Consider the following 57,013-nt stretch of genomic DNA (forward strand, 5'->3'; position numbering starts at 1 on the left):
AGCAGGTTGGTTTCCGGGTCGTAGTAGCCGCCCAGCCACGGTGCCGCGCCGCCGGTTTTCCACAGATCCCCCGGCCAGGTCTTGCCCGCCTCGCCGCCGGAGATGCCGTTTTCCACGGCTTTGCCGTCCTTGTAGACATAACCCATATGACCTTCGACCGTCGGGCGGCTCCACAGCAGCTCGCCGTTTTTCGGGTCATAGGCCTGGATCTTGCCGACCACGCCGAATTCGCCACCGGCCACGCCGGTGATCAGCTTGCCGTTGACCACCAGGGGCGCGGCACTGATCGAGTAACCTTCCTTGTGGTCAGCGACCTGCTTGCTCCACACCACTTTGCCGGTGTCTTTGTTCAGCGCCACCAGCTTGGCGTCCAGGGTGCCGAAGAACACCAGGTCGCCGTACAGCGCCACGCCACGGTTGATCACGTCACAGCACGGGCGGATGTCATCGGGCAGACGCGCATCGTACTGCCAGAGCTTCTTGCCGGTGCGCGCATCCACCGCGAACACCCGCGAGTAGGAACCGGTGAGGTACATCACCCCATCCTTGATCATCGGCTGCGCCTGTTGCCCACGCTGCTTCTCGCCGCCAAAGGAAAACGCCCAGACCGGGCGCAGGTCCTTGACGTTGTCGACGTTCAGGGTGTCGAGGGGGCTGTAGCGCTGACCCTGCACGCCCAGGCCGTTGGTGACGATCTGCCCGGGTTTTTTCGGGTCCTGGAGGATGTCCTCATCGGTGACCGAGGCCATGGCCTGGCCGGATAACAGGATGGCACCGAGCAACACACTCAAGGCGAAGGGTTGGCGGCGTGCGGGTTGGGTCATGACGGCTACCTCTGCGGTTTTTTGTTATACCCGGGAAATTTTCCCGGTCTGGTGCAGATTCTTGGGCGCAGGGGCGGTTGTCACAATTGACCGCAGTATCGAGTTTGCTAGTTCCTTAGTAGCGGGTCAGCGCGCCGAATCCACGCGTTGCATCTGTTCGCGCTCGTAACGCGGGTACAGGTGGCTGACGCTGCGGATCAGCTCATAGCGGCTCAGGCTGATCGCGGCGAAGCGTTCGGGGATGGGGCTGCGGATCATCTCGGCCATGTCGCTGCCCTGGGCCGCGCCGTCACGCAAAAGTTGATCGAGCCAGGTCAGGTAGTCGCGCATCTGCGTGAAGGGTTGCGCGTCGCTGGCCACCGGGCCATGGCCGGGCACGATCAGGGTCCAGGGCAAGCCTTGCAGGGTGCCGAGGTCAGCCAGCCACACCGCCAGCCCCGGGCTGTTGGGGGTGGTGAGCGCGCGCTGGTAAAACACCAGGTCGCCGGCGAACAGCACGCCGGTGCTCTGGTCGAAGATCGCCAGGTCGGCGCCGGTGTGACCGGTGAGCGCGAGCAGGCGCAAGTCGTGGCGGCCGACGCTCAGCACACCGGGTTCCAGCACTTGGGTGGGCAACACCACCTCGGTGCCACGCATCCAGTCGCCGACCATGCGGTAGAGGTTTTCCGCCATGCCGTCGCCCTGCTCGTGCAGCAGCCGCGTGGTCTCGGCCAGGGCGCCGATGGGCACGTCCTTGAAGGCCTGGTTGCCCAGCGCATGGTCGGGGTGATGATGGGTAATCAGCACCTGGATCACCGGCTTGGGGGTAACGCGGGCGATGGCCTCGCGCATGGCTTCGCCGTAGCGCCGCGACGGCCCGGTGTCGATCACCACCACGCCGGCCTCGGTGACGATGAAGGCGGTGTTGACGATATTGCCGCCGTTGGCCTTGGCAAAATTGTCGGTGCTGCCTTCGAGTAGCCAGGTGTCGTCGGCGATCAGTCGGGGCTTGAGGGCGTAGTCGAGGTCCGCCAGGGCGGGCAGGCTCAGGCCCAGGCATAACAATAGAATCCAGCGCATGCCGCGCTCCTTCTGGTCAGGGGATGGCCGCGTCGAACTCATTGCCGCTGTTGTCGCGCAACACCAGGCGGGTGGGCCCCGGCGCGTCGATGTCGAAGGCCAGGTTGGGGTTCTCGCTGACCGCCGGGAACAGCTCAAGATCAGCCAGCACCTGGCCGTCCTGGCCGCGCAGTTGCGCGTGGTTGATAAAAAACTCGGGGATGCCGCTGACCATGCCGTTGTCCATCGGGTGCGCCACCTGCACACGTACGCGGCTGAACTCGCCACGCGGGTAACGGCCGCCGAACACTTCGCCAATGTGCTCTTCCCAGCCCGGCTGGGTGCGGACCACGCTGGGCGCGGTGCAGCCGCCACCGGCCGCGTCGATCAGAGTCGAGCCCACATGCCACAGGCCGTCATCGGTGAGCACCGCCGCACGCAACGGCGTGGCCTGCTCGATACGAATCCGCAGCGACAGCCACGGCAGCACGCCGGCCTTGGGCTGGAAGTCGACGATTTTCGGCAGTGGATTGAGCTCGGCCCAGGCGAGGATTTTCACCACATGGCCGTTGAAGGCGCGGGCGTCGATTTCCAGCGGCACCTGGCGCGCATCTTCGGCGAACGGCGGCGCGAGCAGCTTGACTCGGTCATCGAACACGAACGGCGCCTCGGCCAGGAACTGCTTGTGATAGAAGGCCCACATCACCGACGGCACCGGGTCGACCTCCACGGCGTGCGCCGCCAGCGGCAGCCAGCACGCCAGGATGCAGCTCAGTCGCCAGTTCATCGCCTGCTCCTATTGATACATCTCGGGCACTTCGTACTGCAGGCCGTAACGGGCATAGATGGCTTGCACCGCGCCGTCACGGATCAGGCCTTCCAGCGCCTCTTCCACCGCGTAGGCCAACTGGCGATTGCTCTCGTGCACCGCCATGCCGATCTCCCAGCGTTGCTTGCCCATGTTCGGGTAGGCGTTTTCGGCCAGGGCCAGTTGCGGGTCGTGGGCTTCATGCACCTGCCAATCGACTTCGCCGCGCATCGCCATCACCGCATCGACCTCACCGGCTTTCATCGCCGCAAAGGCCTGGGGGACGTCGGGGTAGTGATGGGTCTTGGCGGCGAGCATGCCGTTGAACACCGAGGTGAGGTAGAACGACGGCACGCTGTCGACTTCGACGCCAATCGGGTGCTGCTCGAACACCGCCACGCTGGCAACCGTGTCCAGGCGCCGACGGTCATAAGCCACCTGCCATTGTTCGTTCTGGTACGGCCCGAACATCACCACATGGCCGTTTTCCAGTTCGCCCTGGTCGTTGCGCTTTTGCGCGTAATCGCGATCGTAGGGCGCGCGCATCATCAGGTCGGCCAGTTGCTGGTTGTGCAACTGGCTGCCACGCCAGATGTAGTCGCGCAGGTCGTCGTCGAGCTTCTCGCCGGCCGGCGCCCAGATCAACGTGAGCCCTACCCCCAGCGCCGTGGCCAGGGCCTGGGCCAGTTCCACGTCGACCCCGCGCGCGGTGGCGCCGTCTTCGAAACTGTAGGGGGCAAAGTCCTTGTACACCGCCACCTTGATTTCGCCGGCAGCGATCATCTGGTCATAGCTGCGCACCTGCGCCTGTGCCGGCTGGCAACACAGCAGGGCCAGGCCAAGCACATAAGCGAACAGGCGCATGGCTTACTCCTCGACGTGCACGCTGTCCAGGTAGGTGCGCACGGCCCACAAGGCTTCCTGGCTCAGGTAGTCGGCCATTTTCGGCATGTACACGCGACCGTCACGCACCGCGCCATGGCGCACGCGCTCGACGAACCACTCATCACCGGCTTCGCCCACATCGAGCATGCGCAGGTCGGGGGCGATACCGCCGGACTTGGCTTCCAGGCCGTGGCAGGCGGCGCAGTTCTGGTTGTAGGCGGACGAACCGATTTCCACGGCCCGGTCGTGTTCAGGCGAGGTGCGGTACGGATTGACCGCCGCCCAGCCGTCTTCGTTGACCGGCACGCCGGCGTCCTTGATCGAGGTCAGGCCCTTGGTTTCCACCGCTTGCGGGACCACGTTGCCATGGGCCCAGGCGGAGCCCCCGGCGATCACACCGACCAACAGCCCGGCGACGAGCAAGGCATTGTGTTTTGTTGTCATTATTTTTGCCCTCAGGATTGCACGCAAAACCTCATTGCAGAGGCTATGGCAACCATCTTAGAAACCCCGGGGCATGGGCCGTATGCTGCTTTGGTGGCCGCCCTCTCCTCCCTTGGTAGTAGGGCTTGTGGGGCACACCTAAAACAGCGGCGCCTCGGGAAGTCTTCCCGGCCACAGCGGGACTTTTTCCGTATCCGCCCGGCGCCCCGGCGTTCCACCCTGTGCAGGCCAAAACCTCCACTGGGAACTGCAACCATGACAATAAGATCGCTACCCGCCCGCTCACCTTTAAGCCTTGCCGTGCAAGCCTTTTTGCTGGTGGGCAGCCTGTCCCTCAGTGCCGCAACGTTCGCGGCCGTCGAACCTGCCAAGCCGACGCGCAATGTCACCTGGGAAGACATCGCCAACGATCACCTGACCACCAAAGACGTGCTGCAATACGGCATGGGCACCAACGCCCAGCGCTGGAGCCCACTGGCCCAGGTCAACGACAAGAACGTGTTCAAGCTCACCCCGGCCTGGTCCTACTCGTTCGGCGATGAGAAGCAACGCGGCCAGGAATCCCAGGCCATCGTCAGCGACGGCGTGGTCTACGTCACCGGCTCCTACTCCCGCGTGTTCGCCCTCGACGCCAAGACCGGCAAGCGCCTGTGGACCTACAACCACCGCCTGCCCGACAACATTCGCCCGTGCTGTGACGTGGTCAACCGTGGTGCGGCGATCTTCGGCGACAAGATCTACTTCGGCACCCTCGACGCACGCCTGATCGCCCTCGACAAAAACACCGGCAAAGTGGTGTGGAACAAGAAGTTCGGCGACCACGCCGCCGGCTACACCATGACCGGCGCCCCGGTGCTGATCAAAGACAAGGTCAGCGGCAAGGTGCTGCTGATCCACGGCAGCTCCGGCGATGAATTCGGTGTGGTCGGCCAGCTGTTTGCCCGCGACCCCGACACCGGTGAAGAAGTGTGGATGCGCCCGTTCGTGGAAGGCCATATGGGCCGCCTCAACGGCAAGGACAGCACCACCACCGGCGACGTCAAGGCCCCTTCGTGGCCGGATGACCCGACCACCGAAACCGGCAAGGTCGAGGCCTGGAGCCACGGCGGTGGCGCCCCTTGGCAGAGCGCGAGCTTCGATGCCGAGACCAACACGATCATCGTCGGCGCCGGCAACCCTGGCCCGTGGAACACCTGGGCGCGCACCGCCAAGGACGGCAACCCCCACGACTTCGACAGCCTCTACACCTCGGGCCAGGTCGGCGTCGATCCGAGCACCGGCGAAGTGAAGTGGTTCTACCAGCACACCCCGAACGATGCCTGGGACTTCTCCGGCAACAACGAGCTGGTGCTGTTCGACTACAAGGACAAGGACGGCAAAGTGGTCAAGGCCACCGGTCATGCCGACCGCAACGGCTTTTTCTATGTGGTGGACCGCAACAACGGCAAGCTGCAGAACGCCTTCCCGTTTGTCGACAACATCACCTGGGCCAGCCATATCGACCTGAAGACCGGGCGTCCGGTGGAGAACGAAGGCCAGCGCCCGGCCAAGCCCTTGCCGGGTGAAACCAAAGGCAAGCCGGTGGAAGTCTCGCCGCCGTTCCTGGGGGGCAAGAACTGGAACCCCATGGCCTACAGCCAGGACACCGGCCTGTTCTACATTCCGGGCAACCAGTGGAAAGAGGAGTACTGGACCGAAGAGGTCAACTACAAGAAAGGCTCGGCGTACCTGGGCATGGGCTTTCGCATCAAGCGCATGTATGACGACCACGTCGGCACCCTGCGCGCGATGAACCCAACCACCGGCAAAGTGGTGTGGGAGCACAAGGAAGCCCTGCCGCTGTGGGCCGGCGTGTTGGCCACCAAGGGCAACCTGGTGTTTACCGGTACAGGCGACGGTTTCTTCAAGGCCTTCGACGCGAAAACCGGCAAGGAGCTGTGGAAGTTCCAGACCGGCAGCGGCATCGTCTCGCCGCCGATCACCTGGGAGCAGGATGGCGAGCAGTATGTCGGCGTGACCGTCGGCTATGGCGGCGCGGTGCCGTTGTGGGGCGGCGACATGGCCGAGCTGACCAAGCCGGTGGCGCAAGGCGGGTCGTTCTGGGTGTTCAAGATCCCGAGTTGGGATAACAAGACCGCGCAAAAATAACCCCCGCGAGAATGCCGGGCCGCCTTTTGTGGCAAGCGGGTTCCCCTGTGGCGAGCCCGCTCACCACAGGATCCCCAGAGGTTGCATGATGAACTACCTACCCTTGTTACTCCTGCTCTCCCTGCCCATGGCGCACGCCGACGACGGCGACGACGCCCCGCTGATCATCAACGGCTGCACCATCGCCGAACACAGCCAATGCCCCGGCGCCAACCTCAAGGGCGCCAACCTGCGCAACCAGGACTTGAGCAAGATGAACCTGGCCGGTGCCGACCTGCGCGAGGCGGATCTGCGCCATGCCAACCTCGACCTGGCCAACCTGGAAAAGGCCCAGCTGCAAGGCGCCAACCTGACCCGCGCCAGCCTGCAACAGGCCAACCTGCGCCTGGCCGACTTCAGCGGCGCCACGCTGATGGCGATCCAGGGTTGGGGCCTGTTCGCCCAAGGCGCGCAGTTCGAAAACGCCAACCTCAGCGCGGCCTACCTGCAATTTGCGCGGTTGTCCGGGGCAAAAATGCACAAGGCCAACCTGCGCGCGGCCGACCTGGAAATGACCTGGCTGAGCAAGGCCGACCTGCAAGGTGCCGACCTCAGCGATGCCAATCTGCAGGAAGCCAAGTTTGGCGAAAGCAACCTGGAACAGGCCACCCTCACCGGCAGCCGCCAGCACTACGCGAACTTCCAGGATGCCAATATGGAAGGCTGCATCGACTGCCCCACCACCTGGGATCGCTAGCCCCCCCTCCCACAGTGGATGTGCGCACACCCGCTTATCCAACCACCCGCACCACCCCCATGTCGATCCCCAAGTGAACCAGCTCGGCATGGGAACTCACCTGCAATTTGCTCTTGAGCAAGGTCAGGTGATTGGACACGGTCTTGCTGCTGATATTCAGCTGGTCGGCAATCGCTCGGGTGGGCGTGCCCTTGACCAGCATCAGGAAGATTTCCAGCTCGCGCGGGGTCATGCCCTGCATGCGCTGGTCGCGGGGCGTGTAGGCCAATTCGGTGGCCAGCGCCTGTTCGATGTAGGCGTGGCCGTCGAGGATGCGCCGCACCGCTTCGATCAGCACCTCGGGCGCCGAGCTTTTGGTCAGGTAGCCCGAGGCGCCCGCCTCCAAAGCCTGGCGTACCAGAGGCAGCTCGTCGTGCATGCTGAAAAACAGCACGCGCAATTGCGGCAGGCGCTGGCGCAGGCGCCGGGTAGTTTCCAGGCCGCTGATGCCCGGCAGGCCGAAGTCCATGATCACCAGGTGCGGCAGCGCTTCCTGGACCCGGCTCAACGCTTCTTCACCGCTGGCCGCCTCGCGCACTTCAACGGCCGGCAGCAGCGCACGCAGCAGGCTGGCATAGCCCTGGCGCACCACGGCGTGGTCATCCACCAACAGAATATTCATGAAGCCTCCAACGGCATGTTCAACGCCAACGCCCAGCCGGCGCCGGGCTGGCTGATGATCTTCAATTCGCCGCCCAGGCAGCGGGCGCGTTCGGCCATCGAATGCAGGCCCACACCCGGCCGCTGGGGCGTTTGTGCACCGCGACCGTTATCGCGCACCCACAGGCGCAGGCGCGAACCGCGATGTTGCAGGCGCACGTGCACCTGGCTGGCGTCGGCATGCCGCAGGATGTTGGTCAGGGCTTCCTGGAGCAGGCGGTACAGATGGGTCTTGCTGGCGCCGGGCAACAGCGGCAGGTTCGTACTGACTTGCAGGTGGCAGGGAATGCCGTGGCTGGCCTGCCACTGCGTGACCAGCATCGAAAACGCCTCGGCCATCGGCAGGTGTTGCAGGGCCACCGGATAGAGATCGTGGACCAGCGCCCTGAAGCCTTGCTGCAAGTGCTCGCAGTGATCCTCCAATTGCGCCACCGTGGACGCCAGCAGATGCGGCTGATCGGTGACCAGCCGTAACAGGCAGGCCTGGGCGCGAATGCCGGCCAGGTATTGGCCGAGGTCATCGTGCAGGGTCTGGGCCAGGTGGGTGCGCTCCTGCTCCTGCACCGCCAGCAGGCTCTGGGTGAGTAGAGTGTTATCGGTGCGCGCCTGCTCCAGGGCGTCGGTCATGCGGTTGAAGTGCAGCGCCAACTGGCGTGCTTCCGGCGCGCCTTGACTGCGCAGGCGCACGTTGAGCTGGCCCGCGCACACCTGTTGCAGCGCGCGCAGCAATTCATCCAGCACGCCCATGCCACGGCGCACCGCCCAACGGATGGTCAACAGGCTCAGCGCCAAAGCCAGGGCGCACAGGCCCAGCAGTTGTTGCAGGGAGTCCCAGACCTCGTCGATTTCATCCCGTGGGTCAACGGCGATGGACACGCGCCGACCGTCCGGCAAGTCCAGCACCTGGGCACTGCGGCGCGCCTCGGCAAACAGCAGGCGCCCGAGCCAGGCGTCCAGCCCGTCCGGGGCCGGCGCTTGCGCGGTGTCGCCGCTCGCCAGCCAGTGCACACGTACATGGCGCAAACTCGCGGTGAGGTGGGGTTGCAGGCTGGCCGGGTCGCGCTCGGCGGTTTCGCTCAGGTAGTGCACCACCGCTTCGGCCGATTGCAGCTCGCGCTCCACATCGGCCAGGGCCTGGTGCAGCAACAGCGCGGTGCAGGCGCAGGTCACCAGGGCAAAGAAGCCGCACACCCACAGGTTGATGCGCCACAGGGCCGACAGGCCGGGCCGGGTGGTGAAGACGCGCATGCTCGTGTCACTCCTGTGAATAAGACCGGTAGGGATCCATGCTAAGACCGCACCCGCTGCGCGGGGCTACTACCTTGGTACTGCCCCAGCGCTACTTTCTGCATATTTGCAGCGACGTTCAGGGTTCCTATGCTGGCGCTACCTGTCATGGAGTGCCTTATGCGCCAGCTCGCCCCCTACGCCGTGATCTGCCTGCTGGCAATCGCCTGGGCCGCCACCGGCCAGGCCGCTGAAGCGCCCTTGCAGGTGCAGATCGGCTACCTGGGCTATCGGCCCGATCCAGGCCCGCTGCTGTCGAATGTGATTGCCGAGCCCGCCGATGCCGGGCAGCGCGGCGCTGAACTGGCGATCATCGACAGCAACAGCACCGGCGCCTTTCTCAACCAGCGCTACAGCCTGACCAGCGCCACGGTTGACACCCCAGACACCCTGCTCGCCGCCGCCCAGGCCCAGCATGCCCAGGGCCTGCGCCTGTTCGTGGTGAACGCGCCCGCCGCCAGCCTGCGCCAACTCAGCGCGGCGTTGCCCGACAGCCTGCTATTCAATGCCGGCAGCCCGGATGACAGCCTGCGCAGCACCGACTGCCTGGGCAACGTGCTGCATACGCTGCCCAGCCGCGCGATGCTCGCCGATGCGCTGGCGCAGTTCCTGGTCGTGCGCAAATGGCACAAAGCGCTGTTGATCGTCGGCCCCACCGAGGATGACCAGGCCTACGCCGCCGCCCTGCGTCGCGCCGCCAAACGCTTCGGCGTGCAGCTGGTGGCGGAAAAGGCCTGGCGTTTCGATAACGACCAACGCCGCAGCGCCCAGGCAGATATGCCGCTGTTCACCCAGACCGCCGAATACGACGTGGTGCTGGTGGCCGACGAGCGCGGCGACTTCGGCGAGTACGTGCCCTACCAGACCTGGTACCCGCGCCCCGTCGCCGGCACCCAGGGCCTGACGCCCACCGGCTGGCACAAAACCGTCGAGACCTACGGCGCCGCCCAATTGCAGAAACGCTTCGAGGCACTGGCCGGGCGCTGGATGAACGACCGCGACTTCGCCGCCTGGATGGCCGTGCGCAGCGTCGCCAGTGCAGTGAGCAAGTTGCGCCAGGTCGAGCCCATGGCGATCCGCCAACTGGAAATCAGCGAGCAACTGCCCCTGGATGGTTTCAAGGGCCGCAAGCTCAGCTACCGCCCCTGGAACGGCCAACTGCGCCAACCGATTCCCATCGTGCAGCCCCGCGCGCTGGTCAGCACCTCGCCCCAGGATGGTTTCCTGCACCCCACCAACGAAATGGACAGCCTGGGCTATGACAAACCCGAGGTGACCTGCCGCTTCCCTTGATCACCTACCCACAATAATAAGGAATCCGCCATGCGCCGCACCCTGCTCTCATGCGCCCTGCTGCTTGCCGCCGGGCACGCCGTGGCCAGTACCGCCTGGGTCTCCAACGAGAAAGACAACAGCCTGAGCCTGATCGACATGCAGACCCTGCAAGTCACCGACACCCTCAAGATCGGCCAGCGTCCGCGAGGCTTGCTGCTGTCCCATGACAACAAGCTGCTGTACATCTGCGCCAGCGACTCGGACCGCGTGCAGGTGATGGACGTGGCCACGCGCAAGATCATCAAGGAACTGCCCTCCGGCAAAGACCCCGAGCAGTTCGCCCTGCACCCCAATAACCGCTGGCTGTACGTGTCCAACGAAGACGACGCGCTGGTCACCGTGATCGATACCGAAACCTCCAAGGTGCTCAGCCAGATCAACGTCGGCGTCGAGCCCGAAGGCATGGCTGTGAGCCCGGATGGCAAGTGGGCGGTGAACACCAGCGAAACCACCAACATGCTGCACTGGATCGACACCAGCACCCAGACCCTGGCCGACAGCACCCTGGTGGACCAGCGCCCGCGCTTCGTCGAGTTCAACCACGATGGCTCGCAGCTGTGGGCCTCGGCGGAAATCGGCGGCACCGTGACCATCCTCGACGTGGCCAGCCGCGCGATCCTCAAGACCCTGACCTTCAAGATCAAGGGCGTGCACCCGGACAAAGTCCAGCCGGTCGGCATCAAGCTCAGCGCCGACGGCAAGTACGGCTTTGTCGCCCTCGGCCCGGCCAACCATGTGGCGGTGATCGACGCCAAGACCTTCGAGGTCCTCGACTACCTGTTGGTGGGCCGCCGCGTGTGGCAGATGGCATTTACCCCGGACGAGAAACAGTTGCTGGCCACCAACGGCGTGAGCGGTGATGTGTCGGTGATCGATGTGGACAGCCTCAAGGTGATCAAGTCGGTGAAGGTCGGGCGTTATCCGTGGGGCGTGGTAGTCACGCCATGAACGCCCTGGAGGTGCGCGACCTGAGCTTCGCCTACGGCGCACGGCAGGCCTTGTGCGAGGTGAGTTTCAGCCTCGCACCGGGGCGCTTTGCGGCGCTGCTGGGGCCCAATGGCGCCGGCAAATCCACCTTGATCGCCCTGCTCACGCGGCTGTATGACCTGCAAAGCGGCGACATTCGCGTGGGCGGTCATTCCCTGCGTGAGGCGCCGCGTGCGGCCCTCACCCAGCTGGGTGTGGTGTTCCAGCAAAGCACCCTGGACCTGGATTTAAGCGTGGAACAGAACCTGCGCTACCACGCCGCGCTGCATGGTTTATCGCGGCGCCAGACCGACCTGCGCGTAGCCGCCGAACTGGCACGCCAGGCCCTCACCGAACGGCGCCGCGAAAAAGTCCGCGAGCTCAACGGCGGGCATCGGCGCCGGGTGGAAATCGCCCGGGCGTTGCTGCATGAGCCGCGCTTGCTGCTGTTGGATGAAGCCAGCGTCGGCCTCGACCCGGCCAGCCGCCTGGCGCTGAACCAGCACGTGCGCAGCCTGTGCCTCGAACACGGCATCAGCGTGCTGTGGACCACCCACCTGCTCGATGAAGTTCAGGCCGACGATGCGTTGATGATCCTGCATCAGGGGCGCTTGGTGGCCAGTGGGCAAGTCGATGCCTTGATCGCGCAACAAGGCGGCGACCTCGGCAGCGTGTTCGCGCGCTTGACGCGCCCCACCACGACGGGAGCGGCGGCATGAACGCTTACTGGCAGTGCCTGCGCGGCATCGTCCTGCGCGAGTGGCTGCGCTTTGTGTTGCAGCGCACGCGGTTTCTCAGTGCGCTGGTGCGGCCGTTGCTGTGGCTGCTGGTGTTCGCCGCCGGGTTCCGCGCCGCGTTGGGCATCTCGGTAATCGAGCCCTACGACACCTACATCCCTTACGAGGTGTACATCATCCCGGGACTGGCCTGCATGATCCTGCTGTTCAACGGCATGCAAGGCTCGCTGTCGATGGTCTACGACCGCGAGATGGGCAGCATGCGCGTGCTGCTGACCAGCCCGTTGCCGCGCACGTTTTTGCTGTGCAGCAAGCTGTTGGCCACTGCGCTGATTTCGCTGTTGCAGGTGTATGGGTTCCTGGCGATCGCCTGGGTGTATGGCGTGCAACCGCCGGCCATGGGGCTGTTGATCGCCCTGCCGGCGTTGCTGCTGGTGGCCTTGATGTTGAGTGCCCTGGGCCTGTTGCTGTCGAACGCGATTCGCCAACTGGAGAACTTTGCCGGGGTGATGAACTTCGTGATCTTCCCGCTGTTTTTCCTCTCGTCGGCGCTGTACCCGTTATGGAAGATGCGCGACTCCAGTGAATGGCTGTACTGGCTGTGCGCGGTCAACCCGTTTACCCACGCCGTGGAGCTGGTGCGCTTTGCCCTGTACGAACGCTTCGCCGGCCTGGCCCTGGCGGTGTGCCTGGGCTTGACCGTGCTGTTCGCGGTGTTGGCGGTGCTGACCTTCAATCCCCAGCATGCGGCGTTGCGCAAAAAGGGCTGAAGGCGGCAAAACTACTACTTTGGTACTGGTTTTCCTGTCTATCGTCGCATTCCCAAGGGCTCGAGACTCACGTGTAATGCGCGCATAACGATAAGGATTGCCCTGCCATGCTGTACGCTCGACTGCCTCTGTTGGCACTGCTGTGCCTGTTCGTCGCTAACGTCCAGGCTGACGCCCCACTGTTTTCCGCCGATGGCTACCGCATCAGCCTGTACCGCAGCCCCACGCCCGACCACCTGCCAGGCGCCACGATTGTCGACACCGCGGCCCTGCAAACCCTGCTCAACCAAACACCCGCGCCGGTGCTGATCGATGTGTACCGCCGCCAGTGGCTGCAAGGCCGCTTCATCGAAGACCAGCCCCACGCCAACCTGCCCGGCAGCCACTGGCTGGCCAATACCGGCGACGGCGACCTGACGCCGGAGTGGCAAAGCTATTTCGTGCGCCACCTGTATGCCTACAGCGGCGGCGACCTCAAGCGACCGCTGGTCTTCTATTGCCGCTCCGATTGCTGGCTGAGTTGGAACGCGGTAAAACGTGCCGCCAACCTCGGCTATACCTCTGTGTACTGGTATCGCGACGGTCTGGATGCCTGGGAAGCGGCGAAGCTGCCGGTGACGGTCGCCCAACCCGAGCCATTTCAAACATCACAATAAGAAAGGTGAACGGCCATGTACAAAATCCTGATTGCCGACGATCACCCACTGTTTCGCGAAGCGATCCATAACGTCATCAGCGACGGCTTTCCCGGCAGCGAAGTGATGGAAACCGCCGACCTCGACAGCGCCCTGGCGCTGACCCAGGAACACGACGACCTCGACCTGATCCTGCTCGACCTGAACATGCCCGGCATGCACGGCCTCAATGGCCTGATCAACCTGCGCAACGAGGCGCCGACCATTCCTGTGGTGATCGTCTCGGCCGAGCAGGACAAGCAGGTCGTGCTGCAAGCCATCACCTATGGCGCCGTGGGCTTTATCACCAAGTCCTCGCCGCGCCTGCAAATGACCGAGGCGATCCAGCAGATTCTCAACGGCAACGTATACCTGCCGCCGGACATCATCCGCACCCAGAAACCCGGCACCCACCGACGCCTCAACGAAAACCCCGGCTTCGCCCCCGAACTGCTGCAAGCCCTGACACGCAAGCAATTGCTGGTGCTGGAACGTATGACCAAGGGCGAGTCGAACAAACAGATCGCGTACACGCTGGAGATTGCCGAGACCACGGTAAAGGCCCACGTGTCGGCGATATTGCGCAAGTTGAATGTGCATAACCGAGTGCAGGCAATCCTCAGTGCCGGGGATATCGACTTCGGCTCGTACCTGCGCCGCTGACCCCTCTGACACAACACAAATCAAAGGTGGGAGGGGGCTTGCTCCCGATAGCTGTGGACCAGTCAACACCTTCTTGGCTGAACCACCGCCATCGGGAGCAAGCCCCCTCCCACACTTGATCTCCGTTTGTCACGGCCGACTGAGTATGTGGCTCATGACAGTCAGTCAAGCGTACATCGCCTCCTGTAGGAGCGAGCTTGCTCGCGAAAAACGTCAACGATAACGCGTGCTTCCTGAATGAACGCGGCGCCTGTGAGTTTTTCGCGAGCAAGCTCGCTCCTACAAAAAGCCTTAACTGACTGGCATTAGGGCGGGCCGAGCAGATGGCTCATGGCGGTCTTGAGTTTCATCGGGCGTACCGGCTTGTGCATCAGCGTGTGCCCCAACTCGCGAATTTGCAGCTTGAGTTCATTGCTGTAGTTGGCGGTGATCATCAGCGCCGGGATCGCGCGGCCGCGGCGTCCATTGATGCGGGCGACGGCGTCGACGCCGTTTTGGTCGTCGTCGAGGTGGTAGTCGGCGATCAGCAGGTCGGCTTCGGCATGGTAGTTGTCCACCTGCCGTGCCAGGTCTTGCTCCGACAACGCCGTGATCACCTGGCAGCCCCAGCCTTCCAGCAAGGTGCGCATGCCTGCGCAGATCGCCGCGTCGTTATCCAGCACCCACACCCGTGCGCCTTGCAGGCGTTCGAGCATCGGTTCGCTCATGGCCAGCATTGGCAGCGACTTGGGCGCCGTGGCGCTCAACGGCACCTCCACCGAGAACATCGAGCCCTTGCCCGGCCAGGATTTGACGCTGATGCGATGCCCCAGAATCCCGGCGATTTTCTCCACGATCGCCAGCCCCAGGCCCAACCCTCGGTCCTGATCGGGCCGCTGCACATCGCCACGCTTGAATTCCTGGAAAATCTCCTCCAACCGCTCCTCCGCGATGCCCATGCCGCTGTCCCACACCTGGATCAACAAACGCTGCTGCTGGCGGCGACAGCCCAGCACCACACGCCCCTTGTAGGTGTAGCGAATCGCATTGCTCAGCAGGTTGCGCAGAATCCGCGCCAGCAACTGAATATCGCTGCGCACCAGTGCCGAGCAGCCGACAAAATGCAACGCCAGGCCCTCGCTGCGGGCCAATTCGGTGTACTCGGCGGCCAGGTTGTCGAGCAGTTCACTCAGGGCAAACGGCGCGATGTCGGCCTTGATCACCCCGGCATCCAGCTTGGAAATATCCACCAGTGTGCCCAACAGGTTTTCCACGTCTTCCAGGGAATTGCTCACGTTGCGCACCAGGGTTTCGCTGGGCCGCTCCAGCAGTGCGCTGGTAAACAGGCGCGCCGCGTTCAAAGGTTGCAGCAGGTCATGGCTGACGGCGGCGAGGAATTTGGTTTTCGACAGGTTGGCCTGCTCCGCCTCCAGTTTGGCTTCACGCAGGCGCGACTCCACACGCCGACGCTCGTCAATCTCCTGCAATAACTGGTCGTTGAGCGCGGTCAGTTCCGAGGTGCGCTGGGCGACGCGTTGTTCCAGGTGCTGATAGGCCTGGTGCAGGGCTTCGGCGGTACGGCGGCGTTCGGTGATGTCGCGGATCAGCACAAAGATCCCCACCACCTCGCCGCTGGCCAGCATATTCGGCACATAGGAGCGCAGCATGTAGCGCTCCTGGTTATTGATGTTGGTCTCGGCGAATTCAAAGGTCACGCTCTCCCCCGCCAGGGCGCGGGCGACGTAGGCATCCAGGCGCTGGCAGTGCTGCTCGCTGTGGACTTCGCGCAGGCTCTGGCCGAGCATCATGCCGCGCGGCCAGCAATACCATTCTTCATAGACTTTGTTGGTGAACTCGTAGACCAGGTCGGCATTCAGGTAGCCGATCAGGGCCGGGACGTTATCGGTGATCAGGCGAATCCAGCGTTCGCTTTCCTGGGCCTTTTGCGCCGCCGCCTGTTCGCCGCGCAGGGTTTCGGCGCGCAGCCGGGCGTTGATCAGCAAGTGGTTGCTGGCCTTGAGTTCGGCCATCGCCTGGTTCAGCGCGTCGGTGCGTTCGCGCACCTGCTCGGCCAGCACCACCGAATGCTGAAAGGTGGTGTACGGGTTATTACCCTGGGCCATGCCGGACTCGATGCGCTCGATCAGCGCCGCGTTGATCCGTGCCAGCTTGTGGTTGTCCTGTTGCAGCTGGGCAACCTGGGCGAGCAGTTCAGCGCCGGCCTCGGGCAATGGCGACCCCGGTGAAGGTCTGGTTGATATGCATGCCATTGAACTGTTCTCCGTAGGTGTTGAAACCCATCACCCGCTGGTCACGCAGGAAACCGCCGATCTGTTCCAGATTGCCTGAGTCTTCCAACTCCAGGCGGCGCAGGAAGCAGTCGCAGCCGATGGTCAACAGCAGATCGCCAAGGCGCGCTTGCAGGCCGTCGAACAGGGTTTGCAGGTTTGGCAGGATCGGTCCGGGCTTCATCACGGTAAGGACGATGCCGTTTTCCACCGCGCAGTAGAAACTCAGGCTGAGGTCGTCGTGCACTTGCTGGATCGCCCGCACGTAGTACTGGTCGTGGATGCGCACTGCCAACGGGTGCGCGGCGAAGACGCGGTGATCGAGGTCGGCCACGGCCACGCCGATATGCCGCGCGTACTCTTCGGCGGCGGGTTCGGCGTTGAGTTCGAAGACCCGGCGCGACGGGCTGTCGGCGCCGGTCACCACCAGTTTTTCGCTGCGCGGCAGGATGTGGTGGGTGGTGAACACCTCGAAATCCAGCCAGGTATTGACCAGCACCACCACCGCTGCGCCGCTGTGGAAGGCGCCGTTGAAGTACACATGGGTGTGGGTGAGGAAGTTGTCGTCGCCGGCCGAACCGCCGAAATGCGGAATGTCGCCGAGCGCCGCGCTGAGGGCGGCGAGCACCATTTCTTCGCGACTGGACAGACCATCGAGCAGGGTCAGGGCGAAGGTGTTGCCCTTGATCGGCGCCAGGGTGTTGCTGCGGCAACCGCCGACCAGACGTTCGACCATCTGCTGGGCGTCGATCAGGCTGAAGTGTTCCACCTGGTCGATCAGCTCGGTGGCGATGGAAAAGTGCGCGTGGTTAAAGCCCATCGCCGTAATGCAATTGCGGCCATAGCCTTGGGGCGTGATCTCGCCGGCGCTGGTGCAGCCCACCACGCGCACATTGCCCAGGCACTCTTGCAACGCTTGGCCCAGGGCCTGCAAATCGTAGGACGCCGAGCAGAAAAACAGCACGAAGCCAAGGTATGGATGCAACAGTTGCTGCGCCAACTCCTCGGCGGCCTGCCCGGCATCGCTCGCCTGGGACATCGCGCTGACTACGCCTTCGCTGTTATGCATCGTTGCCTCCCCCTCTGAGGCATGAGTGTACGAAGGGCGGAGGGTGGGACCTATGCTACTTGGGTACTGGGTGGGGGGATGCGATGGGATGAATCGCTCAAAAACAAGGGAGATTCAAATGTTGGATTGCATTTCAAATTCACAGCAAAGCGTTCACAAGCATTCCAGCTGCAACCACTACACACAGGCTGGCAAACCCCACCTGCAAAGTGCGTGCGGCAATCTCCGAGCACAGGCGCCGGCCGATCAGCATGCCGACGATGCTCGCCGCGATAAACACCCAGCCCACGGGTTCGATGCGCACACCGGCATGGAACGCGCCGGCCACGCCGATCAGCGAAATCAGGCTGATCACCATCAGCGACGTGGCGACGATGCCGCGCATCTGCACGTCGGTGAGTTGCTTGAACGCCGGTACGATCAGAAAGCCGCCGCCCACCCCGAGCAACCCCGAGACGGCCCCCGTCACCGCGCCCAGTGCGGCCAGGGTGGCACTGCATTTGGCGGTCCAGGCCAGGCGCCCGGTCTGTTGGTTGAGCATGCAGTTCTTCTGGCCCCAGGACGCCGCGCCATGGTCACTCGGCCCGGCCTCAAGCTTTTCGCGCTGCAACATGCGCCAGGCCACCAGCACCATCAGCGCACTGAACAGGCCCATCAGCACCGGCTCCGGCAACTGGTGGGCGAGAAACACCCCCAGCGGCGAAAACAGCGCGCCGAGCAAGGCGATCAACAGCGCGGCGCGGTAACGCACCAGGCCGTGGCGTAACCCGTCAATCGCCCCGACGGCCGCTGCCGCCCCCACCGCAAGCAACGACACCGGCGCGGCCTGAGTCATCGTCAAGCCCAACCCCAACACCAACGCCGGCACCCCGAGGATGCCGCCGCCCGCGCCGGTCAGGCCCATGATCAGGCCCATCAACATCCCCAACACACTGGCCAGCAGCATTTAATCCACCTTGCTCAGACGGGTCAGCCACTCGCGGCCCTTGAGCATGCCGTTCCAGTAGAACCACGGCAGCAACGTCGCCTTGAGAAACCACATCGAACGGCGTGCCCGGGTCGGGTCGAGGGGAAAGGTCGGCAGCAACTTGCCGCCGTAGCCGAACTCGGCCAGCACCACCTTGCCCTTCTCCACCGTCAGCGGACACGAGCCATAGCCGTCGTACTTGAGCGGCAGCGGCGCCTGTTTGCGCAAGGCCAGCAGGTTTTCGGCGACCACCACGATTTGCTTGCGCACGGCGGCGGCGGTCTTGGCATTGCTGGTACCGCACACATCGCCCAGGCCGAAGATCTGCGGGTAGCGCTGGTGTTGCAGGCTGTGGGGGTTCACCTCGCACCAGCCGGCAGCGTCGGCCAGCGGGCTTTGGCGGATAAAGTCCGGGGCAACTTGCGGCGGCACCACGTGCAGCAGGTCGAAGGATTTTTCCTCGACGGTGACGTTGCCCTCGGCATCCTTCACCTCGAACCAGGCCTTGCGCGCCGGGCCGTCGACCTTGACCAGGTTGGCGTTGAACGCCAGGCGTGCGTGGTATTTCTCCACGTATTTCATCAACGGCGGCACAAAGGTCGCCACGCCGAACAGCGCCGCGCCGGCCAGGTTGAATTCGACGTCGATGTGTTTGAGGTCGCCCTGCCTGAGCCAGTGATCGCAGGACAGGTACATGGCCTTTTGCGGCGCACCCGCGCATTTGATCGGCATGGCCGGCTGGGTAAAGATCGCCTTGCCGCCCTTGAGTTGCTGCACCAGTTGCCAGGTGTAGGCGGCGCTTTCGTAGCTGTAATTGGAGGTGACGCCGTGCTGGCCCAGGGTCGCTTCCAGGCCCTCGACTTTCTCCCAGGCCAGGCGCAGGCCGGGGCAGACGATCAGGTTGTTCCAAGTGACGCGCTGGCCGCTGTCGAGCACCAGGGTGTGCTCGTCCGGCAACAGTTCGGTGACCGCGGCCTGGACCCAGGTGACGCCATTGGGCAGCACATCGGCCAGGGGTCGTCGGGTCTTTTTCAGGTCGTAGGCACCGCCGCCGACCAGGGTCCAGGCCGGCTGGTAGCAGTGATGGTCGCTGGGTTCGATGAGGGTGATGTTGAGGTCGGGGTCGCGCTTGAGCAGGCTGGCCAGCAGGCCGATGCCTGCCGAACCGCCGCCGATGACGACGATATCGCCACTGATGGTTGGCCCCCAGTGTTGGTCGGTCATGGTCTATTGCCTTTTATCGTCAATGCACACAAGGGTCGCTGCCGTATGGCGTCACGCCCAGCTTTTTATCACCGCGCCGCAGTAAAGACCGGACAGTGTCTTCATCACTTGGATCACTTCGTGGCTGGCCAGCCCGTAGAAGATGTACTTGCCTTCGCGACGGGTGGCGACCAGCCCTTCGTCACGCAGGATGCCCAACTGCTGTGACAGCGTGGGCTGGCGTACGCCGGTCATGGTTTCCAGCTCGCCGACGTTGCGCTCGCCCTGGGTCAACTGGCACAGAATCAACAAACGATCCTCATTGGCCAGGGCCTTGAGCAAGGCACAGGCCTTGGACGCCGACGCGCGCAACTGGGCGACTTCGCCTTCACTCAGAGTAGATTCCATTTGCCTCGGGTCCTTTGCGTCACTTAAGCTCAAAACATTATGTGTAAATGTAAAGTGATTGTAATCACTTTTTTCAACATCAGGGGCAGCCGTCATGTCAGCGTTGATTCATTCCTTTCTGGACGAGGCGTCGTCGACCTACACCTACGTCGTCTATGAAACGGACGGCGGCCCCTGTGCCATCGTCGATTCGGTGCTCAACTACGACCCGGCCTCCGGGCGCACCGACACCGCCCAAGCCGACAAGGTGATTGCCTTTGTGCAAGAGCACCGCCTGCAGGTGCAATGGCTGCTGGAGACCCACGCCCATGCCGATCACCTGTCGGCCGCGCCGTACCTGCGCCGGACCCTGGGCGGCAAGATCGCCATCGGCCAGAGCATCAGCAAGGTGCAGGACGTGTTCAAGCACCTGTTTAACCTGGAGCCGGAATTTCGCGTCGACGGCTCGCAGTTCGATCACCTGTTTGCGCCGGATGAAATCTTCCACATCGGCAACATCAAGGCCCAGGCCTTGCACGTGCCCGGGCATACCCCGGCAGACATGGCCTACCTGATCGACGACCGCCTCATCCTGGTCGGCGACACCCTGTTCATGCCCGACGTCGGCACCGCCCGCTGCGACTTCCCCGGCGGCGATGCGCGCCAGTTGTATGCGTCGATGCGCAAGCTCTTGGCCTTTGCCCCCGATACCCAACTGTACGTGTGCCATGACTACCCGCCCGAAGGTCGCGAGGCCAAATGCCTGACCAGCGTGGCGGAACAACGCGCGGGCAATATTCATGTGCATGACGGAGTGGATGAAGCGGCGTTTGTGGCCATGCGTACCCAGCGCGATGCCGGGCTGGGGATGCCCACGCTGTTGTTGCCGGCGATCCAGGTGAATGTGCGGGCGGGGCATATGCCGCCAGCGGAAAACAACGGTGTCGTGTATTTGAAAATACCGCTCAATCAACTGTAAAACCCTGCCCCTTCTGGAGCCTGCGTCGACCCAGGCAACGGGACAGATGGCGGTAAATCTCGACATAGCCAAAAAGCCAGCACCGTGTAGTATTCGGAAATAGATATTTCCTATCCAGGCCCCATGCGCTTCTGCGGCCTGTTTCTACACGGTTTTCGTCGAAGACGCTCTTCGTCGTCAGGATTTTTTTGGCAAGGACACTATGAGTACGCAGCCCCCCTCCCCTGAACCCGGCGATGAGTCCGAGTCCAGTCTGAACCAACACCTTTCCTTAACCCGACGCGTATTGGCCTATCTCTTATCGCTGTCACTCGATGCACTGGGAGCGATTAATGCCGCTTCGTTTCTCAAAGGAAAGTCCAAGGGAATCGAGCAAGGCACACAGAGCGGTATCGAAGAAGGAAAGGTGATCGGTTATCACGATGGATACGCGGCGGGGCACGCCGTACTCGAGTTCAACGACCTGCGAACCGTCGCGCCCTTGCCGGGCGAAGATCACTGTTTATTCGATGACGAGTTACTGCCGATCACCGAGGCAATCAAACAAAAAATGCGCGCTGAAGTGGCCAGGCATTTACCCGAACACGAGCAGCCGAGCGCAGAACAATGGGCAATGATCTTCGCCGAAAATACCTGTACCTCGGTGATTGCCGGCGCGGGCTCGGGCAAGTCAACGACTCTGGCGTTGCGGGTAGTCCTTAAACACGTCCATCTGGGTATCCCACTCAATCATCTTCAAGTCACTACGTTCACGACTGAATCAAAAAAAGACCTGATGAAAAAAATCATCAAGATCTTTGGGCACTGGGGTGTCCCTCTCGGCGAGGACCAGATCAAGAACCTGGTGCGCACGTTCCACAGCAAAGTATTCGGTTTTATGAAAGCGTTTACCGGTGGCCCCATTGGTTATTTCGATTTTTTAGGCCCCAACATGAAGGACGATGACGAGGAACTCGACAACCCGTTTTCGTCCACGCTCAATACCGAACAACTGGCAGTGCTCTACAAGGTGTTCAATGACCTTTACAAGCACGATGCCGAGTTCAAAAAGCACATCCTGGCCCTCTATAAGTCGGTGGCATTTGCACCGCCGATGCCGATGACGGACAAAATGCGCAAGTCCCGAGCTCACACGATCAAGGCCAACTCAGAGCGAGATCTGGCAGTTTGCGACGCCATCGAAAAGGCCTGGGCTGATCTCGGACTGTGGCCGATTGCAGGGGTGGGCGAGCGCCAGATCATCACCTTGGAAGGCCACCCCTACATCGTCAACGGATACTTGGAGGAATACGACGCAGCGCTGATTCTCGGCTGGCCGGATACCGGTGTGCCCCAGGACGACATCCCCTTTCGCGAAGGCGCCCGCGTCAACCTCAAGCGTGAGAGCTGGGCCAGGCAAGCGATCATCAGTGACTGCTACAAGAAGAACTTCGTGCTGCTCAATCATGTGACGGCAGCGAAGACGCTGATGGACAATGCAGAGCATATGGTCATCAGCGCCCCACAATTCGAATACGACTTGCCCGGCACCACACTGAAAGAAACCAACCTGATCCAGGTATTTTTCTCGGAGGGCAATTACATCGAGAACCTGGGGCTGGACGTAGACAATGCGATCAGCAACATGACGTTCGTTCCGGGTGACGCCCGCCAATCGTTCTACCTGGCGCTTAAGTGCTTCTGGCGAGCCTTTCATGCGCACCTTCGAGGCATGTCCCCCAAGCCTCTGATCACCTTCAATCAAGCATTCGCCCTATTTGGTGAGCACAACCCCGAGGCGATCAAACAAATCCCCACCGCCGAGCTGGACGGTATGCGCCACCTGATGATCGATGAATTCCAGGATGTCTCCGGCTTGAACATTTCCTGGATTCGCCAGTGCTGCAAGGAGATTCGCCGCCGTAATCAGGGCCAACCCGGCATTGGCAATTCGCTGATGGCAGTCGGGGATGATTGGCAGAGCATCTACGGCTGGCGGGGCAGCTCCCCGCAGTACCTGATGGATTTTCACCAGCACTTTCCCAGCCACACACGACAAACGCTCTACATGCAAAACAACTACCGCTCCCATCAGGCAATCATTGATGCGGCAGAACAGGTTGTGCGCTCAACGTCCGATGACAAGGCCAAGCACGGCGTCGCCTCGAACGCCCAGGTAGTTGACCGCGTATCGCCGGTGTATCTGCACTACGTGAAGGCCAATACAAAGATCATTCAGCCCGATGAAACGATTCTGGACCTTGTCCACAAAGCATATGAAGACGGGCACAGTATTCTGATGGTATTTCGGGTAGGTACGGTGGTGACCGCCTACAGGCGGGCCCTGAGCGGATTGTTGCGTGATGCCAGGAAACACGAGCGCAACGTCAAGTTGATGACGTTTCACAAGTCCAAGGGGTTGCAGGCGCAAACCGTGTTCGTTATCGGCGACTGCTTCTACAAACCTACCAAGTCCAAACGTAACCAGCTGTACAACCTGGCAGGCCTGGGGGACGGTAAACCCATGTCCTACGACCGCGCCCAGGCAGCCGAAGCATTACGCCTTGCTTACGTGGGCATCACCCGGGCCGAGCTTCAATGCCACTGGCTGTTGGAGCGTGAAATCAGCACCCCAGGCGAAACAGCCTCGGGTTATGCCGACCAGAAATCCTATTGCTATGAAAAATGGACGTCACTCGAGCCGGTAGACGCACCGACCCTGGCATAGCTGCGCCGGGCCACGCGCTAGGCGCCCAGGCTGATGCCATTGGCCGGCAGCGGCAACGCTGTCTTGTAGCGCACTTGTTTGAGGGCAAAGCTGGAACGAATATTCGCCACCCCCGGCACCTTGGTCAGAAAGTCCATCATGAACCGCTCCAGTGACTGGATCGTCGGCACCAGCACGCGGATCAAATAGTCGGGATCGCCGGCCATCAAATAGCACTCCATCACCTCGGGCCGGTCGGAAATCGCGCTTTCGAACTGCTGCAACGCCAGCTCGTTCTGCTTTTCCAGGCTTACATGGATAAACACGTTGACGTGCAGCCCCAGCAAATCGGCGTCGAGCAGCGTGACTTGCTCGCGAATCAGGCCCAGTTCTTCCATCGCCTTGACCCGGTTGAAACACGGCGTGGGTGACAGGTTGACCGAGCGGGCGAGGTCGGCGTTGGTGATCCGCGCATTCTCCTGCAGGGCGTTGAGAATGCCGATATCGGTACGGTCCAGTTTGCGCATGAGACAAAATCACCTGTTTATTATGTTTATGCAGTTTTTTTATCCGCAAATGAGCGCGGGCGCAACGAAACACAGATAAATATTCTTCTACGCCACGCCTATGATTGTTGTAGGACAAGATTTCTTCTACCCGAAGACTGACTGTCAGCTAGCGCGCCCACTACAAGAAATTCACAAGATCGAGCGTAGAAAGCCATGAATCAGCCATATGCCCCACTGCGCCTGCACGTTCCCGAACCCTCGGGCCGTCCCGGCTGCAAGACCGACTTTACCTACCTGCGCCTGACCGACGCCGGCCTGGTGCGCAAACCCGCTATCGACGTAGAACCCGCCGAGACCGCCGACCTGGCCAAGGGCCTGATCCGCGTGCTCGACGACCAGGGCCAGGCCCTGGGTCCGTGGGCCGAAGGGGTTCCCGTGGAGATTCTGCGCAAAGGCATGCGTGCCATGCTCAAGACGCGGATCTTCGACAACCGCATGGTGGTCGCCCAGCGTCAGAAGAAAATGTCGTTCTACATGCAAAGCCTCGGCGAAGAAGCCATCGGCAGCGCCCAGGCCCTGGCCTTGAACATCGACGACATGTGCTTCCCCACCTACCGCCAGCAAAGCATCCTGATGGCCCGCGACGTGCCGTTGGTGGACCTGATCTGCCAGTTGCTGTCCAACGAGCGCGACCCGCTCAAGGGCCGCCAGTTGCCGATCATGTACTCGGTAAAAGACGCCGGTTTCTTCACCATCTCCGGCAACCTCGCCACTCAATTCGTACAAGGTGTGGGCTGGGGCATGGCCTCGGCGATCAAGGGCGATACCAAGATCGCCTCGGCCTGGATCGGCGACGGCGCCACCGCCGAATCCGACTTCCACACCGCCCTCACCTTTGCCCACGTGTACCGCGCGCCGGTGATTCTCAACGTGGTCAACAACCAGTGGGCGATTTCCACCTTCCAGGCCATCGCCGGTGGTGAAGCCACCACCTTCGCCGGACGCGGCGTCGGTTGCGGCATCGCCTCCCTGCGCGTGGACGGCAACGACTTTATCGCGGTGTACGCCGCCTCCGCCTGGGCCGCCGAGCGTGCGCGCCGCAACCTCGGCCCGACCCTGATCGAATGGGTCACCTACCGCGCCGGTCCGCACTCCACCTCGGACGATCCGTCCAAATACCGCCCCGCCGACGACTGGAGCCACTTCCCGCTGGGCGACCCGATTGCCCGCCTCAAGCAGCACCTGATCAGGATTGGCCAGTGGTCCGAAGAGGAACACGCGGCGGTCAGTGCCGAACTGGAAGCCGAGGTGATCGCCGCGCAGAAAGAAGCCGAACAGTACGGCACCCTGGCCGGTGGCCAGATTCCAAGCGCCGCGACCATGTTCGAAGACGTCTATAAAGAGATGCCGGAGCACTTGAAGCGCCAGCGTCAAGCGTTGGGGGTCTGACATGAACGATCACAACAACAGTATTGAAGTGGAAACCGCGATGACCACCACCACCATGACCATGATCCAGGCCCTGCGCTCGGCCATGGATGTGATGCTTGAACGTGATGACAACGTGGTGGTGTTCGGCCAGGACGTCGGTTACTTCGGCGGTGTATTCCGCTGCACCGAGGGCTTGCAGACCAAGTACGGCAGCTCGCGGGTGTTCGACGCACCGATCTCCGAGAGCGGCATTATCGGCGTGGCCGTGGGCATGGGTGCCTATGGCCTGCGCCCGGTGGCCGAAATCCAGTTCGCCGACTACGTCTACCCCGCCACCGACCAGATCATCTCCGAAGCGGCGCGCCTGCGTTATCGCTCGGCCGGCCAGTTCACTGCACCGCTGACCATGCGCATGCCCTGCGGCGGCGGCATCTACGGCGGCCAGACCCACAGCCAGAGCATCGAAGCGGTGTTCACCCAGGTCTGCGGCCTGCGCACGGTGATGCCGTCCAACCCCTATGACGCCAAGGGCCTGCTGATCGCCTCGATCGAAAACGACGACCCGGTGATCTTCCTTGAGCCTAAACGCCTGTACAACGGCCCGTTCGACGGCCACCACGACCGCCCGGTAACACCGTGGTCGAAACACCCGCAAGCGCAAGTGCCGGACGGTTACTACACCGTGCCGCTGGACGTCGCCGCCATCGTGCGTCCGGGCTCGGCCGTCACTGTGCTGACCTACGGCACCACCGTGTATGTCTCGCAGGTCGCCGCCGAAGAAACCGGCATCGACGCCGAAGTCATTGACCTGCGCAGCCTGTGGCCGCTGGACCTGGACACCATCGTCAAATCCGTGAAGAAGACCGGCCGTTGCGTGGTGGTGCACGAAGCCACCCGCACCTGCGGCTTTGGCGCCGAGCTGGTGGCGCTGGTGCAAGAGCATTGCTTCCACCACCTGGAAGCGCCGATCGAACGCGTTACCGGTTGGGACACTCCCTACCCGCACGCGCAGGAGTGGGCGTATTTCCCAGGCCCGTCTCGAGTGGGCGCGGCGTTGAAACGGGTCATGGAGGTCTGAATGGGCACGCACGTTATCAAGATGCCGGACATTGGCGAAGGCATCGCGGAAGTTGAACTGTCGGTCTGGCATGTGAAGGTCGGCGACATGGTCGTCGAAGACCAGGTGCTGGCGGATGTGATGACCGACAAAGCGATGGTGGACATTCCCTCGCCGGTCCACGGCAAGGTGATTGCCCTCGGCGGCGAGCCGGGTGAAGTCATGGCGGTGGGCAGTATTCTGATCAGCATTGAAGTGGAAGGTGCGGGTAACGCCAAAGACGTGCCGGTGGCGAAAGAAGCGCCCAAGGCTGCGCCCGTCGTCGAGGCCAAACCGGCACCGGTGGTTGAGAGCAAGCCCGCGCCCGTCGTGACCGCACAAGCCCCCGTGGCTCGCGAAGCCGACGAACGCCCCCTGGCCTCCCCCGCTGTACGCAAGCACGCGCTGGATGCCGGTATCCAACTGCGCCTGGTCCAGGGCTCCGGCCCCGCCGGGCGGATCCTGCACGAAGACCTCGACGCCTATCTGCAACAAGGCGCGTCAAAAGCTTCGACGGCAGCCAACCCTTACGCCGAGCGCAACGACGAAGAACAGATCCCGGTGATCGGCATGCGCCGCAAGATCGCCCAGCGCATGCAGGACGCCACTCGGCGTGCCGCGCATTTCAGCTATGTGGAAGAGATCGACGTCACCGCCCTCGACGAGCTGCGCGTGCACCTCAACGAGAAGCACGGCGCCACGCGCGGCAAGCTGACGCTGCTGCCGTTTATCGTGCGCGCCATGGTCGTGGCGCTGCGGGAGTTCCCGCAGATCAACGCGCGTTACGACGACGAAGCCCAGGTCATCACCCGCCTCGGCGCGGTGCATGTGGGCGTCGCCACCCAAAGCGACGTCGGCCTGATGGTGCCGGTGGTGCGTCACGCCGAGGCTCGCAGCCTGTGGGGCAACGCCGAGGAAATCGCGCGTCTGGCCAGCGCCGCGCGCAATGGCAAGGCCAGTCGCGATGAGCTGTCGGGCTCGACCATTACCCTGACCAGCCTGGGCGCCTTGGGCGGTATCGTCAGCACCCCGGTGCTGAACCTGCCGGAGGTGGCCATTGTGGGCGTCAACCGCATCGTTGAGCGGCCGATGGTGATCAAGGGCCAGATCGTGATTCGCAAGATGATGAACCTCTCCAGCTCCTTCGATCACCGCGTGGTCGATGGCATGGACGCGGCGCAATTCATCCAGGCCATTCGCGGCCTGCTCGAACAACCCGCCAGCCTGTTCCTGGAGTAAGGGCATGACTCAGATAGTGCATACCACCCTGCTGATTATCGGCGGCGGTCCTGGCGGTTATGTGGCCGCCATTCGTGCCGGCCAGTTGGGCATCCCGACCATCCTGGTGGAAGGCCAGGCATTGGGCGGCACCTGCCTGAACATCGGCTGCATTCCGTCCAAGGCCTTGATTCACGTGGCCGAGCAGTTTCAGCAAACCGTGCACCACAGCCAGGGTTCCCAGTTGGGAATCGAGGTAGATGTGCCAACCCTGGACATTCGCAAAAGCGTGGAATGGAAAGACGGCATCGTCGACCGCCTGACCACCGGCGTCGCTGCTCTGCTTAAAAAGCACAAAGTGCAGGTGATCCATGGCTGGGCCAAGGTGGTAGACGGCAAGACCGTCGACGTCGGCGACCAGCGCATCCAGTGCGAACACCTGCTGCTGGCCACTGGCTCGAAAAGCGTCAACCTGCCGATGCTGCCGATTGGTGGGTCGATCATCTCCTCTACCGAAGCCCTGGCGCCAACCCGCGTGCCCAAGCGCCTGATCGTGGTGGGCGGTGGTTACATCGGCCTGGAGCTGGGGATTGCCTATCGCAAGCTCGGCGCCGAGGTCAGTGTGGTCGAGGCCCAGGACCGTATCCTGCCGGCCTACGACGCCGAGCTGACGCAACCGGTGCACGAATCGCTCAAGCAGTTGGGCGTGAAGCTGTACCTCAAGCACAGCGTCACCGGTTTCGAGCACAACAGCCTGCAAGTACGCGATCCGAACGGCGACACGTTGTCGCTGGAGACCGATCAGGTGTTGGTGGCCGTGGGTCGTAAACCCAATACCCAGGGCTGGAACCTCGAAGCGCTGAACCTGGAGATGAACGGCGCGGCGATCAGGATCGACAGCCGCTGCCAGACCAGCATGCGCAATGTGTATGCCATCGGCGACCTGAGCGGCGAGCCGATGCTGGCGCACCGGGCCATGGCCCAGGGTGAGATGGTGGCCGAACTGATCAGTGGGCAACACCGCGAATTCAACCCGGCGGCGATCCCGGCGGTGTGCTTTACCGACCCGGAACTGGTGGTGGTCGGCAAGACGCCCGACGAAGCCAAGGCCGCCGGCCTGGACTGCATCGTGTCGAGTTTCCCGTTTGCCGCCAACGGCCGCGCCATGACCCTGGAGTCGAAAACCGGCTTCGTACGGGTGGTGGCGCGCCGCGACAATCATCTGATCGTCGGCTGGCAAGCGGTCGGCGCCGGCGTGTCCGAGCTGTCCACCGCCTTCGGCCTGAGCCTGGAAATGGGCGCGCGCCTGGAGGACGTGGCGGGCACCATCCACGCCCACCCGACGCTTGGCGAAGCGGTGCAGGAAGCTGCGCTGCGGGCGCTGGGCCACGCCTTGCACCTGTAAATAAACACCCCCTGTAGGCGCGAGCTTGCTCGCGAAGAACCTGAGGGCGCCGCGTTCATTCTGGTTTCACGCGTTATCGTTGACGATTTTCGCGGGCAAGCTCGCGCCTACAAGGGACGCGGGGGATGCGAACGGGCCTGCGAATGAAGTATTGTTGCGCCCATTCAGAAAAAAACCGACTTGACCAGAGATAGAGGGTGTCATGGGTAACGAGAGCATCAATTGGGACAAGCTGGGTTTTGACTACATCAAGACCGACAAGCGGTTTCTCCAGGTCTGGAAAAACGGCGAATGGCAGGCCGGCACCCTGACCGACGACAACCAGCTGCATATCAGCGAGGGCTCTACCGCCCTGCACTACGGCCAGCAGTGCTTCGAAGGCCTCAAGGCCTACCGCTGCAAGGACGGCTCGATCAACCTGTTCCGTCCGGACCAGAACGCCGCCCGCATGCAACGCAGCTGCGCGCGCCTGCTGATGCCGCATGTGTCGACTGAAGACTTCATTGAAGCCTGCAAACAAGTGGTCAAGGCCAACGAGCGCTTCATCCCGCCGTATGGCAGCGGCGGCGCGCTGTACCTGCGCCCGTTCGTGATCGGTACCGGTGACAACATCGGCGTGCGTACCGCACCGGAGTTCATCTTCTCAGTGTTCTGCATCCCGGTCGGCGCCTACTTCAAGGGCGGCCTGGTGCCCCACAACTTCCAGATCTCCACCTTCGACCGCGCCGCGCCACAGGGCACCGGTGCCGCCAAGGTCGGTGGCAACTACGCCGCCAGCCTGATGCCGGGCTCGGAAGCGAAGAAATCCGGTTTCGCCGATGCGATCTACCTGGACCCGATGACCCACTCGAAAATCGAAGAAGTCGGCTCGGCCAACTTCTTCGGGATCACCCACGACAACAAGTTCATCACACCGAAGTCGCCTTCGGTGCTGCCAGGCATCACCCGCCTGTCGCTGATCGAACTGGCCCAGACCCGCCTGGGCCTGGAAGTGGTCGAGGGCGAAGTGTTCATCGACAAGCTGGATCAGTTCAAGGAAGCCGGCGCCTGCGGGACTGCCGCCGTGATTTCGCCGATCGGCGGTATCCAGTACAACGGCCAGTTGCATGTGTTCCACAGCGAGACCGAAGTCGGCCCGATCACCCAGAAGCTCTACAAAGAGCTGACCGGCGTGCAGACCGGCGACATCGAAGCACCAGCGGGTTGGATCGTAAAAGTCTAAGCCAGTAACACCGCAAAACCCTGTGGGAGGGGGCTTGCCCCCGATGGCAGTGGGTCAGTCAATGAATCTGTTGACTGATACACCGGCATCGGGAGCAAGCCCCCTCCCACATTTGCTCTCCGGTGTCCTCAGGATTGAGCCGGAATATTCTCGGCAATCTTCTTGCCCATGCTGACCCTCGCCTCCACCCCATACCCCAACGCCTCGTAAAACCCCGCCACCGCCTCATTGCCACTGGTGATCTGCAGATTGATCTTCATGCAGCCCAGGGCCGTCAGTGCCTGTTCCGCATGCCGCACCAGCGAGGAACCGAGGCCATGACGCCGATAGTCGGCGTGCACCGCCACCGAATACAGCCAGCCGCGATGACCGTCATAGCCGGCCAGAATCGTGCCGATCACGGTTTTCTTGTCCGTCGCCACGAAAAACAGCCCATCGTTGACGGCAAGCTTTTTATCAATCGCCAGCGTTGGCAGGTTATGCGCCGTGTCGTACCCAAAAGCCTGCTGCCATAAGGCAACCACTTGCGCCCGGTGCTGGCGGTCGCGGTATGCCCCGATGGGATGGCGCGACAGCAGCGCTTTTTCCATCACCAACGTGCGTTCATTGCCGTGGTAGACATCGCGCACCGTGTGAAAGCCCAGCTTGGTGTAGAACGGCTCGGCGGTCAGCGAGGACGGCACACTCAACACCGTCACCCCGGCTTCCCGGGCCCGCGCTTCGATTTCGATCATCAGCAACCGGCCAATGCCCTGCCCTTGCCGCGCCGGGTTGACGAACACCGAGCGCACCACACTGGCATCCAGCGCAGCCGTGGCGACGATCACCTGATCCTGGACCGCCACCAGCACCACCCGGCGCTTGAGCAACTCCAGCACCGCGTCTGGCGTGAAGTTGCTGGCCACCCGAGCAATCACATCCGCCGGATAATCCCGCGCATTGCTGCTGTGCAAGGCTGCCAGGATGACCTGGCTGATCCCTTCGGCATCCTCGGATTGGGCAAGACGTACGACGGTAGACATGACTCCTCCTGGCTGACGGCGCTATTACAGTCGCCACTGTATCAATGTGGGAGGGGGCTTGCCCCCTCCCACATTTTGACCCCGCTCCAGCTCCAGCAGCCGATTCGGCTGCATCACCCCCCTTTTCAGCTTTCCCGGCTGAGCCGCCCCGTTGTTTCAGCCGGGATTCATCCCGCACAAGCCACAAAATAGCCTCACTGCTCAACCCCATGGATTCGTGCCCCCATGCAAACCACCAACACCGTCTTGATGATTCGCCCGGCGCGCTTTGCCTTCAACCCGGACACCGCAATCAACAACCGATTCCAACGCCCGCCTCTCGACCCGCTCAGCGCACAGCAGAAAGCGCTGGAAGAGTTCGACGGCTATGTCGACACCCTGCGCCGGCATGGTGTGGAAGTGCTGGTGGTGCAAGACACCCCGGCGCCCCACACACCCGACTCAATCTTCCCCAACAACTGGTGGAGCAGCCACGCCGACGGCAGCCTGGTGCTGTACCCGATGGAAGGCCAGAACCGCCGACTGGAGCGCAACAAAGGCGTGCTGCAAGTGCTGGAGCAACGTTTCGCGATCAGCGAAACCATCGACCTCAGCCATCTCGAACAACAGAACATCTTCCTCGAAGGAACCGGCAGCATGGTGCTCGACCGCCAGCACCGCATCAGCTACGCCTGCCACTCCGGGCGCACCCACCACGACGCGCTGCGCCAATTTGCCGAACGCCTCGACTACCAGCTCTGCGTATTCCACGCCGTCGACCGCCACCACGCACCGATCTATCACAGCAACGTGATGATGAGCGTTGGCCGCGACCTCTCGGTGGTGTGCCTGCAAGCGTTGCCCGACGCCGATGAACGCCAGGCCCTGGAGCGCTCGTTGCGCGACACCGGCAAGGACATCCTCGGCCTCGACTTCGACCAGCTCGAAGCGTTCGCCGGCAACATGCTCGAAGTCCACGACCGCGACGGCCAGCCGCTGCTGGTGATGTCCGCCAGTGCCTGGGGCGCCCTGAAACCCGCCCAGCGCCAGCAGGTGGAGCGCCATACACGGCCGGTGGTGGTGAACATCGACAACATCGAACGCATCGGCGGCGGCAGTGCCCGCTGCATGCTGGCAGAAGTGCATCTGCCTGCCCGTCCCTCATTTCAATAAGGAGTCTTGCCATGACCCGCTACATCGACGTCAACGACCTCAGCTACCTGGTCTCGCAAAAAGGCCTGCAAACCTGCATCACCGAGATGGCCGAGTACATCCGCGCCGACTACCTGCGCTGGCAGGATTTCGAAAAATGCGCACGCCTGGCCAACCACTCGCCGGACGGCGTGATCGAGTTGATGCCGGTGTCCGACGCCTCGCTGTACGCCTTCAAATACGTCAACGGCCACCCGAAGAACACCCTGGCCGGCATGCTCACCGTGATGGCCTTTGGTGCCCTCGGTGACGTGGACACCGGCAAACCGGTGCTGCTCGCGGAAATGACCCTGACCACCGCGATCCGCACCGCTGCCACCTCGGCCCTGGTGGCCCGCTACCTGGCCCGGCCAAACAGCCGCAGCATGGCGTTGATCGGCAACGGTTCCCAGAGCGAATTCCAGGCCCTGGCCTTCCACGCCATGCTCGGCATCAACGAGATCCGCCTGTTCGATATCGACGCCAAGGCCATGGCCAAGCTGGCGACCAACCTCAGGGCGTTCCCGGCGATCAAGGTGATCCTGGCGGGCAGCGTGGCCGAGGCGGTCAAAGGTGCGGACATCGTCACCACCGTCACCGCCGACAAGGCCTACGCGACCATCCTCACCGACGAGATGATTGAACCCGGCATGCACCTCAATGCCGTGGGCGGCGACTGCCCGGGCAAGACCGAGCTGGACCGCCGCATCGTCGAGCGCGCCCGAGTGATCGTCGAGTACGAACCGCAAAGCCGCATCGAAGGTGAAATCCAGCACATGCCAGAGGACTCGCCGGTGACCGAACTGTGGCAAGTGATCAACGGCCAGGCCGCCGGCCGCGAGAATGAGCGCCAGGTCACCCTGTTCGACTCGGTGGGCTTTGCCATCGAAGACTACTCGGCCCTGCGCTACGTGCTCGACGTAGCCAAGGCATTGGATGTGGGCAGCGAACTGGAACTGGTTCCGGACCTGGCCGACCCGAAAGACCTGTTTGCACGCCTGGCCCAACAGCCAAGCGCACAGCACAAAAAGCGCGCCTGAGACCGCTCTGGCCTGCCCCTTTGCGGCAAGGGCAGGCCTGATTTCCAGTACCGAAAAGCCGATTCAGCGGGTACGACAGCCGTTTCCGCTGCATTGGCTGTTTTAACAGCGCAATTTGCGCTTTGCGTACGGGGTAAACGACACAAAAAACGCACCATCATGAAGCATTCTGAGCCCGACCAAAGAGTCACGGACTGAATCCACGCTGCACCCTTTTTACTGCCCTGACATCAATTACAAAATATAGGGACTGACACATGATTCCACTGCGAACACTCTTCGCTGCACTGCTGTTGCCACTGTGCGCCAGCGCCGCCCACGCCCAGGATTGGAAAGAAATCCGCTTCGGCGTCTTCCCCGAGTACCCCCCGTTTGAATCCGTGGCCGCCGACGGCAGCCTGCAGGGCTTCGATATCGAGTTGGGCAACGCGATCTGCGCCAAGCTCGACGTCAAATGCACCTGGGTGCACAACGAATTCGACGGCATGATCCCGGCCCTGCGCGCGCGCAAGTTCGACGCGATCATGTCGTCCATGGCCGTGACCCCGGCGCGCGAGAAGGTCATCGACTTCACCGACCGCCTGTTCCTCAGCCCCACCTCCGTGATCACCCGCAAAAACGCCGACTTCGGCGACACCCCGGAATCGTTGAAAGGCAAACAAGTCGGTGTGCTGCAAGGCTCGTTGCAGGAAGCCTATGCCCGCGCGCACCTGGCCAAGCTCGGTGCACAGATCAAGGCATACCAGTCCCAGGAACAGAACTACGCCGACCTGCAGAACGGCCGTCTCGACGCCACCCTGACCGACAAGCTCGAAGCCCAGCTCAACTTCCTGTCCAAGCCTGAAGGCGCCGACTTCAAGACCGGCCCGGCCTTCAAGGACCCAACCCTGCCCCTGGACATCGCCATGGGCCTGCGCAAGAACGACCAGGACTTGCGTGCGCTGATCAACAAGGGCATCGCCGCCGTCCAGGCCGATGGCACCTACGCGCAGATCCAGAAGAAATACTTCGGCGATCAAGACATCTACAACGAATAAGCCAACACAATCCCCTGTGGGAGGGGGCTTGCTCCCGATAGCGGTGGGTCAGTCAATACAGGTGTCGACTGGCACGCCCTCATCGGAAGCAAGCCCCTTCCCTCAGCGGGATGTCTGCGGCCTTTAGAGATGCTCCCCATGAACGAACTCTTCAACCTGCAAGGCTACGGCCCGATGCTGGCCCAGGGTGCCTGGATGACGGTCAAGCTGGCGTTCCTCGCGCTGACCCTGAGCCTCACCCTGGGCCTGATCGCTGCCGGTGCCAAACTCTCCAGCGCCCGATGGCTGCGGGTGCCGGCCACGCTGTACACCACGCTGATCCGTAGCGTGCCGGACCTGGTGCTGATCCTGCTGATTTTCTACAGCCTGCAACTGTGGCTCAACGACCTGAGCGAAGTGTTCGGTTGGGACTACTTTGAAATCGACCCATTTACCGCCGGGGTCATCACCCTGGGGTTTATCTACGGCGCGTATTTCACCGAGAACTTCCGTGGCGCGATCCTCAGTGTGCCGGTCGGCCAGCTCGAAGCCGCCACCGCCTACGGCCTGAGCCGCTGGCAGCGTTTTCACCTGGTGCTGTTCCCGCAGTTGATGCGCTTTGCCCTGCCGGGCCTGGGCAATAACTGGCTGGTGCTGCTCAAGTCCACGGCGCTGGTGTCGATCATCGGCCTGTCGGACCTGGTCAAGGCCGCGCAGAACGCCGGCAAGACCACCAACGAGCCGTTGTACTTCCTGATCCTCGCGGGCCTGGTGTACCTGGTGATCACCACCCTCTCCAACCGCATCTTCAAGCGCCTCGAACGGCGCTATAACCTCGGCATCAAGGGGATGGCGCGATGATCGAACTGTTCCAGCAATACGGCCTGGCCTACCTGTTCAGCGACGGCGCCGGGTTGTCCGGCGTTGCCATGACCTTGTGGCTGTTCATTATCTCGGTGGTGCTTGGGTTTTTCCTGTCGATCCCCCTGGCGCTGGCGCGCGTATCGGCGCACTTCTGGCTGCGCTGGCCGGTGGAGGTCTACACCTACCTGTTTCGCGGCACGCCGCTGTATATCCAACTGCTGATTTGCTACACCGGGCTGTACAGCCTGGAGGTGGTGCAGGACAACGCCCTGCTCAACCAGTTTTTCCGCAATGCCCTCAACTGCACCCTGCTGGCCTTTGTGCTCAACACCTGCGCCTACACCGTGGAAATCTTCGCCGGGGCCATCCGCAACATTCCCCACGGCGAACTCGAAGCGGCGCGCGCCTATGGCCTGCATGGCTGGCGCCTCAATCTGTTTGTGGTGGTGCCTGCCGCACTGCGCCGGGCGCTGCCGGCCTACAGCAATGAAATGATCCTGATGCTGCACGCCACGTCGCTGGCGTTTACCGCCACCGTCGCCGACATCCTCAAGGTGGCGCGCGATGCAAATGCCGAGACGTTCCTGACGTTCCAGGCCTTCGGCATCGCTGCCCTGCTCTACATGCTGCTGTCCTTTGCACTGGTGGGCCTGTTCCGACTGGCCGAACGTCGCTGGATGCGTTTTCTTGTTCCTACCCGAGGCTAACCCATGAATCAGTCCGCGCAGGCCCTGGCCACTTATCCTGTCGATGTCCCCGTTCCCAAGGCTGCAACTGCTGCCATCAAGCTGCAAGTCGAAGGCATCCATAAACGCTACGGCGAACACGAAGTGCTCAAGGGCGTGTCCCTCAACGCCCGCAACGGCGATGTGATCAGCCTGATCGGTGCCAGCGGCTCGGGCAAAAGCACCCTGCTGCGCTGCATCAATTTTCTCGAACAGCCGGACGCCGGCGTGATCACCCTGGACGGCATCAGCATCGAAATGCGCCAGGGCCGCGCCGGCACCCGCGCGCCGCACCAGCAACAATTGCAGAACCTGCGCACACGCCTGGCCATGGTGTTCCAGCACTTCAACCTTTGGAGCCACATGACCGTGCTGGAAAACATCACCATGGCACCGCGCCGGGTGCTGGGCGTCAGTGCGGCCGACGCGGAAAAACGCGCGCGCATGTACCTCGACAAGGTCGGCCTGCCGGGCCGCGTGGCCGATCAGTACCCGGCGTTCCTGTCCGGCGGCCAGCAACAGCGCGTGGCCATTGCGCGGGCCCTGGCTATGGAGCCGGAAATCATTCTGTTCGATGAACCCACCTCCGCCCTCGACCCCGAACTTGTAGGAGAAGTCCTCAAAGTCATACAGACGTTGGCTGAGGAAGGTCGTACCATGCTGATGGTCACCCACGAAATGGGCTTTGCCCGCCAGGTGTCCAGCCAAGTGCTGTTCTTGCATCAGGGCCGAGTCGAGGAACAAGGCGGCGCCGAGATCCTCGACCACCCCAACAGCGAGCGCTTGCAGCAATTTCTTTCCAACCGTTTGAAGTGAACCCCATGGATACCAAGGCCAACGGACCCCATACCTCCCCTGCGCTGGATCGCATCGATGAGGCGATCATCGAAGTGCTGCGCCACCAGGGCCGTATCACCTACGAAAAGCTCTCGTCACTGGTGCACCTCACTCCCAGGCCCTGCCTGGAACGGGTGCGCAAGCTGGAGCGACGCGGGGTGATTCGTGGGTACGGGGCAATCATCGATGTACAGATGGTCTCGCCAGGGTTGTCCCTGCTGGTGCTGGTGGCCTTGTCCAACCAGAGCGGGCGCTCGGCGCAAAAGGCCTTCGAAGCGTGTATGAAGGCCTGCCCCCAGGTGTTCGAATGCCAGTTGATCAGCGGTCCGTTCGACTACAGCCTGCGCATGCGCTGCCGGGATATGGAGCACTACCGGGTGGTATCGGAGATCTGGCTGAACAATGATGAGTTGCACATCGATAAGTTGGTGGCACATCCGGAGTTGGCGGTGGTGAAAAATACCGCCATCGAGCTGGCCTGAGCCCCACTCGCCAAGCCAATGAGGATCGAATGTGGGAGGGGCGGTGCGACGATTCGACTTGCTCCCGATAGCGGTGGGTCAGTGAAAGATGAGCTGACTGACACACTGCTATCGGGAGCCCCGTCCCACATTTTTAACCATGCCCGCTTAAGATTTTCTTACCTTGGCGCGCCCCCACCAGCTTCGCCTGCCCATCCTTCTGCTTCCCCGTACGCGCCTCGCTGATCAACCCCGGGATCAACTTGCCCTCCGGCAGATTCTTCCAGAACCGACTCGGCAAGTGCCCTTCCATCACCTTGGGGTTCAACCGCGCCGGGTTGAAAATGTGGCTGTAGTAGGTCAGCCACATCGCGCTGTGGGGATCCTCGACATTCTGTGCCAGCTGCCGCCACGCCTCGGGGCACTCACGCTGGTGGATCAACTGCTCGCCGTCGTAATACACCCCGTCCAACGGCGTGGCGATCATCCAGCGATGGCGCCCCATGCGCCCGACAAAATGCTGGCTGGCCGATTTGAGGATGTCATGGGCCGGCTCGTGCCACGCCACGTATTCCGGCAACTCAGGCCCCGCCCCTGCCGGCAAGGCGATAAAGCGCACAAACGCATGCAGGTGATGGGCCTCACGGCTGACCTGCTTGATGCGCCGCTGCAGCTCACTGCCGAGCTTGTCCCCCGCCAGCATCGCGGTGCGGTCGCCATGGCTGACGCGCCACAACACCTCATACAACAGACTCCAACGCTGATCACCTTGGTAGCAGGCGGCCGACTCCAGCAACTCCAGCAGCGCCTTGGGAATCCGCGCCTGGAACGGCCCCAAGCCTTCGGGAATCGGCTCATCGGTGGCAAACAGGTCCGCCGCCTGTACCTCGCCCCAGCTCACCTGGCTGGGGTCGACCTGATGGCTGAGCAGCCAACGCGCCTGTTCGCGCCAGGTGCTGAAGAGGTTGTCGCATTCCAGGCTGATCATCCCCACAGCCCCATCTGCTGCGGCTGCGGGCGGTCGCGCAGTTGCTCGCGCAGCAGCACGCTGGTGCTGTCCGCCTGCTGCGGATGGTAGTCACTGGTGATGAAAAACGGCTTGGCCTTGGCCAGCACACAACGCATGCGGGCCAGGTCTTCAAAGCGGATCTTGCGTTCGCGGCGCAGGTCCACCAGGCGTTGGGTGGTGCGCAGGCCGATCCCTGGGATGCGGGCGATCAAGGTCGGCTCGGCGCGATTCAGGTCCAGCGGGAACACCTCGCGGTGTTCCAGGGCCCAGGCCAGCTTGGGGTCGATATCCAATGCCAGGTGGCCAGGGCCTTCGAACAGTTCGTTGGCGCTGAAGCCGTAGCTGCGCAGCAGGAAGTCGGCCTGATACAAACGGTGCTCGCGCATCAACGGTGGTGCGGCCAGGGGCACGCTCTTCGGGCTGTTGGGGATGGGACTGAAGGCCGAGTAGTACACGCGGCGCAGTTTGAAGTTGCCATACAGCGCCTCGGCACTGTGAAGGATGGTGCTGTCGTCGGTCTCGTCGGCGCCAACGATCATCTGGGTGCTCTGCCCGGCCGGGGCGAAACGCGGCGCGCGGGGTTCGTTCAGGACCGTCTGCTCGCCGGTGTAGATGGTCTGCATGGCCTGCTTGATCGAGACGATCTGTTTTTCCGGCGCCAGGGTTTGCAGGCTGGCATCGGTGGGCAGTTCGATGTTGACACTGAGGCGGTCGGCGTAGCGCCCGGCCTCGGCAATCAGTGCCGGGTCGGCTTCGGGGATGGTCTTGAGGTGGATGTAACCGCGAAAGTCATGCTCTTCGCGCAGCAGCTTGGCCACCCGCACCAATTGCTCCATGGTGTAGTCGGCCGAACGAATGATGCCGGAGCTGAGAAACAACCCGCTGACGCAGTTGCGCTTGTAGAAATCCAGGGTCAGCGTGACCACCTCCTCCGGGCTGAAGCGTGCACGAGGCACGTCGCTGGAGCGGCGGTTGACGCAATATTGGCAGTCGTAGAGACAGAAGTTGGTGAGCAGCACCTTGAGCAGCGACACGCAACGACCGTCCGGCGTGTAGCTATGACAGATGCCCATGCCATCGGTGGACCCCAGCCCCGCCTTGCCCTCCGAACTGCGCTTGGGCGCGCCACTGCTGGCGCAGGAAGCGTCGTACTTGGCGGCATCGGCGAGGATGCTGAGTTTTTCGATCAACTGCATGGGGGGGGCTACCGATACTGGTTTTTTGTACAGTATCAGCCAGCCCCCCGTGTCACAAGTGCAGCCTGTCAGCTGGCGGTGGCCAGGAGCAGATCCTGCACCGAACGCCCCTTGCCACGGCTACGGTCGTTTTCAAACAGCGACGCCGCAATCTCGTCCGCACGAATCGGCAGTACCGACAGCAACGTATCGCTCAGGCCATGACTGGCCTGGCTGAAGCCCTGGATGTAGATGCCGGCCTTGCAGCGCTCATCGGTGACGATGCGGTAGTCGCGGGCGACTTCAAAATCACCCAGATACTCTTCCAGTGGCGCCAGCAGTGCGCGGTGCGTCTCGCGCTCGTAACCGGTGGCAAGGATCACCGCATCGTAATGGTTGACGCTGGTTTCGCCGTTGGCGTTGTTGCGCAGGGCCAGTTCGATGCCCAAGGGGCCGGGGGTGGCCTTCTCGACCACGGTCATGGTGCGGAAGGCCTGGCGGGCGATGCCGGAGACTTTCTGGCGGTAGAAAATCCCGTAGATGCGCTCGATCAGGTCCAGGTCGACCACCGAATAGTTGGTGTTCTGGTACTCGGCGACCAGGCGCTCGCGCTCGGCACCGACTTGCTGGAACACCAGGTCGGTAAACGCTGGCGAGAACACTTCGTTGACGAACGGGCTGTCATCGGCCGGCTTGAGCGCCGAACCGCGCAGGATCATGTCGACCTGCACCGACGGGAAGCTGTCATTGAGGTCGATAAAGGCTTCCGCCGCGCTCTGGCCACCGCCGATGATCGCGATGCGCATCGCCTTGCCGTCCACGCACGGCTGGGTGGCCATGCGTTCCAGGTATTGGGAATGGTGGAACACCCGGCCGTCGTCCTTGAGGGCCTTGAACGCTTCGGGAATACGCGGCGTGCCACCGGCGCTGACCACCACCGAACGGGTGGTGCGCACATGCTGCTCGCCCAGCGCATCGCGGGAGATCACGCGCAGCGCCTCGACCTGCTGCTGGTGCAGGATCGGCTCGATGGCCAGCACTTCCTCGCCGTAGCGGGCCTGGGCCTGGAACTGCCCCGCAACCCAGCGCAGGTAGTCGTTGTACTCCATGCGGCACGGGTAAAAGGTGCCCAGGTTGATGAAGTCCACCAGACGACCGTGGGCTTTCAGGTAATTGACGAAGGAATACGGGCTGGTGGGGTTGCGCAGGGTCACCAGGTCCTTGAGGAACGAAATCTGCAATTCGCTCTGGGTCACCAGGGTATTGCCGTGCCAGCGATAGTCGGCCTGTTTGTCGAGAAACAGCACGTCCAGTTTGCCCTGCGCCTTTTCACGCTCCTGCAGGGCGATGGCCAGCGCCAGGTTCGAAGGGCCAAAACCGATACCGATCAGGTCGTGAACCGCGGGCGAAGCAATTGCCTGTGTCATTCCAGTGTCCTCTGGATAAGCCCCTTGGCGGTGGGGCGGGAATACCTTCAAGACCTGCACAACAGGTCATGTGTTGATAGGAAACGAGGACAGTGAAATAAAATTTACCTGATCAGTGATCAGTGCGCGTCCCACTCGCGCATCCGCACCCGGCAATGCTTCATGGCGTTGACGATGTGTTTTTCCACCAGGCTGCGGGAAATGCCCAGGTGTGCGGCGATTTGCAGGTGGCTCAGGCCATCGAGTTTGCGCAGCAGGAAGCTGTCGCGACAGGCCGCCGGCAACTCGGCCAGGGCACGTTCGAGCATCTCCAGGCGCAGGCCGTGATCGTGAGTGGTATGGGGGGGGCAGGCCGCGAAGCGTCCTTCGCTGTCCAGCACCTCCAGGGGCTCGACCTGGCGCAAGGCGTTGCGTCGATGGCCGTCGATCACCAGATTGAGCGCGGTGCGGTACAAAAACGCACGAGGCTGGTGGATCGGGGTCGCACTGGAACGCTCCAGCACCCGCACATAAGCGTCATGCACCACATCCTCGGCCACCTGACGGTTGCCCAGCTTGGCGTTGAGGAAACACACCAGCTCGCGATAGTAGCTTTCCAACATGACTCCCGATCGCCGGGTGGCGGCATTAGGTCCTGTAGGCCATTCAGTAATGGCAGTTTGGGTAGGTGCAATTTATAGTAATTCTCATCTACTTTTAACCCAGACTTACATTTACCCGCGTATTTTTTATCCCTCAGCGCGGTCACCGCTTACCCAGCGGCCTAAATCCTCGGGCAATTCTCTCGTTTAACTGTCAGCTCTGCGCAACTGCGCTCCGAACTTTCCTGGCTGGAACCTAAGCATGAAACGCCCTCGCCCTGCCCGACGCGCCTTGCTAGCTATCGCGTGCCTGATACCCATCATCGCCGTCGCCGCCTGGCAGGTATTGCCGCCGGGGCGTGAGAACCTGACCACCGTCACCGTCACCCGCGGCAATATCGAAAACAGCGTCACGGCCTTGGGCACCCTGCAACCGCGCCGATATGTCGACGTCGGCGCGCAGGCGTCAGGGCAGATTCGCAAGATTCATGTCGAGGCCGGCGACCAGGTGCAGGAAGGCCAATTGCTGGTGGAAATCGACCCCTCGACGCAAAAAGCCAAGCTCGACGCCAGCCGCTATGCCATCGAAAACCTCAAGGCGCAGTTGCAGGAGCAAAAGGCCCAGCACGCACTGGCGCGCCAGAAGTACCAGCGCCAGCAGCGCCTGGCCGCCGGCAACGCCACCCGCGAGGAAGATGTGCAAACCGCCAAGGCCGAACTGAGCGCCACCCAGGCCCGGGTCGATATGTTCCAGGCGCAGATTCTCCAGGCCCAGGCCAGCCTGCGCAGCGATGAGGCGGAGTTGGGCTATACGCGCATCTACGCGCCGATGACCGGCACCGTGGTCGCGGTGGACGCGCGGGTCGGCCAGACCCTCAACGCCCAGCAGCAGACCCCGCTGATCCTGCGGATCGCCAAGCTGTCGCCGATGACCGTGTGGGCCGAGGTTTCGGAAGCCGACATCGGCCACGTCAGACCCGGCATGACCGCCTACTTCACCACCCTCAGCGGTGGTAACCGGCGCTGGACCAGCACCGTGCGGCAGATCCTGCCCATCCCACCCAAGCCCCTCAATCAAACCCAAGGCAGCGGCAGCCCCAACAGCGCCAGCAAGAGCGGCAGCGGCCGCGTGGTGCTGTACACCGTGCTGCTGGACGTGGACAACAGCGACAACGCGCTGATGGCCGAAATGACCACCCAGGTGTTTTTCGTCGCCAGTGCCGTCAAGAACGCCCTCACCGCACCGGTCGCCGCGCTGCTGGGCACCTCAAGTGCCGACAAGCAGATCGCCCATGTGGTCGCCACCAACGGCCGCATCGAAGAACGTGAAGTGCGCCTGGGCATCAGCGATCGCCTGCGGGTCGAAGTGCTCGACGGCCTGCACGAAGGCGATCACCTGCTGATCGGCCCGGCCGACGGCAACGGGGGTTGAGGTGACCACGCCGCTGATTGAACTCAAGAACATCCGCAAATCCTACGGCGGCGGTGACAGCCCGCAGGTCGACGTGTTGCGCGGCATCGACCTGTCGATCCATGCCGGGGAATTCGTCGCCATCGTCGGGGCTTCCGGCTCCGGCAAGTCCACGCTGATGAATATCCTCGGTTGCCTCGACCGCCCAAGCACAGGCGAGTACCTGTTCGCGGGTGAGAACGTCGCCCACCTGGACAGCGATGAACTCGCCTGGCTACGCCGCGAGGCCTTTGGCTTTGTGTTCCAGGGCTATCACCTGATCCCCTCGGGCTCGGCCCAGGAGAACGTCGAGATGCCGGCGATCTATGCCGGCATCAGCGCTGCCGAGCGCCATGCCCGCGCCAACGCCCTGCTCACGCGGCTGGGCCTGGCCGAGCGCACCGGCAACCGGCCGCACCAGTTGTCCGGCGGACAGCAGCAGCGCGTCTCGATCGCTCGGGCGCTGATGAACGGCGGCCACATCATCCTCGCCGATGAACCCACCGGCGCCCTCGACAGCCACAGCGGCGCCGAGGTGATGACCCTGCTCGACGAACTGGCCAACCAGGGCCACGTGGTCATCCTCATCACCCACGACCGTGAAGTGGCCGCGCGGGCCAACCGCATGATCGAGATTCGCGATGGGCTGATCATCAGTGACTCGGCCGATGACGGCGCAGCGCCGCCACCGGCCACCCGCGGCGCGTTGCAAGCCGTGGACCTGCGCCAGCGCCTGGCTGACGGCGCCGAACACAATGGCGCGTGGAAAGCCGAATTGCTCGACGCGGTGCAAGCCGCCTGGCGGGTGATGTGGATCAACCGTTTCCGCACCGCACTGACCTTGCTGGGGATCATCATCGGCGTAGCTTCGGTGGTGGTGATGCTGGCGGTCGGGGAAGGCAGCAAGCGCCAGGTCATGGCGCAGATGGGGGCGTTCGGTTCCAACATTATCTACCTCAGTGGATCCTCGCCCAACCCGCGCACGCCGCAGGGGATTGTGACCCTCGACGATGTTCACGCCCTGGCGGCATTACCGCAGGTCCAGCGCATCATGCCGGTCAATGGCAGCGAGGCCGGGGTGCGCTTCGGCAACGTCGACTACATGGCCTATGTGGGTGGCAACGACACCAACTTCCCGGTGATTTTCAATTGGCCGGTGGTCGAGGGCAGTTACTTCACGGCGGCCGACGAACGTGCAGCCGCCACCGTGGCGGTGATCGGTCACCGTGTGCGTGAAAAGCTGTTCAAGGGTGAGGTAGACCCCATCGGCCAGTACATTCTGATCGAGAACGTCCCGTTCCAGGTGATCGGCGTGCTGGCGGAAAAAGGCGCCAGCTCCGGTAACAAAGACAGCGATGACCGTATCGCCATCCCCTACACCGCCGCCAGCGTGCGGCTGTTCGGCAGCTACGACCCTGAATACGTGGTGATTGCCGCCGCCGATGCGCGCAAGGTCCGCGAGGCCGAGGTGGCCATCGACCAACTGATGCAAAAACTGCACAACGGCAAGCGCGACTACGAACTGACCAACAACGCGGCGATGATCCAGGCCGAGGCGCGGACCCAGAACACCCTGTCGCTGATGCTCGGCTCGATTGCCGCGATCTCCCTGCTGGTGGGCGGTATCGGCGTGATGAACATCATGCTGATGACCGTGCGCGAGCGGACCCGTGAGATCGGCATCCGCATGGCCACCGGCGCACGCCAGCGCGACATCCTGCGCCAGTTCCTGACCGAGGCGGTGATGCTGTCGGTGGTCGGCGGCCTCTGCGGCATTGCCCTGGCGCTGCTGGTGGGCGGCGTGCTGGTGCTGGCCCAGGTGGCGGTGCAGTTTTCCCTGGTGGCGGTGCTTGGCGCATTTGGTTGCGCGCTGGTCACCGGCGTCGTATTCGGCTTTATGCCGGCCCGTAAAGCTGCCCGGCTCGATCCGGTTAAGGCGTTGACCAGTGAATAAACGATCCATCCCCTCACCCCTGCCCGCACTTGGCCTGTGCCTGCTGCTCACCGCCTGCGCCGGTGACCCGCCCGCCGTGGACAGCGGTATTGCGCCGCCGGCCGCCTGGCAGTTCGCCGAGCGCGACGCGGCCCAGGCCACCAACCAGCGCTGGTGGACGCAGTTCGGCAGCCCGCAATTGAACCGCCTGGTCGAGCAGGCCCGCCGTGACAGTGTCGACGTCGCCGCCGCCATGGCCCGCGTGCGCCAGGCCCAGGCCAGTGCGGTGATCGCTGGAGCACCGCTGTTGCCCGAGGTGAAGTTCAACCTCTCCACCAGCCACCAGAAACTCCTGCGCGGCAAAGGCGGACCGGACCTGGACGCCTCGCAAAGCGATGACGCCGTGGACAATTTCGGCGCCAACCTGACCGCCAGTTATGAAGTCGACTTCTGGGGCGGCCGCGCCGCTGCCCGCGACAGCGCCCTGCACAGCCTGCGCGCCAGCGAGTTCGACCAGGCCACCGTGGAACTGACCCTGCTCAGCAACGTGGCCGACCGGTACGCGCAGACCCTGGCCGCGCGCCAACGCCAGCAGATCGCCGCGTTGAACCTGGCCAATGCACGTAACGTGCTCGACCTGGTACAGACCCGCTACTACGCAGGCTCCGCCACGGCCCTCGAACTGGCCCAGCAGAAAAGCCTGGTGGCCAGCCAGCAACGCCAACTGCCGTTGATTGAACAACTGGCCGAAGAATCCCAGATCACCCTCGCCGCCCTCCTCGGCCAGCCGGTCCAGGCCCTGGAGCTGGGCACCGAACCCTTCCAGGACCTGACCTGGCCAACCATCGACGCCGGCATGCCCAGCCAGTTGCTCAGCCGCCGCCCGGACATCGCCAAGGCCGAGGCCGAATTGGCGGCGGCGCAAGCGGACGTCAGCGTGGCCCGCGCCGCCATGCTGCCGGCCCTGACCCTCGGCGCCACACTCGGCTCCGACGCCTACAAGGCCCTGGACATCCTGCGCAGCCCCTACTACACGTTGACGGCCGGCCTGGTCGCGCCGATCTTCAACAACGGCCGTTTAAGTGCCGAGCGTGACAAGGTCAGCGCCCGCCAGGACGAGCTGCTGCAAACCTACCGAGGTGCGATCATCAACGGCTTTGCCGATGTGGAAAAAGCCCTCAGCAGCATCACCCGCCTGGACCAGCAGCGCCAATGGCAAACCGAAGAACTGCAACAGGCCCGGACCGCCTTCCAGATCGCCGAAAGCCGCTACCAGGCGGGCGCCGAAGACCTGCTCACGGTATTGGAAACCCAGCGCACCTTGTACGCCGCCCAGGACTTGAACGTGCAATTGCGACTGTCACGCCTGCAGGCCAGCATCGCCCTGTACAAGGCATTGGGCGGCGGTTGGAAAACCAACTTCTGAAAAACGAAACTCCAGTTTCGTACGCAAGTCGTCTACCGCCCCTACATTCTTCTCCCCAGGTTCCTTGGTAAAAAAAGCCGCTATCACACGGCTGCCAGGGACCTCTGGATGAATGTTGCAAAATACCTCGCCGGCGGCTGTTTCTGGCTGCTGGCCCACCTTGGCCAGGCACAGCCACTGATCAAGCCCACCACCATCGATTGGCTGCTCGATTGCCCCCTGCCCGCCGGCGAACGGCTCGACCCTGAGGTACTGGCGCGTACCCAATGCGGCGTCGTGACCGTCCCGCGCAACCATGCCGTCCCTCGGGAAGGCGAGCAGCGCCTCTACCTGACCCGTGTCGGCGCCCGCGAGCCGCTGAGCCGTGAGGGGATCGTCTTCGTCCAGGCCGGCGATGCTGCACAAGAGAACACCGAAAACACCCTCGCCATTGACCTCGCCAGCCGCTGGAACAGCTATTCCACACAGGCCTATCGCACGCTGCTCAACCGCTACGACGTTATCGAACTCAGCGCCCGCGACCTCACCCAGGAAGAGGGCGTCGAGCAGGCGGTACGGGATATGGAATATGTCCGCGCCCAACTGGGCGACGCACAACTGCATTACCTGGGTAACACCCACGCCACGCGCCTGGGCAACCGCTACGCTGCGCTGTTCCCCGAACGGGTCGCGCGCATGGTGCTGGTCAACGCGCAACCCGGGACGACCGACACCGTCGAGGTCGCCCAACTGCGCCTCAAGGAACCCGCCAGCCCCGACGCCGGCGGGTGTATCAACCGATGGGTGGGCGACTTCCTGGCCTACGGCAAGCAACCGCCCCCGTCTACCCGCTGCCTTGATTCGGGTGATTAGCCGCAGTGCGTCGTTTACGACCTGTTGCCGCCGAAAACGACACCCTGCGTTGACGCTCCGGCCCAATCGTTATTAAGTGCTATTTATCCGCATTAATACGATAAATCGAACCCATGCTGAGCCGCCCGCTACGCCGCAAACGCCAGAAGCTGTCCGATGTGATTGTCGAGTCGGTCAAGCGCTCCATCGTCACCGACGCGTTGAAGCCCGGCGACCGCCTGCCCACCGAGCGTGAGCTGATGGAAAGCTTCCAGTGCTCCAAGGGCTCGGCCCGTGAAGCGCTCAAGGCCCTGGAGGTCGAGGGGCTGGTGAGTACGCGCACCGGCCCCAGCGGCGGTGCCTACCTGAACCAGGCCGGCACTGAACCGGCCAGCCGTGCCCTGCGTAACTACCTGCACTTCCAGCATCTGGATGGCGAGCAGGTGTACCAATTGCGCAAGGTCATCGAAGTGGAGCTGGCGGTGTCAGTGCTCGGGCGCCTGAGTGAAGACGACTACCGGGCATTGCAGGACAACGTGGATTTCTGCAGCGCCCCCGAAGACAGCGAAGCCGGCCAGCGTGAGCAACGCTTGGCGGAACTGGAGTTCCACAACCTGCTGGCCAAGGCCTGCCCCAATCCGTTGTTGAGCTTTATGGCGCAGTTTCTCAACGACCTGCTGCGCGACCTGGTGGTGCTGAAAAAAGCCTACAAGCCCAAGCGCAAGCAGTTCGACGCGGCCAACCTGGATTATCACAAACAGCTGCTGAGCGCCTTTCGCGCCGGGGATGAAGGCGCGGTACGCAGCCTGATGCATGAACATATGTGCGACGCCGAACACCATATGACGGCGCTGGAAGGCCAGGTCAGCCCGCACTTTCTACTGGAGTTCGACCACAACCACTGACCCCCCCTCCCACAGTTGACTGCATTCACTGCGTTATCCCAATAACAGGCCTGCCCACAGGCCCTTGCTCCACCGTATCGCCCTTGCCACTCCTGCCAATAACTAAACCAGGGAGTCACCCCATGCAGCGTCGTACGTTATTGAAAGCCAGTCTTACCGCCGCAGCGGCCCTCAGTCTTCCGCTGGGCGTACGGTCCGCATTCGCCGCCGAGCCCTTTACCTTTTACGGCCTCAAGTCCATGTCCGGCGCCTTTGCCAGCTATGGCAAGTTTGCCGACATGGGTTCGCGCCTGGCGGTGGCACAACACACCGAGCTGCTGGGCCGCCCGTTGAACTACAAGGTCATCGACACCGAGGGCAACGCCGGCAAGGCCGTGCGCAAGGTGCAGGAGGCGATCCAGCAGGACGGCGCGCGCTTCTTCCAGGGCTGCACACTGTCGTCGTCGGCGCTGGCGGTGGCCAAGGAGGTCGACAAGGTCGGCGGCGTGTTCATGACCCCGGTGGGTGCCGATGAGGTCACCGGCAAAGACTGCAACCACGCCACGTTTCGCTGGTCGGTGCCCACCTACGGCGCGATCCGCGAAACCATGGTGCCGCTGATCAAGCTGCTGCCGGACGCCAAGCGCTGGTACACCATCACGCCCCAATATGTGTTCGGCGAAGCACTGCTCGAAGGCGCCAAAAACGTACTCAAGGAACACGGCCTGGAACACGTCGGCAACAGCTACCACTCGCTGCAGGAACAGGAATTCTCCGGCTACCTGACCAACGCCATCTCCACCAAACCCGACGTACTGGTGTTGCTGAATTTCGGCAGCCAATCGTCCAACACCCTGCGCCAGGCAGTGAACTTCGGCATCAAGGAGCGCATGAAAGTGCTGCTGGTGTGGTCCGCCGGCCTCGACCAGTTCCAGGAACTGGGCAGCGACATCCTCGACGGCGTGTACCTCGGCGCGCAGTACTGGCACCAGGTCGATACCCCGCTCAACCGCGAACTGGTCAAGCTGACCCAGGCCAAGTACGGCATCAACCCCACCTACCCGCTGGCCGCCGACTACATCAGCACCAAGGTCATGCTCGACACCATCATCGCCACCGGCAACTTCGACGGGCCGACCGTGGCCAAGGCCATGCAGGGCCTGAGCTTCGACGGCCCCACCGGCAAGGAATCGATCCGCGCCGGCGACCACCAGGTGATCAAGGACTACTACCTGCTGGTCGGCAAGGCCGCCGGCGACATGGCCGACAAGGATGACCTGGCCAAGGTGCTCAGCGCCGGCCAGTCATTCCCGCCGGTGGAAGCCACGGGCTGCACGCTCGCCTGATCCGTTAAAACATCACCGGTTGTACACGGCAGGGCCGCCCCGGCGGCCACCTGTTCGAGGGTTCCTGCATGCTTAATCTTTACCTGTTCCAGATACTCAACGGCCTTGGATTGGGGATGATCTACTTCCTGATCGCGGTCGGCCTGACGATCATTTTCGGCCTGCTCAACTTCGTCAACTTCGCCCACGGCGCGTTCTTCCTGCTGGGCGCCTACATCTGCTACACCGCCGTGAGCCTCACCGGCAACTTCTGGCTGGCGCTGCTGATTGCGCCGCTGGTGGTGGCCGCGCTGGCCTGGGTGATCGAGCGCTTGTTGATCCAGCGGATCTATCACTTGCCGCACATGTTCCAGATCCTGGTCACGCTGGGCATCGCGCTGATCATCCAGGAAGCCAGCGTGATGATCTGGGGCCCGGTGGGCAAAAGCGTCGCCGTACCGGAACTGCTGCGCGGCGTGCTGGTGGTGGGTGATTTCGTCTACCCCTACTACCGCCTGTTCCTGATTGTGTTTTCCGCTTTGGTTGGCCTGGGCCTGTGGCTGCTGCTGGAACGCACGCGCTTCGGCGCCCTGGTGCGCGCCGGCAGTGAAAGCACCGAGACCGTGTCGCTGCTGGGCACGAATATCTTTCGCCTGTTCTCCATGACCTTTGCCCTCGGCGTGGGCCTGGCCGGCATGGCAGGCGTGCTGTTCGCACCGTTGCGCGGCGCCCAGCCGTTCGTTGGCCCGGAGATCCTCGGCATCGCCTTCGTGGTGGTGGTGATCGGCGGCATGGGCTCGTTCAGCGGTGCGCTGGTCGGCGGTTTGCTGGTGGGCGTGGTGCAAAGCCTGATGACCACACTCTGGCCCCAAGGCGCGAGCCTGATGATCTACGGCGCCATGGCCGTGGTGATTCTGGTACGCCCTTACGGCCTGTTTGGGAGAGCCTGACATGAGCGAGAAAAATCCTCTGCCGTTTGCCAAAACGCAATCGCGCGCCATGGTGTTGTGGGTATTGGCGGTGCTGATCGGCCTGCCCTTGATATTGCCCTCGGCGACCCTGGCCACCGAGATCCTGATCTTCGCCATGGCCGCCCTGGCCTGCAACCTGTTGCTGGGCTACACCGGGCTGCTGTCATTCGGCCAAGGCATCTTCTTTGGTGCCGGCGCCTACTGCGCGGCGCTGCTGATGATCCACCTGCAACTGGGTTTGTTCACCGCGTTGCTCGGCGCTGCCGTCGCCGGTGGTTTCCTGGCCCTGCTGGTGGGCGCCCTGGCGATCCGGCGCACCGGCATCTACTTCGTGATGCTCACGTTGGCGTTCAGCCAGATGGCCTACTTCGTCGCCTACACCTTGAGCGACTGGACCGGCGGCGATAACGGCCTGCTCAGCGTGCCACGCCCGGAAATCCGCATCGGCGACACCGTGCTGTTGTCCCTGGCCGATGCCCGCGCGTTCTATGGTTTTGTCGCGGTGCTGTTCCTGCTGATCTTCATCGGCGCACGCCGGGTGATCGCCTCGCCGTTCGGCAGCACGTTGATGGCGATCCGCGAAAACGAAACCCGCGCCTCGGCCATCGGCTACGACACGCGGCACTTCAAGATCCTGGTGTTCGTGCTGTCCGGCGCGGTCACCGGCATCGCCGGGGCGCTGTACGCCATGCTGCTGCACTTTGTGCCGCTGTCGAATATCGACCTGGCGATGTCCGAGAACATCCTGATCATGACCATCATCGGCGGCACCGGCTCACTGTTCGGCTCGTTGCTGGGCGCCGGTTCCATCGTGCTGCTGGGGGATTTTCTCTCCGACCTGTGGCCGCGCTGGTTGATGCTGCTGGGGGTGATCCTGATCCTGGTGGTGATCTTCATGCGCGGCGGTTTGTGGGGCGGCCTGGCCGCGTTGTTCGAGCGCGTGCGCGGCAGTCGCAAGGCAGCCGTCGTCGCCAAGGAGGAAGGGCTATGAGCATCCTGCTGGAAACCAAAGACCTGGAACTGGCCTATGGCGCGTTCCGTGCGGTGAACGGCGTGAACCTCAAGGTCGAAGCCGGCACCATCCACACCATCATCGGCCCCAACGGCGCGGGCAAGACCAGCCTGTTCCACTGCCTGACCGGTGAACGCCAGGCCACGGCCGGGGCGATTCACTTCGACGGCAAAAACCTGATGCGCAAGCCGGCCCACGCGCGCGTCGGCCTGGGCATGGCGCGCTCGTTCCAGCTCACCAGCCTGTTCCAGAACCTCAGCGTGCGCGAGAACCTGCGCCTGGCCGCCCAAGGCCGCGACGGTGCGCGCGCGCTGAACTTCTGGCGCCGCGTGGACAGCCGACGCGAACACCTGGAAATGGCCGATCAGGTGCTTGAGCGCCTGCAACTCAGCGCCCGCGCCGAGACCCTGGCCGGCGAGTTGTCCCACGGCCAGCAACGGGTGCTGGAGGTGGGGATGTCGATCTGCTCCAAGCCGAAATTGTTGATGCTCGACGAGCCCACCTCGGGCATGGGCATCGATGACATCCCGATCATGACCCAGTTGATCAGCGACCTCGGCCGCGACCATACGGTGCTGTTGATCGAACACAACATGAGCATCGTCATGTCCATCAGCCAACGCATCACGGTGATGAGCCACGGGCAGATCCTGGTGGAAGGCACGCCGGAGTTCGTGCGTGCCGATGAACGTGTGCGCACGGCTTATCTTGGGGAGGCTGCCTGATGCTGATCGTCGAGAATATCCATTCCTACTATGACAAGAGCCATGTGCTTGAAGGCGTGTCGCTGACCGTCAACCCTGGCGAACTGGTGACGCTGCTCGGGCGCAATGGTGCGGGCAAGACCACCACCTTGCGCAGCATCCTCGGCATCATCTGCCCGCGCCAGGGCCAGATCCACTTCAACGGCCAGGCGCTGGTGGGGCAGAAAATCTTTGAAATCGCGCGTCAGGGCCTGGCGCTGGTGCCGGAGAATCGCGGGATCTTCCGCCTGCTCACCGTCGAGGAAAATCTGCGCATTGCCGCGCGCAAGAGTAGCCGCTGGCAGCTCGAAGACGTGTACGGCATGTTCCCGCGCCTCAAGGAACGGCGCAAAAACGCAGGCCATGCGCTCTCCGGCGGCGAGCAACAGATGCTCGCCATCGCCCGCGCCCTGCTCAACGACCCCAAGCTGCTGATCCTTGACGAACCCACCGAAGGCCTCGCTCCGGTGATCGTCGACGAACTGGTGAAGATACTGCGCAAGGTCAAGGACGACGGCCTGCCAGTGCTGCTGGTGGAACAGAACCTGATGGTCTGCGACAAGCTCGCCGACCGCCATTACGTCCTCGAACAGGGCCGTGTGGTCTACGAGGGCAGCGCCGCCGCGTTCCGCGCCGACCCGACAATCAAGAACCGCTACCTGGCCCTAAGCGCCTGATGGGAGATTGCACATGAACAGTTTTGCGCAACCGCTCCAGAGCAACGCCCCGCTGATCAACCGCGACCGCCTGTGGCAATCGCTGATGGACCTGGCCCAACTCGGCGCCACGGTCAAAGGCGGCGTGTGCCGCCTGGCCCTCACCGACCTGGACCGCCAGGCCCGTGACCTGTTTGTACAGTGGTGCGAAGCCGCCGGGTGCAGTGTCAGTGTCGACGCCATCGGCAATATTTTCGCCCGTCGCCCTGGGCGCAATCCGGCCCTGCCGCCGGTGATGACCGGCAGCCATATCGACACCCAGCCCACCGGTGGCAAGTTCGATGGCTGCTACGGGGTGATGGCCGGTCTGGAAGTGATCCGCACCCTCAATGACTTGAAGATCGAGACCGAAGCGCCGCTCGAAGTGGTGGTGTGGACCAATGAAGAAGGCTCGCGCTTCCCGCCGTGCATGATGGGCTCCGGGGTATTTGCCGGTAAGTTCGACTTGCAGGACACCCTCGACAAGCAGGACGAGCAAGGCCTGTCGGTGGGCGCCGAATTGCAGCGCATCGGCTATGCCGGTGCCCGCGCGGTGTTGGGCCACCCGGTCGGTGCATATTTCGAAGCGCATATCGAACAGGGCCCGGTGCTGGAAGACCAGGCGATCACCCTCGGGGTGGTGATGGGTTGCCTCGGCCAGAAGTGGTTCGACCTGACTCTCACAGGCGTGGAAGCCCATGCCGGCCCGACGCCCATGCACTTGCGCAAGGACGCCCTGGTCGGCGCCGCCGAGGTGGTCAGCGCGGTCAACCGTATCGCCCATCAACAACAACCTCACGCCTGCGGCACCGTTGGCTGCCTGAGCCTGCACCCGGGCTCGCGCAATGTGATTCCCGGCCAGGTGCACATGACCATAGACCTGCGCCACCTGCATGCCGATAAGCTGCAAGCCATGGTCGATGAAGTGCGCTGCGTGATCGACGCCACCGCCCTGCGCCACGGCCTGAGCGTTGAGCTGACACCCACCGCCGACTTCCCGCCGCTGGACTTCCACCCGGCCTGCGTCAACGCCGTGCGCGATGCGGCGGCGGCCTTGGGCCTGAGCCATATGGACATCGTCAGCGGCGCCGGGCATGACGCGATTTTCGTCGCCGAACTGGGCCCGGCCGGGATGATCTTTGTGCCGTGCGAAGGCGGCATCAGCCATAACGAAATCGAAAACGCCGCACCCGATGACCTGGCGGCGGGCTGCGCAGTGTTGCTGCGCGCCATGGTCAATGCGGCGCAGGGGGAGCAGGCATGAGTGAGATAGGTGAGCTGACGGCCGTACAACTGCTGGCGCATTTTCGCGACAAGACCCTGTCGCCGGTGGAAGTCACCGAAGACGCGCTGCTGCGCATCGAACGCTACAACCCGGTGGTGAACGCCTACTGTCATGTCGACCCCGAGGGCGCGCTGCACGCGGCGCGGGCGTCGCAAGCACGCTGGTTCAAAGGCGCGCCCTGCGGTGCGCTGGACGGCGTACCGGCGTCGATCAAGGACCTCACGCTGACGATTGGCATGCCCACCCGCAAAGGCTCGCGCACCACCTCGGCCGAGGGCCCGTGGGACGTCGACGCGCCCTTCCCGGCCTTTATGCGCCAGGCCGGCGCGGTGCTGCTGGGCAAGACCACCACCCCGGAATTCGGCTGGAAAGGCGTCACCGACAACCCGCTGTACGGCATCACGCGCAACCCGTGGGACACGCGCACCACCGCAGGCGGCTCGTCTGGCGGCGCGGGCGCGGCAGCTGCATTGAACCTGGGCGTGCTGCACCAGGGCAGCGATGCCGGCGGCTCGATCCGCATCCCCTGTGCGTTCACCGGCACCTTCGGGATCAAGCCGACGTTCGGCTATGTACCGCAATGGCCGGCCAGTTCGATGACCATCCTCTCGCACCTGGGGCCGATGACCCGCACCGTGGAAGACAGCGTGTTGATGCTGCAGGCCGTCGCACAACCGGATGCGCGGGACGGCCTGCTCGGTGCGCCGAGGACCACGCCATGGCTCACGCCGGCCGCGGATTTAAAAGGCCTGCGCGTGGCCTACAGCCCCACGCTTGGCTACGTGGATGTCGACCCGCAGGTGGCCAGGGTGGTTGTCCAGGCGGTCGAGGGCCTGGTGCAGTTGGGCGCCCATGTCGAGCAGATCGACCCCGGTTTCAGCGATCCGCTGGAGGTGTTCAGCACCTTGTGGGAGGCGGGCGCGGCGCGCCTGACCGGGGCCATGAGCGAGGCGCAAAAATACCTGCTGGACCCTGGCCTGCTGCGCATTGCCCAGCGCGGCGAACAGTTGAGCCTGGATGACTTCACTGCGGCCCTGGAAGCGCGAGCGGCACTGGTGGCCCGCATGGCGGCGTTCCATGAGCACTACGACGTGCTGGTCTCGCCGATGATGCCGATCACCGCGTTCGAAGCGGGGCACAACGTACCACCCGGTTCCGGGATGCAGGAATGGACGCAGTGGACGCCGTTCACCTACCCCTTCAACCTCACCCAGCAACCGGCGGCGTCGGTGCCCTGCGGGTTGGCGGCGAATGGCTTGCCGGTGGGGTTGCATGTGGTGGGCGCGCGGTTTGCCGATGAGCAGGTGTTGAAGGTATGCCAGGTGTATGCGCGAGCATTTCCAACCCGACACTTGCAGGCCCCGGTCTGACAAATAGCCACTGTGCCTGCGGAATGCGTTGACGCCTGACTCAGTGCTATTCTCGCGCCCTCAACGTTTTCAGGAGTTTTACGCAATGCCAAGAACACTCACATGGATAGGTCTTTTCTTGGCGCTTGCCTGCTTGCAAGGCTGCGCGCACACCGACCCACTGCTGGGTCAGCCTTACTTCACACAGCCAGCCCAAACAGCCAGCGACAAGGCAACCGTTTACTTCGTGCGCGAGTATCGCCTCATGAGCCCGCACTTCATCACCGAAGTCCACGTCGATGGCAAGAGTCTTGGGGGGCTGCCTACCGGCGGCTACTTCAAGGTGGACTTGCCAGCCGGCGTGCACCGCGTCAGCTCCAACAAAACCTCAATCCTCACGGACGAAGCCACGCGCCAGTTTGACTTGTCCGTCAAGGCTGGCCAGAGCTACTTCGTGGTGGATCAGGATTTGTGGGCAGAACCCAAGGACGGTTTGACCCTGGGCGACATGAACAACAATATCTATCGAGGCTCCGTGCACTATTTTCGGTGGGCGCTACTGCCTGCCGACACTGCCGTGAAGTTCATGCCCAAGTACCGCTTGGCAAAATCCAAGTAAATCTCCCCCCGTTGTTCCTCTTGCGGGCGCCTAAAGCGCTGACACCACATTTTCTGACCGCATGCCAATCCCCTGCCTCTACAATGTCCCCATTCATCCCTGGGGGCTTCATGGATATCGAACTGGCACGTACCTTCCTGGAAATCTCGCGCTGCGGCAGCCTGGCCGCCGCCGCCGAGAAATTGCACGTCACCCAGACCGCCATCACTGCCCGCGTTAAAAACCTGGAAAGCCAACTGGGCAGTACGCTGTTCGTGCGTAACCGCGCCGGTGCGCGCCTGACCGCCGACGGCGAGGCGTTTGTGGTGTACGCCAACCAGTTGCTGCAAACCTGGGAAGCCGCGCGGCGTGACCTGCCGTTGCCCGATGGCTATCGCAATGTGCTGCATATCGGTGGTGAAGTCAGCCTGTGCAACCCGCTGATGCTCGGCTGGGCCCGGGCCCTGCGCGAACAGATTCCCGGGCATGCCCTGCGTACCGAAGTGCGTGAAGGCGAGTACCTGCTGCGGCAATTGGAGCTCGGCGTACTCGATGCGGCGCTGGTGTTCCAGCCGCAGTACTGGCCGGGGTTGCAGGTGGAGCAGGTGCTGGAAGAAAAACTCATCCTGGTGCAGTTGGTGAGCAAGCCGGACCCGTACGTCTACATCGATTGGGGCCCGGGTTTCCGCCAGCAGCACGACGCTGCCCTGCCCGACCGGGCCCGTGCTGCG

The 57,013-nt window shown here is 63.0% G+C and carries 54 protein-coding genes (2 of these 54 only partly in view); 36 read left to right on the forward strand and 18 right to left on the reverse strand.

Annotated features, from left to right (window positions below):
• From AD670_RS24860 to pedF, 5 genes are all read right to left on the reverse strand, one after another.
• Positions 1-824: the start of a PQQ-dependent methanol/ethanol family dehydrogenase gene (locus AD670_RS24860; RefSeq protein WP_053138560.1), read on the reverse strand. Its footprint begins 952 nt before the window's first position; only the first 824 of its 1,776 coding nucleotides appear in the window; the start codon lies at positions 822-824; the stop codon falls past the left edge of the window.
• Between the two features lie 126 nt (positions 825-950).
• A complete protein-coding gene (locus AD670_RS24865) occupies positions 951-1,883 on the reverse strand; it encodes a quinoprotein relay system zinc metallohydrolase 1 (protein ID WP_053138563.1) in 933 nt (310 codons plus the stop codon).
• A 16-nt stretch (positions 1,884-1,899) separates the two neighbouring features.
• A complete protein-coding gene (locus AD670_RS24870) occupies positions 1,900-2,649 on the reverse strand; it encodes a quinoprotein dehydrogenase-associated SoxYZ-like carrier (RefSeq protein ID WP_053138565.1) in 750 nt (249 codons plus the stop codon).
• A 9-nt stretch (positions 2,650-2,658) separates the two neighbouring features.
• Positions 2,659-3,534: an ABC transporter substrate-binding protein gene (locus tag AD670_RS24875; protein WP_053138568.1), complete on the reverse strand. Its 876-nt coding sequence runs from the start codon at positions 3,532-3,534 to the stop codon at positions 2,659-2,661.
• Positions 3,535-3,537: 3 nt separating this feature from the next.
• Complete coding sequence (gene pedF / locus AD670_RS24880; RefSeq protein WP_027606205.1) at positions 3,538-3,999, reverse strand: cytochrome c-550 PedF; 462 nt, start codon at positions 3,997-3,999, stop codon at positions 3,538-3,540.
• Between the two features lie 255 nt (positions 4,000-4,254).
• On the opposite strand from pedF, the gene exaA reads away from it, so the two are divergent.
• Positions 4,255-6,147: a quinoprotein ethanol dehydrogenase gene (exaA, locus tag AD670_RS24885; protein WP_082341040.1), complete on the forward strand. Its 1,893-nt coding sequence runs from the start codon at positions 4,255-4,257 to the stop codon at positions 6,145-6,147.
• Positions 6,148-6,235: 88 nt separating this feature from the next.
• Positions 6,236-6,883, forward strand: a complete 648-nt coding sequence (locus AD670_RS24890; RefSeq protein ID WP_053138874.1) for a pentapeptide repeat-containing protein — start codon at positions 6,236-6,238, stop codon at positions 6,881-6,883.
• A 34-nt stretch (positions 6,884-6,917) separates the two neighbouring features.
• Here the strand turns inward: AD670_RS24890 and AD670_RS24895 are convergent, their stop codons facing one another.
• A complete protein-coding gene (locus tag AD670_RS24895; RefSeq protein WP_053138574.1) occupies positions 6,918-7,544 on the reverse strand; it encodes a response regulator transcription factor in 627 nt (208 codons plus the stop codon).
• Positions 7,541-8,803: a sensor histidine kinase gene (locus AD670_RS24900; protein WP_053138877.1), complete on the reverse strand. Its 1,263-nt coding sequence runs from the start codon at positions 8,801-8,803 to the stop codon at positions 7,541-7,543. Before AD670_RS24900 ends, AD670_RS24895 begins: the two co-directional genes overlap by 4 nt.
• 186 nt (positions 8,804-8,989) lie before the next feature.
• On the opposite strand from AD670_RS24900, the gene AD670_RS24905 reads away from it, so the two are divergent.
• The 6 genes from AD670_RS24905 (at position 8,990) to AD670_RS24930 (ending at position 14,014) form a co-directional block, all read left to right on the forward strand.
• The gene (locus AD670_RS24905; RefSeq protein WP_053138575.1) at positions 8,990-10,162 is read left to right on the forward strand and encodes an ABC transporter substrate-binding protein; all 1,173 of its coding nucleotides are present in this window, start codon (positions 8,990-8,992) and stop codon (positions 10,160-10,162) included.
• 30 nt (positions 10,163-10,192) lie between these two features.
• Positions 10,193-11,152, forward strand: coding sequence for a YVTN family beta-propeller repeat protein (locus tag AD670_RS24910; RefSeq protein ID WP_053138578.1), 960 nt, complete (start codon positions 10,193-10,195; stop codon positions 11,150-11,152).
• A complete protein-coding gene (locus AD670_RS24915) occupies positions 11,149-11,889 on the forward strand; it encodes an ABC transporter ATP-binding protein (protein WP_053138581.1) in 741 nt (246 codons plus the stop codon). Before AD670_RS24910 ends, AD670_RS24915 begins: the two co-directional genes overlap by 4 nt.
• Complete coding sequence (locus AD670_RS24920) at positions 11,886-12,677, forward strand: ABC transporter permease (RefSeq protein ID WP_053138584.1); 792 nt, start codon at positions 11,886-11,888, stop codon at positions 12,675-12,677. The genes AD670_RS24915 and AD670_RS24920 overlap by 4 nt, the downstream gene beginning before the upstream one ends.
• A 107-nt stretch (positions 12,678-12,784) precedes the next feature.
• Positions 12,785-13,333, forward strand: a complete 549-nt coding sequence (locus AD670_RS24925; RefSeq protein ID WP_053138587.1) for a PQQ-dependent catabolism-associated CXXCW motif protein — start codon at positions 12,785-12,787, stop codon at positions 13,331-13,333.
• 15 nt (positions 13,334-13,348) lie between these two features.
• On the forward strand, positions 13,349-14,014 hold the full coding sequence (locus AD670_RS24930; RefSeq protein ID WP_010209341.1) for a response regulator transcription factor: 666 nt from the start codon (positions 13,349-13,351) through the stop codon (positions 14,012-14,014).
• A gap of 305 nt (positions 14,015-14,319) precedes the next feature.
• Here AD670_RS24930 and AD670_RS24935 read toward each other — a convergent pair whose 3' ends face one another.
• The 5 genes from AD670_RS24935 to AD670_RS24955 form a co-directional block, all read right to left on the reverse strand.
• Positions 14,320-16,263: a PAS domain-containing hybrid sensor histidine kinase/response regulator gene (locus tag AD670_RS24935; protein WP_053138599.1), complete on the reverse strand. Its 1,944-nt coding sequence runs from the start codon at positions 16,261-16,263 to the stop codon at positions 14,320-14,322.
• Positions 16,205-17,350, reverse strand: a complete 1,146-nt coding sequence (gene nosP / locus AD670_RS24940; protein WP_053138602.1) for a nitric oxide-sensing protein NosP — start codon at positions 17,348-17,350, stop codon at positions 16,205-16,207. Before nosP ends, AD670_RS24935 begins: the two co-directional genes overlap by 59 nt.
• 139 nt (positions 17,351-17,489) lie before the next feature.
• The gene (locus AD670_RS24945; RefSeq protein WP_053138605.1) at positions 17,490-18,296 is read right to left on the reverse strand and encodes a sulfite exporter TauE/SafE family protein; all 807 of its coding nucleotides are present in this window, start codon (positions 18,294-18,296) and stop codon (positions 17,490-17,492) included.
• Positions 18,297-19,541, reverse strand: coding sequence for an FAD/NAD(P)-binding oxidoreductase (locus AD670_RS24950; protein ID WP_053138608.1), 1,245 nt, complete (start codon positions 19,539-19,541; stop codon positions 18,297-18,299).
• Positions 19,542-19,592: 51 nt separating this feature from the next.
• Positions 19,593-19,928 carry a helix-turn-helix transcriptional regulator gene (locus AD670_RS24955; RefSeq protein ID WP_017527038.1) on the reverse strand — a complete coding sequence of 112 codons (336 nt, stop codon included), beginning with the start codon at positions 19,926-19,928 and terminating at the stop codon, positions 19,593-19,595.
• Positions 19,929-20,022: 94 nt separating this feature from the next.
• On the opposite strand from AD670_RS24955, the gene AD670_RS24960 reads away from it, so the two are divergent.
• Entirely contained in the window at positions 20,023-20,886 is an 864-nt protein-coding gene (locus AD670_RS24960) for an MBL fold metallo-hydrolase (RefSeq protein WP_053138611.1), read from the forward strand.
• 202 nt (positions 20,887-21,088) lie between these two features.
• A complete protein-coding gene (locus AD670_RS24965; RefSeq protein WP_082341042.1) occupies positions 21,089-23,593 on the forward strand; it encodes a UvrD-helicase domain-containing protein in 2,505 nt (834 codons plus the stop codon).
• Positions 23,594-23,610: 17 nt separating this feature from the next.
• Here the strand turns inward: AD670_RS24965 and bkdR are convergent, their stop codons facing one another.
• Positions 23,611-24,099, reverse strand: coding sequence for a Bkd operon transcriptional regulator BkdR (gene bkdR, locus AD670_RS24970; RefSeq protein ID WP_053138617.1), 489 nt, complete (start codon positions 24,097-24,099; stop codon positions 23,611-23,613).
• A 195-nt stretch (positions 24,100-24,294) separates the two neighbouring features.
• Between bkdR and AD670_RS24975 the strand changes: the two genes are divergently transcribed.
• The 5 genes from AD670_RS24975 (at position 24,295) to AD670_RS24995 (ending at position 30,453) form a co-directional block, all read left to right on the forward strand.
• Positions 24,295-25,530, forward strand: a complete 1,236-nt coding sequence (locus AD670_RS24975; protein ID WP_053138620.1) for a 3-methyl-2-oxobutanoate dehydrogenase (2-methylpropanoyl-transferring) subunit alpha — start codon at positions 24,295-24,297, stop codon at positions 25,528-25,530.
• A 1-nt stretch (position 25,531) separates the two neighbouring features.
• On the forward strand, positions 25,532-26,590 hold the full coding sequence (locus tag AD670_RS24980; RefSeq protein WP_053138622.1) for an alpha-ketoacid dehydrogenase subunit beta: 1,059 nt from the start codon (positions 25,532-25,534) through the stop codon (positions 26,588-26,590).
• Positions 26,591-27,847: a dihydrolipoamide acetyltransferase family protein gene (locus AD670_RS24985; protein WP_053138625.1), complete on the forward strand. Its 1,257-nt coding sequence runs from the start codon at positions 26,591-26,593 to the stop codon at positions 27,845-27,847.
• Positions 27,848-27,851: 4 nt separating this feature from the next.
• Positions 27,852-29,231: a dihydrolipoyl dehydrogenase gene (gene lpdA, locus AD670_RS24990; RefSeq protein ID WP_053138629.1), complete on the forward strand. Its 1,380-nt coding sequence runs from the start codon at positions 27,852-27,854 to the stop codon at positions 29,229-29,231.
• Between the two features lie 202 nt (positions 29,232-29,433).
• Positions 29,434-30,453 (forward strand): branched-chain amino acid aminotransferase, encoded by a 1,020-nt coding sequence (locus AD670_RS24995; RefSeq protein WP_053138631.1) that lies wholly within the window; start codon positions 29,434-29,436, stop codon positions 30,451-30,453.
• Between the two features lie 128 nt (positions 30,454-30,581).
• Here AD670_RS24995 and AD670_RS31210 read toward each other — a convergent pair whose 3' ends face one another.
• On the reverse strand, positions 30,582-31,475 hold the full coding sequence (locus AD670_RS31210) for a GNAT family acetyltransferase (RefSeq protein WP_082341043.1): 894 nt from the start codon (positions 31,473-31,475) through the stop codon (positions 30,582-30,584).
• Between the two features lie 225 nt (positions 31,476-31,700).
• On the opposite strand from AD670_RS31210, the gene ctlX reads away from it, so the two are divergent.
• The 7 genes from ctlX to AD670_RS25040 all read left to right on the forward strand — a co-directional run bounded on the left by ctlX (position 31,701) and on the right by AD670_RS25040 (position 37,609).
• Positions 31,701-32,627, forward strand: coding sequence for a citrulline utilization hydrolase CtlX (gene ctlX / locus AD670_RS25010; protein WP_053138634.1), 927 nt, complete (start codon positions 31,701-31,703; stop codon positions 32,625-32,627).
• An 11-nt stretch (positions 32,628-32,638) separates the two neighbouring features.
• Positions 32,639-33,685, forward strand: a complete 1,047-nt coding sequence (locus AD670_RS25015; RefSeq protein WP_053138636.1) for an ornithine cyclodeaminase — start codon at positions 32,639-32,641, stop codon at positions 33,683-33,685.
• Between the two features lie 257 nt (positions 33,686-33,942).
• Positions 33,943-34,722, forward strand: a complete 780-nt coding sequence (locus AD670_RS25020; RefSeq protein WP_053138639.1) for an ABC transporter substrate-binding protein — start codon at positions 33,943-33,945, stop codon at positions 34,720-34,722.
• A gap of 138 nt (positions 34,723-34,860) precedes the next feature.
• Positions 34,861-35,562 carry an ABC transporter permease gene (locus tag AD670_RS25025; RefSeq protein ID WP_053138642.1) on the forward strand — a complete coding sequence of 234 codons (702 nt, stop codon included), beginning with the start codon at positions 34,861-34,863 and terminating at the stop codon, positions 35,560-35,562.
• Positions 35,559-36,272 carry an ABC transporter permease gene (locus AD670_RS25030; RefSeq protein ID WP_053138645.1) on the forward strand — a complete coding sequence of 238 codons (714 nt, stop codon included), beginning with the start codon at positions 35,559-35,561 and terminating at the stop codon, positions 36,270-36,272. Before AD670_RS25025 ends, AD670_RS25030 begins: the two co-directional genes overlap by 4 nt.
• 3 nt (positions 36,273-36,275) lie before the next feature.
• Complete coding sequence (locus tag AD670_RS25035) at positions 36,276-37,106, forward strand: ABC transporter ATP-binding protein (protein WP_053138648.1); 831 nt, start codon at positions 36,276-36,278, stop codon at positions 37,104-37,106.
• Positions 37,107-37,111: 5 nt separating this feature from the next.
• Entirely contained in the window at positions 37,112-37,609 is a 498-nt protein-coding gene (locus AD670_RS25040; protein ID WP_053138651.1) for an Lrp/AsnC family transcriptional regulator, read from the forward strand.
• Positions 37,610-37,742: 133 nt separating this feature from the next.
• On the opposite strand, the gene AD670_RS25045 is transcribed toward AD670_RS25040, so the two are convergent.
• The 4 genes from AD670_RS25045 to AD670_RS25060 all read right to left on the reverse strand — a co-directional run bounded on the left by AD670_RS25045 (position 37,743) and on the right by AD670_RS25060 (position 41,801).
• Positions 37,743-38,576: a TIGR03915 family putative DNA repair protein gene (locus AD670_RS25045; protein WP_053138654.1), complete on the reverse strand. Its 834-nt coding sequence runs from the start codon at positions 38,574-38,576 to the stop codon at positions 37,743-37,745.
• The gene (locus AD670_RS25050) at positions 38,573-39,793 is read right to left on the reverse strand and encodes a putative DNA modification/repair radical SAM protein (RefSeq protein ID WP_027606175.1); all 1,221 of its coding nucleotides are present in this window, start codon (positions 39,791-39,793) and stop codon (positions 38,573-38,575) included. The genes AD670_RS25045 and AD670_RS25050 overlap by 4 nt, the downstream gene beginning before the upstream one ends.
• 68 nt (positions 39,794-39,861) lie before the next feature.
• Positions 39,862-41,199, reverse strand: coding sequence for a lysine N(6)-hydroxylase/L-ornithine N(5)-oxygenase family protein (locus tag AD670_RS25055; RefSeq protein ID WP_053138657.1), 1,338 nt, complete (start codon positions 41,197-41,199; stop codon positions 39,862-39,864).
• Between the two features lie 119 nt (positions 41,200-41,318).
• Positions 41,319-41,801 (reverse strand): sigma-70 family RNA polymerase sigma factor, encoded by a 483-nt coding sequence (locus AD670_RS25060; RefSeq protein ID WP_053138659.1) that lies wholly within the window; start codon positions 41,799-41,801, stop codon positions 41,319-41,321.
• Between the two features lie 241 nt (positions 41,802-42,042).
• Between AD670_RS25060 and AD670_RS25065 the strand changes: the two genes are divergently transcribed.
• The 14 genes from AD670_RS25065 to AD670_RS25130 all read left to right on the forward strand — a co-directional run.
• Positions 42,043-43,212 carry an efflux RND transporter periplasmic adaptor subunit gene (locus tag AD670_RS25065; RefSeq protein WP_053138661.1) on the forward strand — a complete coding sequence of 390 codons (1,170 nt, stop codon included), beginning with the start codon at positions 42,043-42,045 and terminating at the stop codon, positions 43,210-43,212.
• Between the two features lies 1 nt (position 43,213).
• Positions 43,214-45,184 (forward strand): MacB family efflux pump subunit, encoded by a 1,971-nt coding sequence (locus tag AD670_RS25070; protein ID WP_053138663.1) that lies wholly within the window; start codon positions 43,214-43,216, stop codon positions 45,182-45,184.
• Positions 45,177-46,589 carry an efflux transporter outer membrane subunit gene (locus tag AD670_RS25075; protein ID WP_053138665.1) on the forward strand — a complete coding sequence of 471 codons (1,413 nt, stop codon included), beginning with the start codon at positions 45,177-45,179 and terminating at the stop codon, positions 46,587-46,589. The genes AD670_RS25070 and AD670_RS25075 overlap by 8 nt, the downstream gene beginning before the upstream one ends.
• Positions 46,590-46,697: 108 nt before the next feature.
• The gene (locus AD670_RS25080) at positions 46,698-47,441 is read left to right on the forward strand and encodes an alpha/beta fold hydrolase (protein ID WP_053138668.1); all 744 of its coding nucleotides are present in this window, start codon (positions 46,698-46,700) and stop codon (positions 47,439-47,441) included.
• 113 nt (positions 47,442-47,554) lie between these two features.
• Positions 47,555-48,325, forward strand: coding sequence for a FadR/GntR family transcriptional regulator (locus tag AD670_RS25085; RefSeq protein WP_053138671.1), 771 nt, complete (start codon positions 47,555-47,557; stop codon positions 48,323-48,325).
• A gap of 122 nt (positions 48,326-48,447) precedes the next feature.
• Entirely contained in the window at positions 48,448-49,650 is a 1,203-nt protein-coding gene (locus AD670_RS25090) for an ABC transporter substrate-binding protein (RefSeq protein WP_053138674.1), read from the forward strand.
• 68 nt (positions 49,651-49,718) lie between these two features.
• Positions 49,719-50,579, forward strand: coding sequence for a branched-chain amino acid ABC transporter permease (locus tag AD670_RS25095; protein ID WP_053138677.1), 861 nt, complete (start codon positions 49,719-49,721; stop codon positions 50,577-50,579).
• Between the two features lies 1 nt (position 50,580).
• Positions 50,581-51,591, forward strand: coding sequence for a branched-chain amino acid ABC transporter permease (locus AD670_RS25100; protein ID WP_053138679.1), 1,011 nt, complete (start codon positions 50,581-50,583; stop codon positions 51,589-51,591).
• A complete protein-coding gene (locus tag AD670_RS25105) occupies positions 51,588-52,337 on the forward strand; it encodes an ABC transporter ATP-binding protein (protein WP_053138682.1) in 750 nt (249 codons plus the stop codon). The genes AD670_RS25100 and AD670_RS25105 overlap by 4 nt, the downstream gene beginning before the upstream one ends.
• Positions 52,337-53,032 (forward strand): ABC transporter ATP-binding protein, encoded by a 696-nt coding sequence (locus AD670_RS25110; protein ID WP_053138685.1) that lies wholly within the window; start codon positions 52,337-52,339, stop codon positions 53,030-53,032. The genes AD670_RS25105 and AD670_RS25110 overlap by 1 nt, the downstream gene beginning before the upstream one ends.
• A 13-nt stretch (positions 53,033-53,045) precedes the next feature.
• Complete coding sequence (locus AD670_RS25115; protein WP_053138687.1) at positions 53,046-54,314, forward strand: Zn-dependent hydrolase; 1,269 nt, start codon at positions 53,046-53,048, stop codon at positions 54,312-54,314.
• Positions 54,311-55,705, forward strand: coding sequence for an amidase (locus tag AD670_RS25120; RefSeq protein WP_053138690.1), 1,395 nt, complete (start codon positions 54,311-54,313; stop codon positions 55,703-55,705). Before AD670_RS25115 ends, AD670_RS25120 begins: the two co-directional genes overlap by 4 nt.
• An 85-nt stretch (positions 55,706-55,790) precedes the next feature.
• Entirely contained in the window at positions 55,791-56,303 is a 513-nt protein-coding gene (locus AD670_RS25125; protein ID WP_082341044.1) for a DUF2846 domain-containing protein, read from the forward strand.
• A 110-nt stretch (positions 56,304-56,413) separates the two neighbouring features.
• On the forward strand, positions 56,414-57,013 hold the 5' portion of the coding sequence (locus tag AD670_RS25130) for a LysR family transcriptional regulator (RefSeq protein WP_053138695.1). Its footprint extends 264 nt past the window's final position; only the first 600 of its 864 coding nucleotides appear in the window; its start codon is at positions 56,414-56,416; its stop codon lies off the right edge, out of view.

Origin of the sequence: Pseudomonas sp. MIACH (assembly GCF_001269925.1) — a bacterium.
Taxonomy (GTDB): Bacteria; Pseudomonadota; Gammaproteobacteria; order Pseudomonadales; family Pseudomonadaceae; genus Aquipseudomonas.

Bases quoted from the DNA above. Each gene is read 5' to 3' on its own strand.
- AD670_RS24865 (WP_053138563.1), bottom strand. From the start codon at position 1,883: ATGCGCTGGATTCTATTGTTATGCCTGGGCCTGAGCCTGCCCGCCCTG.
- AD670_RS24870 (WP_053138565.1), bottom strand. From the start codon at position 2,649: ATGAACTGGCGACTGAGCTGCATCCTGGCGTGCTGGCTGCCGCTGGCG.
- AD670_RS24875 (WP_053138568.1), bottom strand. From the start codon at position 3,534: ATGCGCCTGTTCGCTTATGTGCTTGGCCTGGCCCTGCTGTGTTGCCAG.
- pedF (WP_027606205.1), bottom strand. From the start codon at position 3,999: ATGACAACAAAACACAATGCCTTGCTCGTCGCCGGGCTGTTGGTCGGT.
- exaA (WP_082341040.1), top strand. From the start codon at position 4,255: ATGACAATAAGATCGCTACCCGCCCGCTCACCTTTAAGCCTTGCCGTG.
- AD670_RS24890 (WP_053138874.1), top strand. From the start codon at position 6,236: ATGAACTACCTACCCTTGTTACTCCTGCTCTCCCTGCCCATGGCGCAC.
- AD670_RS24895 (WP_053138574.1), bottom strand. From the start codon at position 7,544: ATGAATATTCTGTTGGTGGATGACCACGCCGTGGTGCGCCAGGGCTAT.
- AD670_RS24905 (WP_053138575.1), top strand. From the start codon at position 8,990: ATGCGCCAGCTCGCCCCCTACGCCGTGATCTGCCTGCTGGCAATCGCC.
- AD670_RS24910 (WP_053138578.1), top strand. From the start codon at position 10,193: ATGCGCCGCACCCTGCTCTCATGCGCCCTGCTGCTTGCCGCCGGGCAC.
- AD670_RS24915 (WP_053138581.1), top strand. From the start codon at position 11,149: ATGAACGCCCTGGAGGTGCGCGACCTGAGCTTCGCCTACGGCGCACGG.
- AD670_RS24920 (WP_053138584.1), top strand. From the start codon at position 11,886: ATGAACGCTTACTGGCAGTGCCTGCGCGGCATCGTCCTGCGCGAGTGG.
- AD670_RS24925 (WP_053138587.1), top strand. From the start codon at position 12,785: ATGCTGTACGCTCGACTGCCTCTGTTGGCACTGCTGTGCCTGTTCGTC.
- AD670_RS24930 (WP_010209341.1), top strand. From the start codon at position 13,349: ATGTACAAAATCCTGATTGCCGACGATCACCCACTGTTTCGCGAAGCG.
- AD670_RS24935 (WP_053138599.1), bottom strand. From the start codon at position 16,263: ATGGCATGCATATCAACCAGACCTTCACCGGGGTCGCCATTGCCCGAG.
- nosP (WP_053138602.1), bottom strand. From the start codon at position 17,350: ATGCATAACAGCGAAGGCGTAGTCAGCGCGATGTCCCAGGCGAGCGAT.
- AD670_RS24945 (WP_053138605.1), bottom strand. From the start codon at position 18,296: ATGCTGCTGGCCAGTGTGTTGGGGATGTTGATGGGCCTGATCATGGGC.
- AD670_RS24950 (WP_053138608.1), bottom strand. From the start codon at position 19,541: ATGACCGACCAACACTGGGGGCCAACCATCAGTGGCGATATCGTCGTC.
- AD670_RS24955 (WP_017527038.1), bottom strand. From the start codon at position 19,928: ATGGAATCTACTCTGAGTGAAGGCGAAGTCGCCCAGTTGCGCGCGTCG.
- AD670_RS24960 (WP_053138611.1), top strand. From the start codon at position 20,023: ATGTCAGCGTTGATTCATTCCTTTCTGGACGAGGCGTCGTCGACCTAC.
- AD670_RS24965 (WP_082341042.1), top strand. From the start codon at position 21,089: ATGAGTACGCAGCCCCCCTCCCCTGAACCCGGCGATGAGTCCGAGTCC.
- bkdR (WP_053138617.1), bottom strand. From the start codon at position 24,099: ATGCGCAAACTGGACCGTACCGATATCGGCATTCTCAACGCCCTGCAG.
- AD670_RS24975 (WP_053138620.1), top strand. From the start codon at position 24,295: ATGAATCAGCCATATGCCCCACTGCGCCTGCACGTTCCCGAACCCTCG.
- AD670_RS24980 (WP_053138622.1), top strand. From the start codon at position 25,532: ATGAACGATCACAACAACAGTATTGAAGTGGAAACCGCGATGACCACC.
- AD670_RS24985 (WP_053138625.1), top strand. From the start codon at position 26,591: ATGGGCACGCACGTTATCAAGATGCCGGACATTGGCGAAGGCATCGCG.
- lpdA (WP_053138629.1), top strand. From the start codon at position 27,852: ATGACTCAGATAGTGCATACCACCCTGCTGATTATCGGCGGCGGTCCT.
- AD670_RS24995 (WP_053138631.1), top strand. From the start codon at position 29,434: ATGGGTAACGAGAGCATCAATTGGGACAAGCTGGGTTTTGACTACATC.
- AD670_RS31210 (WP_082341043.1), bottom strand. From the start codon at position 31,475: ATGTCTACCGTCGTACGTCTTGCCCAATCCGAGGATGCCGAAGGGATC.
- ctlX (WP_053138634.1), top strand. From the start codon at position 31,701: ATGCAAACCACCAACACCGTCTTGATGATTCGCCCGGCGCGCTTTGCC.
- AD670_RS25015 (WP_053138636.1), top strand. From the start codon at position 32,639: ATGACCCGCTACATCGACGTCAACGACCTCAGCTACCTGGTCTCGCAA.
- AD670_RS25020 (WP_053138639.1), top strand. From the start codon at position 33,943: ATGATTCCACTGCGAACACTCTTCGCTGCACTGCTGTTGCCACTGTGC.
- AD670_RS25025 (WP_053138642.1), top strand. From the start codon at position 34,861: ATGAACGAACTCTTCAACCTGCAAGGCTACGGCCCGATGCTGGCCCAG.
- AD670_RS25030 (WP_053138645.1), top strand. From the start codon at position 35,559: ATGATCGAACTGTTCCAGCAATACGGCCTGGCCTACCTGTTCAGCGAC.
- AD670_RS25035 (WP_053138648.1), top strand. From the start codon at position 36,276: ATGAATCAGTCCGCGCAGGCCCTGGCCACTTATCCTGTCGATGTCCCC.
- AD670_RS25040 (WP_053138651.1), top strand. From the start codon at position 37,112: ATGGATACCAAGGCCAACGGACCCCATACCTCCCCTGCGCTGGATCGC.
- AD670_RS25045 (WP_053138654.1), bottom strand. From the start codon at position 38,576: ATGATCAGCCTGGAATGCGACAACCTCTTCAGCACCTGGCGCGAACAG.
- AD670_RS25050 (WP_027606175.1), bottom strand. From the start codon at position 39,793: ATGCAGTTGATCGAAAAACTCAGCATCCTCGCCGATGCCGCCAAGTAC.
- AD670_RS25055 (WP_053138657.1), bottom strand. From the start codon at position 41,199: ATGACACAGGCAATTGCTTCGCCCGCGGTTCACGACCTGATCGGTATC.
- AD670_RS25060 (WP_053138659.1), bottom strand. From the start codon at position 41,801: ATGTTGGAAAGCTACTATCGCGAGCTGGTGTGTTTCCTCAACGCCAAG.
- AD670_RS25065 (WP_053138661.1), top strand. From the start codon at position 42,043: ATGAAACGCCCTCGCCCTGCCCGACGCGCCTTGCTAGCTATCGCGTGC.
- AD670_RS25080 (WP_053138668.1), top strand. From the start codon at position 46,698: ATGAATGTTGCAAAATACCTCGCCGGCGGCTGTTTCTGGCTGCTGGCC.
- AD670_RS25085 (WP_053138671.1), top strand. From the start codon at position 47,555: ATGCTGAGCCGCCCGCTACGCCGCAAACGCCAGAAGCTGTCCGATGTG.
- AD670_RS25090 (WP_053138674.1), top strand. From the start codon at position 48,448: ATGCAGCGTCGTACGTTATTGAAAGCCAGTCTTACCGCCGCAGCGGCC.
- AD670_RS25095 (WP_053138677.1), top strand. From the start codon at position 49,719: ATGCTTAATCTTTACCTGTTCCAGATACTCAACGGCCTTGGATTGGGG.
- AD670_RS25100 (WP_053138679.1), top strand. From the start codon at position 50,581: ATGAGCGAGAAAAATCCTCTGCCGTTTGCCAAAACGCAATCGCGCGCC.
- AD670_RS25105 (WP_053138682.1), top strand. From the start codon at position 51,588: ATGAGCATCCTGCTGGAAACCAAAGACCTGGAACTGGCCTATGGCGCG.
- AD670_RS25110 (WP_053138685.1), top strand. From the start codon at position 52,337: ATGCTGATCGTCGAGAATATCCATTCCTACTATGACAAGAGCCATGTG.
- AD670_RS25115 (WP_053138687.1), top strand. From the start codon at position 53,046: ATGAACAGTTTTGCGCAACCGCTCCAGAGCAACGCCCCGCTGATCAAC.
- AD670_RS25120 (WP_053138690.1), top strand. From the start codon at position 54,311: ATGAGTGAGATAGGTGAGCTGACGGCCGTACAACTGCTGGCGCATTTT.
- AD670_RS25125 (WP_082341044.1), top strand. From the start codon at position 55,791: ATGCCAAGAACACTCACATGGATAGGTCTTTTCTTGGCGCTTGCCTGC.